Genomic DNA, 57,671 nt, shown 5'->3' on the forward strand with positions numbered 1-57,671 from the left:
TCGTCGTCGTGGACAACGCCAGCACCGACGACACCGCAGGGGTCCTCGCGGACCTGGACCTCGCCGTGCCGGTCGTCGTGCTGCGACTGCCGGCGAACGTCGGGGGTGCGGGCGGCTTCGCGGCCGGCGTGGCCCGCGGGCTCGAGGCAGGCGCCGACTGGCTCTGGCTGATGGACGACGACGTCGTCGTCCTCCCTGATGCCCTCGCGTCCTTCCGGCCCTGGATGGACCGCTACTCCTGCATCCACGGTCGTCGCCTCGACCACGCCGGGCGACCCTTCTTCTGGCAGCACCAGCTCCACGAGCGGCTCGGCGTCCATCTGCCGGTCCGCGGGGACGTCTTCGCCACCTCCCCGGTGTTCCACACGAACGTGGGCTGCTTCGAGGGGATGCTCGTCGCGGCCGACACCGTGCGGGAGACCGGTCTGCCCGACGCACGGTTCTTCCTCAACGGGGACGACACCACCTACGGGTGGCTGATCTCCCGGCACCACCCGGTCGCCTACGTCGATGCGTTCGTCCTCCGGAAGACGCGGGCGCAGCGGCAGATCGACCTCGGCGTGCGTCACCTCAACGACTCGAGCGACCTGTCCCGGTTCTGCGGCATGCGCAACCGCGGGCACCTCGCGCGCTACCTCCAGCTCCACGGCCGGTACTCCCGCCTCGGCTTCGGGCTGGGCACCCTCCTCTCCGCGGGGAAGGAGATCTTCCGCCTCCTGGCGGTCGAGCACTCCGTGTCCGGGCTGTCCGCCGTGTGGCGTGGCTGGCGGGCTGCGCGCGTGATCCTGCGGGACCGGAGCTGGCGTCCCGAGCCGTCGCTGGCGGGCTCCACCGGCACGGGTGGCCCAGGATGAGCTGGCTGGTCATCGGCGGCTCCGGCTTCGTCGGCCACGAGATCCTCGGTGCGGCCCGCGCAGCGGGCATCGAGACCCGCAGCGCTCCTGCACCCCGGCTCCGGACGACGGCGGACACCCCGGAGGCGGTCCTCGCGGAAGCGCGCCGCAGTGACGTCACTGCACTGACCGGGCTCATGGCGGGTCACGACGTCGTCGTCAACGCGGCCGGACTCGCGACGCCGTCCGCCGAGGACAGTGCCGGGCTGAGGGGTGCGAACGCGTTGCTTCCGGCCGTCCTCGCCCGGGCGGCCGGCGCCGCGGGTGTCCGCCGCCTCGTCCACCTCAGCAGCGCTGCGGTCCAGGGACGCACGCCGCTGCTGGACGAATCCGGCGGCGTCCAGCCCTTCTCCCCGTACTCCCGCAGCAAGGCGCTCGGCGAGCAGGCCCTGGCCCTGCTGGACCCGGGCGGCCTGGCGGTCGTCACGGTCCGCGCCACCTCCGTCCAGGGAGCAGGGCGGCCCACGACGGCGGCACTGGCGCGCCTCGCCCGTTCACCGCTGGCGTCGGTGGCGGCACCCGGTACCGCCGCCTCGCCCGTCACCTCGGTGGGCGCGCTCGCGGACCTCGTGATCGCCGTGGGGCGTCACTCCGGCGAGGTGCCCGCCGTCGTCCTGCAACCGTGGGAGGGACTGTCCGTACGGTCGGTCCTCGAGGCCGCGGGCGGAAGACCGCGTGTCCTGCCGGCGTGGCTGTGCAGGACTGTCGTCAGCGGGGGCTTCGCCACGTCGCGGCTCCTCGGCGGGAGGCTGGACGGCCATGTCCGTCGCGTCGAGCTCATGTGGTTCGGACAGGACCAGGTGGCGGGCTGGGCCGCTGCCGAAGGGCTAGCGCCCGCGCCCCGGGTGAGGGATGTCCTCGGAGCGGCAGCGCTGCCCGACCAGCGGTAGGCGTCCGGGCGGCGCCCCGGGGCGGGGACGGCCGAGGAGGGCTCAGCTGTCGGCGGCGACCGTGCCGGCCCCGTCGTCCGTGCCGGGACCTGCGTCGCCGTCGACGCCGATGATCCCCGGAACGATCTCCCGAAGCCGCTCCAGCGGAAGTGTCCCCTGGCGGACCACGCGCAGGGCCTCCCCCGTGGCGTCGACGATGGTCGAGCCCGTGCCGCCGCCCTCGCTTCTCGGACCTCCGTCGAGGTACACCGCGACCGAGGCGGCCAACTGGTCGGCGGCCTCGGCCGCCGTCGTCGCCGCCGGTTGCCCGGTCCTGTTGGCGGACGACACGGCCAGCGGACCGGTGAGCATCAGCAGCTCGAGGGCGATCTCGTCGTCGGGCACCCTGAGCGCCACCGTACCGAGGGTGTCCCCCAGATCCCACGTCAGGGAGGGCTGGGCATGGCAGATGAGGGTCAGTCCGCCGGGCCAGAACGTCTCGGCGAGCTTCCGCGCGTCCGGGTGGACGTCGGTGGCGAGGCCGTCGAGCGTCTGGAGGCGGGGGATGAGGACCGGCGGCGGCATGGTGCGCCCGCGCCCCTTCGAGGCCAGCAGCGTGGCGACGGCCTGGGGCGAGAAGGCGTCCGCCCCGATGCCGTACACGGTGTCGGTGGGCAGGACGACGCACTGCTTCAGCGAGACGGCGCGCTGCGCGGCCGCGAGGCCTTCACGGCGCTGGGCGGGATCGGAGCAGTCGTAGCTGGTGGTCACCGGGTCATCTCTCCATTCGCCGGCGGTGCACGCCGGAGTCGGGGTATCGGGTGGGAGGGGTCGATCGGGTCGATCGGGTCGAGGCGTCGCCCCGCGGTGCACGCGCCTCGTCGATCAGGCCGACGGCGGGGGCCCGAAGCCCCGGCCGCGGAAGCCGGCCGAGTAGGCGGCGAACCAGGACCTCAGGCCCGTGAGGTCACGCTGCGTGAGGAAGTAGTAGGGGAAGCCGATCATGTCGGCGCCGAACCACCGGAGGTTCCGGTACTTCCGTGCCAGGTAGGCACGGTTGCGGAAGTAGGAGGCACGCTTGAACTCCCCCACCGGGATCACGGGGGTGATGAAGCCGCCGAAGATCGGCTTCATCTCCGACCAGGTGGCCGGGTGACGGACCGCGACGGTGGCGAGGGTCCCGAACTTCAGTCCCGCCTTCCGCACACGGGCCAGGAAGTCGACCTCGTCCCCGCGGATGAAGAACTTCATGTCCGGCAGTCCGATGGTCGAGAAGACCTCGGTGCGGATCAGGGCCCCGTTGAAGAAGTGCACCATGTCGGGCAGGAAACCGAGCGGCTCGAGGGTTGCACGGTCATTGGTCAGCAGGCCGCCGATGCGGAAGTTGAAGGACAGCCGCGTCGGATCGTCGGTCGCGGCGACCAGCGGGCTCACGATGTCGAGGTCGTGCTCGTGGGCCGCGCGCAGCAGTTCGGCGAGGCAGCGCTCGTCCTCCGGATGCCCGTCGTCGTCCATGAGCCAGATCCACCGGGCGCCGCTCGCGATGGCCGCGAGGATCGCGAAGGCGAAGCCGCCGGCCCCGCCGAGGTTCGCCTCCGAGCGCAGGTAGTGGATGGAGCCGCCGGCAGCCTCCACAACGTCGGTGGCAGGACGCGTGCCGGAGTCGACGAGGGCGACCGTCCTGATCGGTGCGGTCTGCCGGGCGAGCGCCTGCAGGAGCTGGGCGAGTTCCTCGTGGCGGTCGTAGGTGACTGCGGCGACGGCGACGGTGTCGGCGAGCTGCCCGGTGAGCTGCCCGGTGAGCTGCCCCGTCCCCTCCGCGGTTCGATCCGAGGCCTCGATGGCATCCGCGGCTCCGCCGTGCACCGGCTGATCCGGCTGGTCCGGCTGGTCCGGCTGGTCCGGCTGATCCGGCTGATCCGGCTGATCCGGGTGATCCGTCTGCTCCGTCATCGTCCGCCTCCTGTGGCTGTGTCCGCGACGTCGGCTTCCGACGTCGATGTCCCGTCCACGCGGAGCTGCCCCAGGACGGCGCTGGTGGCACGGTCGCGCCCGCCGAGGTCCTGATGCGTGGTGACGTCCGCCCACACGCCGGCCTCCCCGAGGAACGCGGCGACCCAGGGCGCCTGCACCTCGGCGTGCTCCATGACGAAGTACCCGCCCGCCCTGAGCAGGCGGGCGGCCGAGGCTGCCGCGGCCCGCGGCAGCCGGAGCCCGTCGGCTCCCCCGCCGTACAGCGCCATCTGCGGATCGTGCTCGGCCACCTCGGGTTCGGTCGGCACGGCGTCGGCCGGGATGTACGGCGGGTTCGACACGACGATGTCGAAGGTGCCGTTCTCCTCGGGCAGCGCCGTCGCGAGGTCACCCAGGACGAGGCGGACCCCGTAGGGCTCGAGGTTCGCGCGGGCCCAGGCGATCGCGAGGTCGCTCAGTTCGACGGCGTAGACCTCGGCGCCGGGCACCTCGGCCGCGACCGACGCGGCGATCGCCCCGGAGCCGGTGCCCAGGTCCACGATCCTGGGAGCCGCCAGCGTGCCCGCCCGGTCGATCACGAGCTGCGCCACCGATTCGGTCTCGGGACGCGGGATGAAGACTCCCGGGCCGACCGACAGCTCGATCCGCCGGAAGGATGCAGCGCCGGTGAGGTGCTGCAGCGGGACACGGCGCGCGCGCTCGTCGACGAGGGCGTCCAGCCCCTCCGGCGCCGGAGCGCCGATCAGTGCCATCGATCGGAGCCGGCCGCGGGACACCCCGAGCAGGTGGGCTGCCAGGAGCTCGGCGTCGACCCGGGGACTCGGCACGCCCGCCGCGCGCAGCCGTTCCTCCGCCGCACGCAGGGCGTCCTCCACGCCTACTCCTCCGTGCCGATGGCGTCCAGGCGGGCCTGCTCGTCCATCTCGATGGCCGACTGCACCACGGGCTCGAGGTCACCGTTCATGACGGCGTCCAGGTTGTAGGCCTTGTAGCCCGTGCGATGGTCCGCGATCCGGTTCTCGGGGTAGTTGTAGGTGCGGATGCGCTCGGAGCGGTCCATGGTGCGGATCTGGGACTTCCGGATGTCCGAGTTCGCGGCGTCGATCTTCTCCTGCTCGTGCGCGAGGATGCGGGAGCGCAGCACGCGCATCGCCGCCTCGCGGTTCTGCAGCTGCGACTTCTCGTTCTGCATCGCCACGACGATCCCCGTGGGCAGGTGCGTGATGCGGACCGCCGAGTCGGTCGTGTTGACGGACTGGCCACCCGGACCGGAGGAACGGTAGACGTCGATCTTCAGGTCGTTCTGGCTGATCTCGACCTCCTCCGGCTCGTCGACCTCGGGCAGCACGAGCACGCCCGCCGCGGAGGTGTGGATGCGGCCCTGCGACTCGGTGACCGGGACGCGCTGGACGCGGTGCACGCCGCCCTCGAACTTCAGGCGCGCGTAGACGCCCTCCGCCGGATCGTTGGAGGACCCCTTGATGGCCATCTGGACATCCTTGTAGCCGCCGAGGTCGGACTCGTTGGCGGAGATGAGTTCCGTCTTCCAGCCCCGGGACTCCGCGTACCGCGCGTACATGCGCAGCAGGTCCCCGGCGAACAGCGCGGCTTCGTCGCCACCCTCGCCGCCCTTGACCTCGATGATGACATTGCGGCCGTCGTTCGGGTCCCGCGGGATGAGCAGGCGTCGCAGGCGCTCCTGAGCCACGGCGAGCTGTTCCTCGAGCACAGGGACCTCGGCCGCGAACTCGGGGTCCTCGGACGCCATCTCGCGTGCGGCCTCGAGGTCGTCGTTCAGGGCGGCCCACCGGTTGTGGGCGTCGACGATCCTGCCGAGCTCGGCATACCGGCGGCCGAGCCTGCGGGCCAGCGCCTGGTCGGCGTGGACGGCGGGGTCGGCGAGCTGGTCCTGCAGTTCGGAGTGCTCGTCGAGCAGTCCCTGGATGGACTCAAACATCTGGTGTACCTCTTTCGGCGTCTACCGCCAGTCTACGAAGGTCGGGACGGCCCGGTTGACCACGCTGTGCCGGGACGCGACTTAACGGGCGAAGCCGCCCGCCCTGCCGTCCCGGGGAGGGACGGCAGGACGAACGGCGTCGTGGGGTGCGCTAGTCGGAGTCCTTGGAGCCCAGGGTGGTCTTCTGGACCTGCATGAGGAACTCGACGTTGGACTGCGTCTCCCGGATCTTGTTGGTCAGCAGCTCGAGTGCCTGCTGGGTCTCGAGACCCGACAGCACGCGGCGCAGCTTCCACATGATCTTGACCTCGTCCGGCGAGAGCAGGTTCTCCTCGCGGCGCGTACCGGACGCGTTGACGTCCACGGCCGGGAAGATGCGCTTGTCGGCGAGGCTGCGCGAGAGGCGGAGCTCCATGTTGCCGGTGCCCTTGAACTCCTCGAAGATGACCTCGTCCATCTTGGAACCGGTCTCGACGAGCGCGGTCGCGAGGATGGTGAGCGAGCCACCGTTCTCGATGTTGCGGGCAGCACCGAAGAAACGCTTCGGCGGGTACAGCGCTGCGGAATCGACACCACCGGACAGGATACGGCCCGAGGCCGGCGCGGCCAGGTTGTAGGCACGGCCGAGGCGCGTCATCGAGTCGAGGAGCACGACGACGTCCATACCCATCTCCACGAGGCGCTTGGCGCGCTCGATGGAGAGCTCGGCGACCGTGGTGTGGTCGTCCGCGGGCCGGTCGAAGGTGGAGGCGATGACCTCACCCTTCACCGTGCGCTGCATGTCGGTGACTTCCTCGGGACGCTCGTCCACGAGGACCATCATGAGGTGCACCTCGGGGTTGTTGATCGTGATGGCGTTCGCGATCGCCTGCAGGATCAGCGTCTTGCCGGCCTTGGGCGGCGAGACGATCAGGCCGCGCTGGCCCTTGCCGATCGGCGCCACGAGGTCGATGACGCGGGGGCCGATCTTCTTCGGGTCCGTCTCGAGGCGCAGGCGGTCCGACGGGTAGAGCGGCACGAGCTTCGCGAACTCGACGCGGTCCTTGAGGTCCTCGGCCGGCTTGCCGTTCACCGTGGTGACGCGGACGAGGGCGTTGAACTTCTGGCGTGCGCTGGCCTGCGTCTCGCCCTCGCGGGGAGCGCGGATGGCACCGACGACGGCGTCGCCCTTGCGCAGGTTGTGCTTCTTGACCTGGGCCAGGGAGACGTAGACGTCGTTCGGACCCGGCAGGTAGCCGGACGTGCGCACGAAGGCGTAGTTCTCGAGGACGTCGAGGATGCCCGCGACGGGCAGCAGGACGTCGTCCTCGGTGACCTCGACGTCGTCGACGTCGGGCTGGTTGCGGCCACGGCGACGGTCGTTGCGCTCATTGCGCTCGTTGCGGTCACGGAAGCGGCTGCTGCGGTCCTCGACGGGATTCCCACCGTTGCGGTTGGCACGGTTGCGGCGGTTCCGGCCGCGACCCTCGTCGTCGTTCGATGCGTTGGAGCCATTGGAGCCGTTGCCCCCGGAGTTCCGGTTGTCGCTGCGCTCGCTGCCGGTGCGGCCGCCGTCGTTCTGGCCGTCACTGTTCGAGCCGCTGTTGTTCGAGTTGTTGTTCGAGCCGTTGTTCGAGCTGTTGGAGGACCCGTTGTTCGAGCGGTCCTCGTCGCGGCCGTTGCGTGAGCGATTGCGGCGCTCGTTGCGGTCGCCGCGCCCCTCGCCCTGCTGGCCGAAGCCGGAGTCACCCTGCTGGCCGGACTCGTTCTGTCCGTCGTTCTGGTTCTCGTTGCGGGTCTCGGCCGCGGTCTCGGTCTGCCCGGACTGTGCGTCGCTGCGGTCCTCGCCGCGACGGTTGCGGCGGTTGCGCTGGTTACGGCCGCCGGTTTCGCGGTCACCGCGATCCTGCTGGTCCCCGGCGGACGGGGCGTCGGCGGTCTCACGCGACGGGGCCTCGACCTGCTCGCCGGTGATGACGGCAGCGTCCGTTGCAGGCACGGAGACGACGCCGTCGCTTCCCGCGCGGCGGTTCCGGTTCCGCGTCCGGGGCTGGCGCTCGGGCGCCTCCTGCCCGTCCTGCGTCGGAGCGGCCGGTGCTTCGGTGGCGTCCGGCGTGCCGGCGACGACAGGGCGCGCGCCGTCCGCGTTCCGCTCGCTGCGGACGGTGGGGGCCTTCTGGCGGTCGGCCACCGCGCCTCCGCGCTGGTGGTCCGAGATGGCGGAGACGAGGTCGCTCTTGCGCATCCTCGATCCGCCGGTGATGCCGAGCTGACCGGCGAGTGCCTGCAGCTGGGCGAGCTTCAGGCCGGCGAGGCCGCTGCTCTTGGAAGTTGTTGCGCCGGTTGCTTCAGCGTCTTGGGTGGCCACACCTGGTAACAGGTCAGTGGTTTCAGTCACGAAGGATCCTTCCCCCTCGTCGGGCGGCCACCTGATCAGTGGTCCGCGGTGGTTTGCCCCGTGCCGCATGTGAAGCAGGCGGGGTTCAGTCGGGCCGGGAACTGTCCGGCCTCGACTGGGCGTGCTGGAGCCTGAGGATGTCTTCGCAGGCAGGACTGGCCCGCGCACGAAGATCAGGTCGGAGGCTACACCGGAGGATGCGCTACTGCTGATGGACCCTGCAGTTTTCGCGGCGGTCCGAAGAAGAGGACGGCCGACTCAGCAGAAGCACACGATGCCTTGAGAGACACAGTGACACGTAGTGCGCACAGCGTACGCGGAACGGTCACTACCCTTGGTGCACTCCTACTTTAGCACCCGAACGCTCCACCGTGAGTCGCAGGATACGCCAGGGTTCCGGCGTGTCGAGGGTGCGAAGAAGCGCCCGCAGCGTCTCCTCGGCCGCCTCCGCCCCTGCCGCGCCGACGGCCAGCGTCATGATGCTGGGCCCCGCTCCGGAGATGGTGCTCGCGAAGCCCGCAGCGCGCAATCCGCGCAGGAGCGTGGCACTCGGGAGCATGGCCTGGGCGCGGTAGTCCTGGTGCAGCCAGTCCTGCGTCGCGGGGAAGAGGAGTGACGGATCCTCCGCCAGGGCGTGCACCAGCAGCGCCGCACGCCCTGCGTTCGCGGCCGCGCTGTGGTGGGAGACCGACGCCGGCAGCAGCGCCCGGGCGCTCTCCGTCGACAGCACGCTCCCGGGGACGGCGACCACGGGGACGACGTCTGGATGCACCTCCACACGCGTGCTGTGGTAAGCGTGTCCGCTCTCCCAGGAGACGGCGAGGGAACCCATGAGGGCGGGGGCCACATTGTCCGGATGGCCCTCGAGCTGTGCCGCCCACTGCAGGAGGTGGGCGTCGTCGAGCCTGCGGTCGACGGGCAGGAGCGCGTTGCCCGCGAGGACACCCGCGACGATCGCGGCCGCGGAGGAGCCGAGGCCCCTGCCGTGCGGGATCACGTTGGTCGTGTCCAGTTCAAGGCCGGGTGATGCGAACCCGGCGCGCTCCAGCGTACTGAGGAGCGAACGCGCCACGAGGTGCGTCCCGTCCGTCGGCAGGGCGGCGGAGCCCTCCCCCGTCGGCCTCACCACCGTCGTCCCGGCGGTGACCGTGCGGACGCGGACCGTGTCGTAGAGCGACAGTGCCAGACCGAGTGCGTCGAAGCCCGGTCCGAGGTTCGCACTCGTCGCGGGGACGCGCACCTCGACGGACTGTCCGGGCGCTACGCCGGGGAGTCCGGCGGTCCCGTCCGGATCGGCGACGGGGACCGGCACCGCGTGGAGGCCGGTCACCTCAGCCCTCGAGCCCGAGGGCCGCGGCGACGCTGACGACGTCGAACTCCACCTTGGTGGGCTCGACATCCGCGCCGTCGGCGGTGCGGAGCGCCCACTGCGGGTCCTTAAGGCCGTGACCGGTGACCGTGATGACGATCGTCTTACCCGTCGGCGCGAGGCCCTCGGCGTGCTTCTTGATGAGTCCTGCGACGCCGGCAGCGGAGGCGGGTTCCACGAAGACGCCCTCGCGGGAGGACAGCCAGCGGTGCGCGTCGAGGATCTCCTCGTCCGTCACGGCCTCGATGAGTCCGCCGGACTCGTCACGGGCGGCCACGGCGAAGTCCCAGGACGCGGGGTTGCCGATCCGGATGGCGGTCGCAATGGTGTCCGGTTCGGTGATCGGGTGGCCCTTGACCAGCGGGGACGCGCCCTCTGCCTGGAAGCCCCACATGATCGGCGTCCGGGTCGCCACGGCCGGCAGCTCACCGTGGTGCATCGAGGCGTACGGCGCCGCGTACTCCTTGTAGCCCTTCCAGTAGGCGCTGATGTTGCCCGCGTTCCCGACCGGCATCAGATGGTAGTCCGGTGCATCGCCGAGCGTGTCGACCACCTCGAAGGCTGCGGTCTTCTGCCCCTCCAGCCGCGCGGGGTTGACGGAGTTCACCAGGAACACGGGATAGGCCTCGGCGAGCTTCCGCGCCACGTCGAGGCAGTTGTCGAAGTTGCCGTTGACCTGCAGGAGCTGCGCACCGTGGGCGATCGCCTGGCTCAGCTTGCCCATGGAGATCTTGCCGTCGGGAACGAGCACGGCGCAGGTGATTCCGGCCTGCGTGGCGTAGGCCGCAGCGGAGGCGGAGGTGTTGCCCGTGGACGCACAGACCACGGCCTTGGCCCCGGCGGCGACCGCGGCCGTCATGGCCATGGTCATGCCGCGGTCCTTGAAGGAGCCGGTGGGGTTCATGCCCTCGACCTTGAGGTAGACGGTGTTGCCCGTCAGCTCGGACAGATGGCGGGCGTGCACGAGGGGCGTACCGCCCTCGCCGAGGGTGATGACCTCGGTGGCCTCGGTGACAGGTAGGCGTTCTGCGTATTCGCGGATGACTCCGCGCCACTGGTGGGCCACTTAGATTCCCTCTACTCGGAGCACGGATGAGACGGCGGTGATGACGTCGAGCGCACCGACCTGCTTGACGGTCGCCGCGAGGGACGCCTCGGGGGCGCGATGGGTGACGATGCGCAGCTCGGCGGTGGTGCCGCCGTCGGGCCCGCGCTGATGGATGCGCTGGCGCATCGTCTCGATGGAGACGCCGTTCTCGGCGAAGATGTGGGCGATCCGGGCGAGGACACCGGGCTGGTCCGCGACCTGCAGGCCGATGCAGTAGCTCGTGCGGACGGTGTCGATGCTCAGCGGCGGCACGTGGCCCGTGGTGGTCTCGGTGCGGCCGGGCCCGCCGAGGACCATGCGGCGGGCCGCGCTCACGACGTCGCCGAGCACGGCCGACGCCGTCGGCGTCCCGCCTGCACCCTGGCCGTAGAACATGAGCTCGCCCGCGTTCTCCGCCTCGATGAACACGGCGTTGAACGCGCCGTGGACGGCCGCGAGCGGGTGCGAGCGCGGCAGGAGGGTGGGGTGGACGCGGACGCCCACGCCCGCTGCGCCGGCCTCGTCGGTCAGGATCTCGGCGATGGCGAGCAGCTTGATGACGTAGCCGTCCTCGGCGGCGGCCGCGATGTCGTCCGCGGTGACCGCGGTGATGCCCTCGCAGTACACGTTCTCGAGCGCGAACCGGGTGTGGAAGGACAGCGAGGCGAGGATCGCGGCCTTCGCGGCGGCGTCGTGCCCCTCGACGTCGGCCGTCGGGTCGGCCTCCGCGTACCCGAGGTCCTGCGCCGCCTTCAGCGCGTCGGCGAACTGCGCCCCCGTGGAGTCCATCTGGTCCAGGATGTAGTTCGTGGTGCCGTTGACGATGCCCAGCACGCGGGTGATGCGGTCCCCCGACAGGCTGTCGCGGATGGGTCGCAGAATGGGGATGGCTCCGGCGACGGCGGCCTCGTAGGACAACTGCACGCCGGCCTTGTCGGCCTGCTCGTAGAGCTCCGGCCCGTCCTGCGCGAGGAGGGCCTTGTTCCCGCTGACCACCGTGGCACCGTGCGCGATGGCGCGCAGGATCAGCGTCTTGGCCGGCTCGATGCCGCCCATGAGCTCGATGACGATGTCCGCCCGCTCGACGAGCGACTCGGCGTCCTGGGTCAGCAGCCCCGCCGGCAGGTCAACGTCGCGCTCCGCCTCCAGCGAACGGATCGCCACCCCGATGAGTTCGAGGGGGGCGCCTGCCCTGAGCCCGAGGTCCGCGGCGTCCTCGAGGAGGATCCGGGCCACCTGGGAGCCGACGTTGCCGCAGCCCAGCAGGGCGACGCGGAGGGGTGCGGGAGAGGGTGCTGGTGCATTCATGCGGTCTGTGAAGCTCCTGGATCCGGGGCGGCTACTGCTGGTGAGGGCTGGGCGGTCTCGCGCTGGACGTCCCTGCGGAACAGGTCCTCCTCGGTCTCGCCGCGGACGATCAGTCGGGCCGCACCGTCGACGACAGCCACGACCGGAGGCCGCGCCAGGTAGTTGTAGTTGCTCGAGAGCACCCAGCAGTAGGCTCCCGTTCCCGGGACGGCGAGAAGGTCACCTGCTCCGGTGTCCTCCGGGAGGTAGACGTCCCGCACCACAATGTCACCGCTCTCGCAGTGTTTTCCAACCACACGGGACAGGACGGGCGGCCCCTCGGGCGTCCGCGAGGCGAGGACGGCCGAGTAATCCGCGCCGTAGAGCACCGGACGGGCGTTGTCGCTCATCCCGCCGTCCACCGACACATAGCGTCGCGGGTGCGTAACGGAGGTGTCCTGCACCACCTCGGAGCCGTTGGCGGCTGCGTCGACGCGCACGGTCTTCGTGGTGCCCGCGGTGTAGAGGGTGAAGGTCGTCGGTCCCACGATGGCACGGCCGGGCTCGATCGAGATCCGGGGGACGCGCAGGCCGAGCTCACGGCAGGTGGAGCCGACGACGGTGGCCATCGCGCGGGCGATCTCCGCCGCGGGCCGCGGCTGGTCGGCCTCGGTGTAGGCGATGCCGTAGCCGCCGCCGAGGTCCAGTTCGGGCAGCTCGACGCCGTGCCGGTCACGGACCCCGGCGAGGAAAACGAGCAGCCGGCGGGCCGCCAGCTCGAAGCCCTCCGGTTCGAAGATCTGCGAGCCGATGTGGCAGTGCACACCGAGGAGGTTGATGCCCGGATGGGCCAGGGCGTCGGCGACGGCCCGCGCGGCCGGGGAGGAGCCGCCGTCGTCCTGTCCGTCCTGCTGCCCGGGCCCCTGCTCGGTGGTGAGCGACAGCCCGAACTTCTGGTCCTCGTGGGCGGTGGCGATGAACTCGTGCGTGTGGGCGTGGACGCCGGGCGTCAGGCGGATCATCACGTTGGCGCGGCGGCCGCGTTCGACGGCGAGGTCACCCACCAGGGCGACCTCCTGGAGGCTGTCGACGACGATCCGGCCGAGGTCCGCGTCGATGGCCCGCGTGATCTCCGCAGCGGACTTGTTGTTGCCGTGCAGGCCCAGGCGGTTCCCGGGCATGCCGGCGCGCAGGCCCACGGCGAGTTCGCCGCCGGAGCAGGTGTCGAGGCCGAGGCCCTCCTCGCGGACCCAGTGGGCCACTTCGGTGCAGATGAAGGATTTGCCCGCGTAGAAGACGTCCACTCCCCCGCACAGATCGCGGAAGGCGTCGTCGAACGCGTCGCGGAAGGTGGCGGCCCGGGTGCGGAAGTCCCGCTCGGACATCACGAACAGCGGGGTGCCGAACTCGGCGGCGAGGTCGGCGACGGAGACGCCGTCGATCCGCAGGACGCCGTCGCTCCCGCGCGCGACGTCCTCGGCCCAGAGCTTCGCGTCCAGCCGGGCAGGTTCCGCCGGGACGGACAGCCAGTCTGGCGCGAGGGGCGAGGGGCGGGTGGGGTCCACGACGGTCATGGTCACATCCTCTCCGGTGCCGATACCCCGAGGAGCCCGAGGCCGTTCGCGAGGACCTGCTGCGTGGCGTTGTTCAGCCAGAGGCGCGAGCGGTGGACGTCCTCGACCGGGGCGTCGCCCAGCGGGGACACGCGGCAGGCGTCGTACCAGCGGTGGTAGGTGCCGGCGATCACCTCGAGGTGGCGGGCCACGCGGTGCGGTTCGCGGAAGGTCGCGGACTGGGCGACGACGCCCGGGAACTGCCCGAGGGCAGCGAGCAGCGCCCCTTCCGTCGGGTGCGCCAGTGCCGCGGCGTCGAAGGACCTGGTGTCCACACCCGCGGAGACGGCGTTGCGCGCCACGGCGTGCGTCCTGGCGTGGGCGTACTGCACGTAGAACACCGGGTTCTCGTTGGTGTGCCGGGTCAGGAGGTCCAGGTCGATGTCGATATTCGAATCGGCGGAGAAGCGGGCCAGCGTGTAGCGCGCGGCGTCGACGCCAACTGCGTCCACGAGGTCTTCGAGCGTGACGACCGTTCCTGCGCGCTTCGACATGCGCACCGGTGCGCCGTCCTTCACGAGGTTCACCAGCTGGCCGATCAGGACCTCCACGGCATCGGGATCGTCACCCAAGGCAGCCGCCGCGGCCTTCAGGCGCGCCACGTACCCGTGGTGGTCCGCCCCGAGCATGATGATGTTGAGGTCGAAGCCACGGTTCCGCTTGTTGACGAAGTACCCGATGTCTCCGGCGATGTAGGCGGGCGCGCCGTTCGACTTGATCACCACGCGGTCCCGGTCGTCGCCGTAGTCGGTGGACCTCAGCCACCAGGCGCCGTCCTCGAGGAAGAGGTTGCCGGACGCCTTGAGCTTGTCGAGGAGGTCCTCGACGAAATCGTTCTCGAACAGCGAGTGCTCGTGGAAGTACACGTCGAAGTCCACGCCGAAATCATGCAGGGACGCCTTGATGTCCGAGAACATGAGGTCCACGCCGATCTCCCTGAACCGCTCGACGGACGCCGGTCCGTCGAGGGCCAGCGCGTCGGGATCGGCGGCGAGGACACGCTGGGCTATGTCGACGATGTACTGGCCGCTGTAGCCGTCCTCCGGGGCCGGATCGCCGTTGGCGGAGGCGTGGAGTGAGCGGGCGAAGCGGTCGATCTGCGCGCCGTGGTCGTTGAAGTAGTACTCGCGGGTGACCTCCGCACCCTGCGACTGCAGGATCCGCGCGAGTGCGTCCCCGACGGCCGCCCAGCGGGTCCCTCCGATGTGGATGGGACCGGTCGGGTTGGCGGAGACGAATTCGAGGTTGATCTTCCGGCCCGCGAGCGCATCGTTGGTGCCGTAGGCCTGGCCCGCCTCGACGATGGTGCGGGCGAGCTCACCCGCGGCACCGGCGTCGAGCGTGATGTTGAGGAAGCCCGGACCGGCGATGTCGACGCTCCTGACGCCCTCGATGCCCGCGAGGCGGTCGCTGAGCAGCTGCGCGAACTCCCGGGGGTTCATCCCGGCCTTCTTGCCGAGCTGCAGCGCGATGTTCGTGGCCCAGTCCCCGTGCTCCCGGTTCTTCGGTCGCTCCACCCGCACCTCGGAGGGGAGGTCGATGGTCAGGTCACCGGCGTCGACGGCGGCCCTGAGGCAGGCGGAAATAGCGGAGGAGAGTTCTTCGGGAGTCACCCGTCAAGCATAGCCGCGGCGCCCCGTCCGCCCTGATTCGCGTGACGCGGCGAGCGCCTGCGGCACAGGCGCGAATCCGCCCCACGGGTCTGCCGACCGGTGCGCGGCCGGTACAGTCCGGAAGGCCGGGAGAAACGAATGGAGTCATGGGACGTTGGAATGCATCAGTGGCTCTCCTCGACATCCACGCCTCCCTCGGTGCGGAGCCCTTCCGCCCGGTCCCGCCACCGCGATCCACCAGGAGCATCCAGTGACCATGACAGGCCAGACCGAAACACCCCTGATGACGGCGCCGGCGCGGGCCGGGTTCCCCCTCCACAAGCGCGTCCTGACGGCGCTCGCCGCCGTGTCCATTCTCGGTGCGGCCGGCTGCGCCGGCGCCGAGGCCGAGACCCCGGCCGCCGAAGCTCCCGCGGCGGAATCCTCTGCAGCCGATGCCACCGAGGCACCCGGAGCGGCACCGACCGGGGCAGCGACCGCGGACGCCGCCGCAGCGGACCAGAGCTACGAGGACGGCACCTACACCCAGACCGGCGGCTACCAGTCCCCCGCCGGCCCCGAGGAGGTCGGCGTGACCCTGACACTGGCGGCCGATGTCGTGACCGCCGTCGAGGTGGAGCCGATGCCGGACAACCCCACCACCACGATGTACCAGGAGCGTTTCGCCGGTGGGATCTCGGACGCGATCGTCGGGAAGAAACTCGACGAGCTCGCCGTGGACAAGGTCGCCGGGTCCTCCCTGACCAGCGGCGGCTTCAACGAAGCGGCCGACAAGATCAAGAGCGAAGCACAGCTGTAGGGCGCAGCGGCGTGGGGCACTCCTTCAGCTTCGAGGCGATCGGTACGGCCTGGCGCGTGGACAGTGCCGCGCCGCTCCTGGCCGCCCAGAAGGCCGGCCTCCTCCGCATCGCCGACGATTACGACGCGCTGTACTCCCGCTTCCGCGCCGACTCCGGCATCACCGAGCTGGCGGCCTCAGGGGGCTCCCTCTCCCTGCCGGGCCACGGCGCCCGGCTGGGGCGCCTCCTGCGCACGCTGCACGACGTCACCGGCGGCGGCGTGTCCCCCCTGGTCGGCGAGCGCCTCGCCGACCAGGGCTACGACGCCGGATACAGCTTCGTCCCTACCGCGGCACCGGCGCCCGCGAGAGCCTGGAACGGCCTCCTCGAGTGGACGGAGGACGGCGTGAGCCTCGCGGCCCCGGCGCTCCTCGACGTCGGCGCCGCAGGCAAGGGGCAACTCGTGGACCTGATGCTCGAGTACCTCCTCGCGGCCGGGCACGGGCAGGCGGTCGTCGACGCCAGCGGTGACATGCGACGGGCCGGCAGCGGCTCCATCACGGTGGCCCTCGAACACCCCTACGATCCGTCGTCGGCCATCGGCACGGTCGTGCTCACCGAGGGGGCGCTGTGCGCCTCGGCGTCGAACCGCCGGGTCTGGGGTGACGGACTGCACCACGTCCTGGATGCCCGGACAGGGCACTGCGTCGACACGGTCGTCGCCACGTGGGTCCTCGCAGCCGACGCCATGACCGCCGACGGACTGTGCACGGCCCTGTTCGTCACCGACCCCGCGGACCTCGCCGGGTCCTTCGACTTCGACTTCGTCCTGATGTACTCCGACGGACGCGCCCGCTATTCCGCCCCACTCGCAGGAGCACTGTTCTCATGACCGCAGCACTCGACGGCCTGCTGGGCCGCATGACCATGTACCGCCTGACCCTGGGCCTGCTGCTCCTGCTGACCGTCGAGGCCCTCGTGCTCTCGCTGACAGGACTGCTCGCCTACACCCCGGCCGAGATCGGCGGCACCCTCGTGGCCGCCGTGGGAGGGACGATCATCGGGACGCGGCTCATGGCGCTGATCCTGCGGCTGCGCCCGCACGGCGACTCGTCGCTCATCACCGGGCTGATCGTCTTCCTCATCATGTTCCCCTCCAGCACGGCTGAGGGCCTCGGCGGCATCCTCACGGCGGGCGTCGCGGCCGGAGCGTCCAAGTTCCTCCTCGCCTTCCGCGGCCGCCACATCTTCAACCCCGCAGCCACGGGGGCCGTCGTCGCGACCCTGCTGGGGGTCGGCGCGGCGGCCTGGTGGGTGGCGAACGCGTACATGCTGCCGGTCGTCGCGGTCGGCGCCGCCCTGCTGCTCCACCGGACGCGGAAGCTGTCCATGGGTGCGGTGTTCCTCGTCGTCGCCCTCGGGATCCTGCTCGTCGGCCTGGTGCAGGGCGGGCTGACCGCCGGTGCAGGACTCCAGCTGGTCCTGACGTCCTACCCGGTCCTGTTCCTGCTCGGCTTCATGATGACCGAGCCCCTGACGCTCCCCCCGCTGCGCTGGCAGCAATGGCTCTTCGCCGCGATCGTCGCCGCCGTCTTCGCGCTGCAGGTGTCCGTCGGACCCGTATTCCTCGGACCGGAGTTCGCGCTCGTCATCGGTAACGCCGTCGCGTTCCTGATGGGCCAGCGACGCGGTGTCCGGCTCTCCTTCGCCGGGTCACGGCAGCTGACGCCCACGAGCACTGAGCTCGTCTTCGAACCGGCCCGTCCCGTGCGCTTCACCGCGGGGCAGTACATGGAACTGTCCATGCCGCACCGCGGGGCGGACAGCCGTGGCAGCCGCCGCGTCTTCAGCATCACGTCCGCACCCCAGCAGGCCGACGCCGTCACCTTCGGATTGCGCACCACGGCGCAGGGGAGCTCGTTCAAGAAGGCCCTGCTCGAGCTGCCGAAGGACGCGCACATCACCGGGACCCTCGTGGGCGGCGACTTCCGCCTGCCGCGGGATGCGTCCGTCCCGCTCCTGCTGGCCGCCGGCGGGATCGGTGTCACCCCGTTCATCAGCCAGCTCAGGGACATCGCCGCACGCGGGGAGGACCGCGACATCGTCCTCGTGTACGTGGTGCGCAGCGCCGAGGAGATCGCCTTCCGGGACGAACTGGCCGGGCTCGGTACGCGCGTGGTGCTCTTCGTCCCGGCCGACGACGGCGTTCCGGCGGTGCCCGGCACCTGGGCCCTTGCGGGGAGCGGGCTCTCCTCCGAGGAGCTGCTCGCAGCCGTCCCCGACCTCAAGCGACGCCGGGTCCTGGTCTCCGGGTCGCCGGCGTTCATCGGGGACCTCTGCCGCGTGGTCCGCACCGCCGGGGTCTCCCGGGTGCGGACGGACGCTTTCCTGGGGTACTGAGGCGTGGACCGACCGGGTCCGGCCCGTGCGTTTTCCGACGCAGGCGGCACCTGCTAAGCTCGATGAGTCCCGCACGGGTACGGGAAATCCCGTCTCCGCCTTCGTAGCTCAGGGGATAGAGCGTCTGCCTCCGGAGCAGAAGGTCGTAGGTTCGAATCCTATCGAGGGCACCCCGGACTCCCACGGAGTCAACCGCCGTCGGCCCACCGGGCCGGGGGCGGTTCTGCTTTTGGTAGGCTCCACTGGACGCGGCCCCCGGGGCTGCACCAGCACCGACCGGCGGGGGAATCGTGGGGACGAAGCGCAGGTCGCGGCATTCGCATCCCCGCGTGGACGCACCTACGCTCCTCACCGTCGTCGTCCTCGTCCTCGCGGTGGTCGCCGCCGGTTTCATGGGCCGGCTGACGGCCCAGCCGGTCATCGACGCGCCCGTCACCACCGCCGCGCAGGAGAGCACCGCCGAACCCACACCAGCCGTGAGTGGCCCCGCGGAACCGGTCCCGGACGCCGAGCGGCTGATCATCAGCGGCGACACCGCGGCGGGTGCGATCCTCCTCCTCGTCATGATCAGCCTCGCCCTCCTCGTCCGGCTGCTCCTGCGCATCAGGCGGCGCCCGGAGCGTGACGGCAGCCCCGAGCCGACCGGCCTGCAGCAGGCCGGATCGCCCGGCCTCGTCGACGACGTGCTCCCTTCATGGACCGAGGACGCCGAACGCGCCCTCACGGACAGTGCAGACACCTCGGACGCGGTGATCCGCTGCTGGCTCGCCTTCGAGGACCTGTGCGCGGCAGCGGGCGTGGGCCGGACTCCCGCGCAGACCACCTCCGACTTCGCCGCCGCCGCCGCGTCCGCCCTCGATCTACCGCCCCGGCCGCTCACCGCCCTGAACCGTCTCTACCAGCGGGCGAGATTCAGCGCGTCGGGTCCGCACCCCGACGCCACCGACCCCGGGATGACCGCACCCGGCGCGGCGGGTGCGCACCTCGACGCCGCGGACCGCGAGCTGGCGCTGGCCTGCGTCCGGGCACTGTCCGCCGCCGTCGCAGCCCGCACCGGTCCTGCGCGGTGAAGCGCTCGGCCTCGGCGGTCACGGCTGTCCTCGTGGTCCTCGCGGGCGTCTCCGCCTGGTTCTTCGGGCTCGATCCCCGGCACGCCGTGGTGCTGGTCGGCGCGGCCTTCGCGGCAGGCATCGCCAACGGCCTCCTCGACGCGGTCGACGTCCCCCGGGCCCGGCTGACGCCACTGCCCGTCCCCGTCCGTGGCCTCGCGGAGATCCAGGCGCTGGAGTTCTCGCTCTCCTCGGCGGACCCCGGGATGCGTGCCGTCCTCGAGGTCCACGGGCTGGCCGCCGACGCCGCCCGTGCCCGTCCCGACGTGCCGAGGAGCCCGTCCTTCGACGCCTTCGTCGCACAGTCCCAGCCCGCACCCCTCGACCACCGCACCCTGCGCTCCCTCGCCGACGAGCTGGAGCGGATCGTCCTCTCGCCGCGTGCCACGGATGCCGCGCCGTCGCCCTCGAACAACTCCCAGGAGACCCGATGACCGCAGCAGACACCGCCCGCAGTTCCGGCGACCACGGACGCCGCATCGGCGCCGACGAGGCAGCCCGCATCGGCGCGCAGGTCATCGAGCGCACCGCCACCGTCGTCGTCGGCGCCGGGGGCGCCCTGCGCCTGGCCCTCGCGGCCGTCCTCGCGGGGGGACACGTCCTCTTCGAGGACCTGCCCGGACTCGGCAAGACCCTCGCGGCCAAGACGCTCGCGCAGGCGCTCGGCCTCGACTTCCGGCGCCTCCAGTTCACGCCTGACCTGCTGCCCTCGGACGTCACCGGTTCGTCGATCTTCAACCCGGCCACGCGCGAGTTCGAGTTCCGGGCGGGGCCCATCTTCGCCGGGCTGTTCCTCGCCGACGAGATCAACCGGACCTCGCCGAAGACGCAGTCGGCGCTGCTGGAGGCCATGGCGGAGGCACAGGTCTCGGCCGAGGGCATCACCCTCCCGCTGCGGCGCCCGTTCCATGTCTTCGCGACGTCCAACCCCATCGAGTTCGAGGGCACCTACCCGCTGCCCGAGGCACAGCTGGACCGCTTCATGGTCCGGCTGCGCTTCGGCTATCCCGGTGGGGGCGGCGAACAGGACATCATCGCGCGTCGCCTGGCACGCCGGCGCGACGAGACCCTCGTGGAGAGCGTGACCACCGCGGACGGACTGCTGGACCTCCAGGCCGCCGTCGAGTCGGTGCTGGTGGACGACGACGTCATCGACTACGCCGTGCGCCTCACCGCCGCGACGCGCACCCACCCGGCCGTCGAGGTCGGGGCATCGCCCCGCGGCTCACAGGCGCTCGTGCTGCTCGGCAGGGCTCTGGCCGTGCTCGACGGCCGCGCCTTCGTGCTCCCCGAGGACGTGAAGGAAGGCGCCGTGGCCGTGCTCGCGCACCGGCTCACGCTCACGCCGTCGGCCTGGGCGCAGGGTTTGGCGACGGAGAAGGTGGTGCAGGACGTCCTCGCCGAGGTCCCGACACCTCCGACCGTGCACCGTGGGACCGTGGACGAGAGCGTGATCGAGGGCGGGATCGAGGGCGGGCGGGGCGCGCACCGTGGCTGACACTCCGGGCGGCCGCTCCCCCGGGTGGGCCCTCGCCGTGATCCTCGCCCTGGTGTGTGTGCTCTCCGGACTGGTGTCGGGACGGCCGGACACCGTGGCACTGGGTGCGCCGCTCGCGCTCCTCGCCCTCGCCGGACGCAGGGCCCAGGTGCGCAGGACGGTGCATCCGTCCTTCTCCCTCGATCGACGCGGGCAGCAGCAGGGCGGTCGCCTGCGGCTGCTGCTGGCACCGCCCGGCACCGACTCCGGGACGCCGCGCACCAGCCTGGTCGCAGCCGTCCTCGCAGCGCCCGGCTGCGCCCCCGACGTCCTGGTGCTCAGGGAGGGCGAGGAATGCCCGGTGCTCGCAGACGGACCGCTGTCGGGCGAGGTCGAGATCCTGTCCTACGGGACCCTCGGCCTCAGCCCGGATCTCACGCACGCGTCCGCCTTCCACCCGGCGCCACCCGTCCGCGTCAGCATCCTCCCTCCCATCGGGTCCCTGCTCGCGCGGCCCGTCTCGCGTCGACTCGTCGGCCTGGCCGGCACGCACGGTTCGAGGCGTCCCGGGGAGGGAGCGGAGCTGAGGACCATCGCGCCCCTCGAGCCCGGTGACCAGCTCCGGCGGATCGACTGGCGCTCCACCGCGCGCCGCTCGACCGACCAGGACCGCCTGATGGTCCGCCGATCCTTCGCCGACGCCGAGGCCTCGGTCCTGCTCGTGATCGACCAGGGACACGACCTGCCCGCGTCGACCTCCGACTGGTTCGCGGCGGGATCACCCCGGCTGGTGACGGGATCGCTGCACGGTGCCAGGACGGCGGCGGCGACGATCGCGGCATCGTACCTGGCGGCCGGCGACCGCGTGGGACTGGACGATCTCGGCGGGACGCGCCGCGCGCTGCGCACGGCCTCGGGCGCCCGGCACCTCGAGCAGGTCCGCGCCCGCCTGGCGGCCACCGGGGTGGTTCCCCGCCGACGGCGACGGCGCGATCCCGTGCCGCCGCAGGGCGCCGTCGTCGTGGTGCTGTCCGCGTTCCTGGACTCCGAACCGGGACGCCTGCTGAAGCTCTGGCACGCCCGGGGGCACGTGGTGATCGGGGTCGACTGCGTCCCTGTGCTGGAACGGACCGAGGCCACGCCGGCGCAGGAGAGGACCGTGCGGCTGACCCTGCTGCGGCGTCGCCTCCTCCTCGAGGACCTGCGCCGGGACGGCATCGCCGTGGTGGACGGCTCCGTGGTGGAGGGACTCCTGGCCGACCGGGACCGGATGGCAGCACCCCCTGCGGCGTCCGGCACGACAGCTCCGTCCGGTCGGGACCGACCGGCGCGCCAGGCCGATCTTGCGGTCGGTCCCGACCTGTCCCTCCCGACCGGCTTCCGCCTCCTCGCCCGCCGTGGCCGCCCTCCGGGGGTGCGGCCGTGAGGTGGCCCCTGGCCGGGGCACGCCGGGCGACGCACGTCGGCACCCCCGCGGTGCCGGATCGCCGCGGGCTCGTGCCCCTGTGGACCGTGCGCAGCGCCGCAGCTCTCATCGCCGTCCTCCTCGGCGCCCTCGTCTGGAACGGGAGCGGCTGGATCGTCCTGCCCGTCGTGGTGGCCGCGGGCGCAGCGATCCTCCCGTCGATCGGGCTCACGGTGCTCACCCTGCTCCTGCTCATCGTCGCGTACGCCGTGAACATGCCGGCCGGCTCACCGTGGCTCCTGGTCTTCGCCGCCGGCCTGCACGCGGTCTTCGTCCTGGACCTCCTGCTGGTGCACCTGCCGCTGCGCGGCTGGATCAGCCTGTCCGCCCTCCGCCTCCTCGGGGTGTCCTTCCTGCGCGTGCAGGCGGTCGCGCAGCCGCTGGCCGTCCTCGCGCTGCTCGTCGACGACGCCGGGTCCAGCCTCCCGCTCGTCCTCGTCGGCGTCGCCGCGCTGGTCGCCTGGTGCTGCTGGCTCATCGGACGGCGGCCACCGCAGCGGTCCCGTCCGTAGGTCGCGGGCAGCAGGCGGCCCGGGCGGCTGCCCGTGGGGCACCGCCGGATAATGCGGACAGGTGCTGACCGCACGTCGCCGTACCCTTGGAGCATGATCGAGACCTCGGCCCGGTTGCTGCAGCTCCTCTCGCTCCTGCAGCTGCGGCGCGAGTGGACCGGACCGGCGCTCGCCCAGCGCATGGACGTCACGGAGCGGACCGTCCGCCGGGATATCGGGAAGCTGCGCACGCTCGGCTATCCGATCAACGCCTCCCCCGGTGTCGCGGGCGGCTACCAGCTGGGTGCCGGCGCGCAGCTGCCTCCCCTCCTGCTCGACGACGACGAGGCGCTCGCCGTCGCGATCGGTCTGACCGCCGTGACGGCGAGCCCTGTCTCCGGGGTCGGGGAGGCGTCCGTCCGTGCGCTCACGAAACTCGAGCAGGTCCTCCCGCCGCGCCTCCGCCCGCGGTTCTCGGGTCTCCGCTCAGCCGTCACGCGCATGGCCGCCGCGAGCACGCCGGTGAATCCCGAGGTGCTGACGTCTCTCTCCGCGGCGATCACGGAGCGGCGCTGCGTGGCCTTCCGCTACGACCGGCACGACGGCGAGTCGTCCCGCCGCGTCGTCGAGCCCTACCGGCTCGTCGACACCGGCCGTCGGTGGTATCTCGTCGCCTACGACCGCTCGCGCGAGGACTGGCGGACGTTCCGCGTGGACCGGTGCCAGAGCGTGCCGGTGGCCCGCGACCGCTTCGTCCCGCGCCCGCTGCCGGCCGCCGACCTCGCCGCCTACGTCCAGCAGTCCATCACGCGCTCCCCCTACTCCTACGACGCCGTGATCCGCTTCAGCGCACCCCTCCCCGAGCTCGAGGCCCGCGTGCCCTCGAGCACAGGGACCCTCGAGGCCGACGGCGAGGACCACACCCTGCTGAGGGCCGGCTTCGACTCGCTGGATTTCCCGCTGGCCTACCTCGCGAGCTGGGACATCGACTTCGTGGTGCTCGAACCTCCGGAGATGCGCGAGCGCGTGGCCGTCGTCGCGGACCGGCTGCGGCGGTCCGCCGGGGCTGCCACGGAGTCCTGACGCGGAGGGTGGGAGCCGCAGCCCTCGGTGAACGCCCGACACCGGGCGGACGCGAGGAACTAGACTGGCAGGCAACTATGGCACTGACACTCTCCTACCCCGCGGACCTCCCCGTCTCGCACCGCCGGGCAGACATCATGGCCGCCATCGCGGCCAACCAGGTCACCATCATCGCCGGCGAGACCGGTTCCGGGAAGACGACGCAGATCCCGAAGATGTGCCTCGAACTGGGACTCGCCGAGAACGGGCTGATCGGCCACACCCAGCCGCGGCGCCTCGCCGCCCGCACCGTCGCCGAACGCATCGCGGAGGAACTGCAGGTGCCGCTCGGCGAGGAGGTCGGGTACCAGGTCCGCTTCACCGGTTCCGTGGGCCGGAAGACGAAGATCAAGCTGATGACGGACGGCATCCTGCTCGCCGAGATCCAGCACGACCGCATGCTGCGGAAGTACAGCACGATCATCATCGACGAGGCCCATGAGCGCAGCCTCAACATCGACTTCATCCTCGGCTACCTCAGGCGCATCCTGCCGGAGCGCCCGGACCTCAAGGTCATCATCACCTCGGCGACCATCGACCCGGAGCGCTTCGCCGCGCACTTCGCCGCCGACGCCGCCGTGGAGAACACCTCGCCCGCCCCGATCATCGAGGTCTCCGGGCGCACGTATCCCGTCGAGATCCGGTACCGGCCGCTCGACCAGCCGCCGGGCGGGCTCGACGACGGGGACGGTGGCGCGGACAGCGAACTCGAGGAGGAGCGCGATCCGCTCGACGCGGTCTGCGACGCCGTCGACGAACTCTCCCTCGAGGCTCCCGGCGACATCCTCGTGTTCTTCTCCGGGGAGCGCGAGATCCGCGATGCCGCCGATGCTCTCCGCGCCCGGATCCAGGCGACGCAGCGACTCCGCGGGACCGAGGTGCTTCCCCTGTTCGCGCGGCTCTCCCTCGAGGAGCAGCACCGCGTCTTCCGCCCGACGGGCAGCCACCGGAGGATCGTCCTCGCGACCAACGTCGCCGAGACCTCCCTGACGGTGCCCGGCATCAAGTACGTCATCGACACCGGGACTGCGCGCATCTCCCGGTACTCCCACCGGACGAAGGTGCAGAGACTGCCGATCGAGCGCGTCTCGCAGGCGTCGGCGAACCAGCGCTCGGGCCGCAGCGGCCGCGTCTCGGACGGTATCGCCATCCGCCTCTACTCGGAGGAGGATTATGCCTCCCGCCGGCCCTTCACCGAGCCGGAGATCCTGCGCACGAGCCTCGCCGCCGTCATCCTGCAGATGGCCGCCATGGGCGTCACGCGGAGTCCGAAGGACATCGCGGAGTTCCCGTTCGTGGAACCGCCCGAGACGAAGGCGATCAACGACGGCGTCGCGCTCCTGCGTGAGCTCGGCGCCCTGAAGGACGACGGCAGTCTGTCCGCCGTCGGGCGCAAGCTCGCCCAGCTCCCCGTGGACCCGCGGCTGGGCCGCATGATCGTGGAAGCCGGTGCCCGCGGTGCCGTCAAGGAGGTCATGGTGCTCGCGGCGGCCCTGACCATCCAGGACCCCCGCGAGCGGCCGTCCGCGGACCAGCCCGCCAAGCAGCAGCAGGCCGCCGAGAAGCACAAGCGCTTCGTGGACGAGAACTCGGACTTCACGGCGTACCTCAACCTCTGGCGGTACCTGCAGGAGAAGCAGGACGAGCTGTCCTCGACGCAGTTCCGCAAGCTGTGCCGCGCCGAGTTCATCAACTACCTCCGCGTCCGGGAGTGGCAGGACCTGTTCCAGCAGCTGCGCCAGCTGGCCAAACCCCTCGGCATCACCCTGCCCGCGGGACCCGTGGACCCGGTGGGCCTGCACGAGCAGATCCACGTCAGCCTGCTATCGGGACTGCTGAGCAACATCGGTCTCTACGACCAGCGCAAGCGCGAGTACGCGGGCGCCCGCGGGACACGCTTCGCCGTCTTCCCGGGGTCCGCCCTGTTCAAGAAGTCGCCGGACTGGGTGATGGCCGCCGAACTCGTCGAGACCTCCCGGCTCTGGGCGCGGGTCGTCGCCCGGATCGATCCCCTGTGGGCCGAGCAGGTGGCCCCGCACCTCGTGAAGCGCACCTACAGCGAGCCGCACTGGTCCCGGAAGATGGGCTCGGTCATGGCCTACGAGAAGGTGACGCTCTACGGCGTGCCGATCGTGCCGCAGCGGCGCATCAACTACGGGCGGATCGACCGCGAGGTGGCCCGCGAGCTCTTCATCCGGCATGCCCTCGTCGAGGGCGACTGGAAGACGCACCACACGTTCTTCAGCCGCAACCAGGCCCGGCTGGGAGAGATCGAGGAGCTGGAGAACCGCCTGCGGCGGCGGGACCTGCGGGTCGACGACGAGACGCTCTTCGAGTTCTACGACCAGCGCATCGGCGCCGACGTCGTATCGGAGCGCCACTTCGACGCATGGTGGAAGAAGGCACGCCACGAGTCCCCGGACCTGCTCGACTTCGATCCGGAGCAGCTGCTCGCCGACGACGCCACGGAGCTCGACGAGACGGCCTTCCCGACCGTCTGGCACCAGGCGGGGTTCGAGCTTCCGCTCACCTACGAGTTCTCGCCCCTCACCCCGGGCGCGCACGACGGCGTCACCGTGACCATCCCTGTGCTGTTCCTCAACCAGCTCGATCCGAAGCCCTTCCGCTGGCAGATCCCCGGACAGCGCGTCGAGCTCGTCACGGCCCTCATCAAGTCCCTGCCGAAGCAGGTGCGGAAGAACTTCGTGCCGGCCCCGGACGTCGCCCGGTCCACCGTCGCCGCCCTGGCGTCCGACTTCGACCCGGCGGGGGACGATCTCGAGACGTCGCTCGAGCTCGCGCTGCGCCGCCTGCGCGGACACATCATCCCGCCGGGCTCGTGGAACTGGTCGACCGTCCCGGCGCACCTGCTGATGATGTTCCGCATCGTCGACGCCGACGGCCGGGTCCTCGACGAGTCCCGCGATCTCGAGGCCCTGAGGGAGTCCCTGGCCCCGGCGGTCAGCCGCGCCATCGCGCAGTCGCTCGGTGCCACACCGGGCAGCACGCGGCGGGAGGGAACCTCCCGCGGCCCCCGACGCGGTGGCAGGGGTGCCGGCGGCACGGCGGACGACGGGCGGGGTACCGGGAGCACCGGTCCGCTGGGGCGCGACGACGCCCGCCACGGACCGGCGCGCACCGACGGCCGGGATGCCCGGACACCCGCTTCGCGGGACGTCCCCGACGTCGCCGCGGGAGCCGTGAGGGGCGGGGTCGCCGTCGCGGAGGCCCCGGCGGTGGCGGAGCGCACCGGGGAGAAGGCCTGGGTCTTCGGCAGCATCGAGCGCGAGGTCTCGCGAACGGTCGCCGGCCACCGCATCACGGGCTTCCCGGCGCTCGTGGACGAGGGTGCCACCGTGGGTCTCCGGGTCTTCCCCACGCCGGGCGAGCAGGCCACGGTGATGCGCGCCGGGATCATCCGGCTCCTGTCCCTGCGCATCCCGAGTCCGGCGAAGTACGTGCTGGAGCACCTCAGCAACACGGAGAAGCTCACGTTCAGCCAGAACCCGCACGGGAGTGTCGCGGAACTCATCCGTGACTGCTCGCTGGCCGCGATCGACAAGCTCGTCCCCGAGGACCTGCCCTGGACCGACGAGGCGTTCGACCGACTGTACGAGGAGGTGCGGGCCGAGCTGATCGACACGGTCTTCACCGTCACGGCCACCGTGGAGAAGATCCTCGCCAGTACGCGACGGATCCAGAAGCAGCTCAGGGGCACCACGAGCCTCGCGCTGATCACGGCCCTGAACGACATCCGCAGCCAGCTGGAGCACCTCGTGTATCCGGGGTTCGTCGCGGCGACGGGGTACGCGCAGCTCGCGCACCTGCCGCGCTACCTCCGGGCCATCGAGGTCCGTCTGGAGAAGCTGCCCACGAACGTCCAGCGCGACGGCCTCGGCCTGGCGACGGTGCAGCGGTTGGAGGACGAGTACGACGACGCCGTGGCGTCCCTCGCGGCCGGGCGGCACCGGCCCGAGAGCCTCCGCCACGTGCGCTGGATGACCGAGGAGCTACGCGTCAGCCTGTTCGCGCAGGACCTCGGTACCGCGTACTCCGTGTCCGAGAAGCGGATCAGGACCGCCCTCAACGAGGCGATGGCTGCCGCGCGGTAGGCCCGTCACACGGGGACCGATTCCCCGTGACCGGCGTCGCGCAGCGCCTGGCGCAGGGTCTCGGCGTGCTGGTCCATGGCCTCCGGCTTCACGGCGAGGTCCACCTTCTTCACGTCGAAGTCCGCCGGTGACTGCGTGGGCCACACGTGGACGTGCAGGTGCGGCACCTCGTAGCCCTCGAGGAGGACGCCGACGCGCTGCGCACCGAAGGCCGACTGCTGCGCCTTCCCGATCGTCTGGGCGACCGTCATGACCTTCGCGAGCGTGTCGGTGTCGGCTTCCAGCCAGTGCTCGATCTCCTGGCGTGGCACGACCAGCGTGTGGCCCGGTGTGATGGGCGCGATCGTCAGGAAGGCGACGACGTCGTCGTCCTGCCAGACGAAGCGGCCGGGGATCTCGCCGTCGATGATCTTCGTGAAGAGCGTGGTCATGGGGACTCCTGGTGGTGCGGCGGTCGGAGCACTGCCCTGGCGCTCCGGCAGGCGGACGGGACCGCGCAGTGGCGGTGGAGCGGGGCGTCCCGGGTTCATACGGAGGACGCTACCGCGCGGCGCAGCTGCGATCCACCACGCGGGACGCGGCACGGCCGGGGTCGACCGTGCCGCGGCGACTGTGCAGCGGAGAACGTGCAGCGACGACCGTGCCGCGGCGACTGCGCTGCGGCGTCGTGTCCTGTGCGCCTCCACGACACAGGAGTGGACGGGCGGGACGAGTGTCGCCGTCGGCACCCGCCCCGCCCGGTCCGCCCGCGGTCAGGCGCCCGTGGCGACCGGAAGCCCCTCCGTGGTCGACCATTGCGACCACGAGCCGGGGAACAGTGCGGCGTCGATGCCCGCGATCTCGAGCGCGGCGATCTGGTGGGCGGCGGTGATCCCCGATCCGCAGTAGACGGCGACCCTCCCCCGGTCGGCGCCCAGGGCATCGAAACGGCGGCGGAGCTCCGCTGCCGGCCGGAAGCGCCGGTCCTCCCCGAGGTTCTCGGTGGTCGGAGCGCTGATGGCACCCGGGATGTGGCCCGCCCGGGGATCGACCGGTTCCAGCTCGCCCCGGAAGCGTTCCGCGGCGCGGGCATCGAGGAGCACGTCGACCAGCGCCGCATCCACGAGGTCCGGCACGTCGACCACCGGCATCCGCCCGGTGGAGAGGTGCACGTTCCCCACGCAGTGGCGCTCCTCCCCGCCCTCGACGTCGAACCCGGCGGCACGCCAGGCGGTCAGACCGCCGTCGAGCAGGCTGACGGAGGTGAAGCCCGCGTCCCGCAGGAGCCACCACAGCCGGGCCGCCGCGAGGTTCCCGGACGCGTCGTAGGCGACCACGGTGTCGCCGTCGTTGAGTCCCCACTGGCGTGCAGCTTCCTGGAGCGCGTCGGCATCCGGGAGCGGATGGCGGCCGAGGCCGGGCCCGCCGGGTGCGCACAGCTGCGTCTCCAGGTCCACGAACACGGCACCGGGTATGTGGGCTGCGCGGTAGTGCTCGTGTCCGTGGGGGTCACCCAGGGACCAGCGCACATCGAGCAGGATCGTCTGCGCACCGGAGGTCATCCGGGCCTGCAGGTCCTGCACATCCATCAGAGTCTTCATCGAGATCTCCTGTCGGGACGGGCGACCGGACCTGCGGTGGTCACCGCGGCCGGTCCTGATGCAGGCCAGTCCACCACACCGCCGTCCCCGCTCCAAGAAGCCCACGCCGGACCTGCAGGACGGCCCTGGCACGGCTTGTAGGCTGGCATCATGCCCAGGTTCAGCGCCGCCGACAGATCGTGGTCCGACGACGCCGTGCGCCGCATCGAGGCGGACGGCAACCGCTCCGCGGACACGCACCTGTTCGCCGTCCCCCTCCCCGAGGAATGGGGCGTCCAGGTCTACCTCAAGGACGAGTCGACGCACCGCACGGGCAGCCTCAAGCACCGCCTCGCCCGGTCCCTGTTCCTGTTCGGCCTGGTCAACGGCTGGATCACGGAGGGGACCACCATCGTGGAGGCTTCCAGCGGCTCCACCGCCGTCTCCGAGGCCTACTTCGCGCAGCTCCTCGGCCTCCCGTTCGTCGCCGTGATGACGGCGACCACGAGCCGCGAGAAGATCGCCCTGATCGAGCAGTACGGCGGCACCTGCCGGTTCGTCGAGCACGCCTCCGACGTCTACGCCGTCGCCGAGACGGTCGCCCGCGAGACGGGCGGACACTACATGGACCAGTTCACCTATGCGGAGCGTGCCACCGACTGGCGGGGGAACAACAACATCGCCGAGTCCATCTTCGACCAGCTCTCCCTCGAACCGCACCCGCTGCCCGCGTGGATCGTGGTGGGAGCGGGCACGGGCGGAACGAGCGCCACGATCGGGCGATACCTGCGCTACCATCGCCACCCCACGCGGCTGGCCGTCGTCGATCCCGAGGGGTCGGCCTTCTACCCGGCGTGGGCGCACCCGGGATCGACGCCCGGCGGCCGTCCGTCACGCATCGAGGGGATCGGCAGGCCCCGTCCGGAACCGAGCTTCGTCCCCTCCGTGATCGACGCGATGATCCAGGTACCGGATGCGGCCTCCGTCGCCGCGGCCCGCCACCTGCGGGCGCTCACCGGCCTGCACGCCGGACCGTCCACCGGGACGAATCTCTGGGGAGTCTGGCAACTCGTGGCCGACCTCGTCGCCGACGGACGGACCGGGAGCATCGTGTCCCTGATGTGCGACTCCGGCGACCGGTACACGGCGACGTACGACGACGACGCCTGGCTCAGGCGCAAGGGCCTGGACCCCGCGGAACCAGCGGCCGTGCTGGAATCGTTCTTCGCCACCGGCCGGTGGCCGCACGACGCGTCCTGAGGGACACGCAGCGGCCTGCGTCCGTCAGACCTCGACGCTCTCCCGCACGTCGAGGTGGCGGAACTCGGTGCCGTAGGGCGCCCCCAGCCGGGTGACCTGGCCCTCGACCATGCCGAGGCCGGCCTCGTTGAGGAGCCCGTCATGGATCTGGTAGGCACGCGCCGCCCGCACGGAGGTCACGAAGTCCACCACCTCGGACAGCTTCGACCAGGGCGCATGCACCGGGACCAGGAGCGTCTGCACCCCGATGCCGTCGGGGACGATCAGCGAGTCGCCCGGATGGTAGACGGATCCGCCGATCAGGTAGCCGACATTGGCGATCATCGGGATGACGGGGTGGATCAGCGCGTGCTGCCCCCCGTAGGTCCTGACGGGGACGCCGGCCGCAGTGAACTCCTCGCCACCGCCCACGGCGTGGACGCGCTCCTCCGAGCCCTCCCCCAGTGCCGCGACCACCGCGTCCGCCGCCGACTGCGGTGCCCAGAGCTCGATCCCCTGGTCGGCCTGGAGGACCGCCACCACGCGGTCCAGCGCGATGTGGTCGGGATGCTCGTGGGTGATCAGCACAGCGGTGGCACCCTGCAGAGCCTCCTCGACCTCCGAGAAGGTGCCGGGGTCGACGACGAGGACGGCGCCGTCCTGCTCGAACCGGACGCACGAGTGGGAGTACTTGGTGAGCTTCATGGCCTCAGACTACTCGCGCCCACGCTGATAATCTTGACTCTGGTCCAGGGCACCCGAGTGCCCGCGGGAAAGGGAGGACATGACGCCCGAGGCGACATCCGCGGCAGCGCGGAAGGCTGCTCACGAGCAGGGACCGCGCACGGCGCGGAACACCGGGACGGGCACGGGACCGGATGCCGAAGCTGCTCCGACCGGCCGCAAGGCCCCCGAGCAACGGGTGACGCGCCAGCGGCGCGCCGTGAGCGCTGCACTGGACGAGCTCGACGACTTCCTGAGCACGCAGGAGCTCCACCGGCTCCTGCACGACCGCGGCGAGTCGGTCTCCCTGGCCACCACCTACCGGATCCTCCAGTCCATGGCCGACGACGGCGTGGTGGACGTCCTGCGGAACGGTGACAACGAAGCGGTGTACCGGCGCTGCGCCGTCGAGCACCACCACCACCACCTGCTCTGCAGGAACTGCGGCAGGACCGTCGAGATCGAAGCCCCTGCCGTCGAGCAGTGGGCCACACGGGTCGCGGCCGAGCACGGCTTCACGGATGCCGCCCACACGGTGGAGATCTACGGACTATGCCCCGAGTGCACTGCTGCGGCAGCTGGCGTCCGATAGGCGTCGGGACGTCGGCGCGACCCGATGAGCCGCCCTGCTGCGTCTACCGCGGCGGAGATCTTCCCGCTGACCGTGTCGGCACCGTCGATTATCCTTGAACGGTGATGTCCTCCGGCAGCTCCGGCCCCAGCGGCGACCGCCCGCAGTCCCCCGCACCCGGCGATCCTGCCGACGCAGGTGCCCTCGCGGACCTGATCGAGGCCGTCCGCCGATACCGCGACGCCGAGGGGTCCATGCGCGGAACGAGCAGGGATTCGATGCATCTCGGGAAGACGGACATGACGGCCCTCCGCCTGATGCTCCGGGCCGGCCGGACCGGCACACCGCTCAGCGCAGCGGCGCTGGCCCGGCAGCTCGAGATCTCCTCGGCCGCCACCACGGTCCTCGTCGACCGGCTCGAGAAGAGCGGCCACGCCGAACGCCGGCGCAGCGCCACCGATCGGCGGGCCATCGAGATCTGGCCGACAGCCACCACCGACGACGAGGTACGGTCCACGATGGGCGTCCTCCACGAACGGATGATGGGTGTCGCCGCTGCTCTCCCTGCCCGGGACTGCGCCACGATCCACCGGTTCCTCCTGCGGCTCGGCGCCGCCATGTCCGGCATGACCGCGGCGGACGGTGCCGCGTAGGCCCTCCCCCGTCAGAACGCCTGGCCGTCGAACCGAGCGCTGGTGGTCCCGGGACCTCCCTAGAGAGATTGACTACTAGATGGTCTAAACTGTCACCATGAAACCTTCGGACGCACGGCAGGGAGCAGGATACTGGTACCCGCCGTCAGGAGAAGGGACCACCGCGGAGGCAGCCACGGGCGTAGACGTCCTGAACGCCCTGCGCGCCTACCGGAACGTGGAGAGCGGCCTTCGGCGACGCCTCAGCCAGCGGCTCAGCATCAACGAGACGGACCTCGGAGCCCTGCGCTACCTGCTCTCCGTCTGGCACCGGGACCAGGGTGCGAGCCCCAAGGATCTCGCTCTCGCGCTGGGAATCTCGAGTGCGTCCACCACGCTCGTGATCGACAGGCTCGAGAAGGCCGGTTTCATCCGTCGTCGCCGGCATCCGGTCGATCGACGTGCGGTGATCCTCGAGCCCGGTGAGCGTGCCACCGACGAGTTCCGCTCGGCGTTCGACATCGAGAAGCAGGGCGTGCTGGCAGCAGCGGACGGACTGACCAGCGAGGAGACCGAGACGGTCACCCGTTTCCTCCGCAGCATGGAGCAGGCGATCGCGGACGCCGTCAGCCAGCCGGAGCGCTCGCAGGACGCCTGACACCCCGGCCCGGCTCCGCACCCGCCGTGCCCCGACGTGATCCCCGCCGCGACCTCCTCGACGAGATGACACGGCATGCGAGGTAGATGGCGAACGAGATCGTCGTGACGTACGGGCTGATGGGGATGCGTCCGCCCAGGGCGAGGAGGATTCCGCCCACCACCGAGACGCAGGCGAAGCTCACGCTGAGCAGCACCACCAGGCCGGGGGCCGAGGTGACCTTGAGGGCGGCGGCCGCAGGCGTGATGAGCAGGGCCAGCACCAGGAGCGCCCCGACCACCTGGATGGAGAGGGCCACCGAGACCCCGAGCAGCACCATGAAGAGGATCGACAGCCCGCGGACGGGCACACCGCGTGCCTCCGCGAGATCCGCGTCGGCACTGGCGAAGGTCAGGGGACGCCAGATCGCGGCCAGCGCGAGCATCACGACGACGGCGCATCCGACCAGGAGGTTCAGCTGCACATCGTCGACGGAGACGATCTGCCCGGTCAGCAGTCCGAACTTGTTGGCTGCCCTCCCCTCGTAGAGCGCGAGGAAGAGGATGCCGAGCCCCAGACCGAACGGCATGACGACGCCGATGATCGAATTGCGGTCGCGCGCCCGGATGCCCATCAGTCCCAGGGTGAGGGCGGCGAGGACGGACCCGACGAGGGAACCCGCCACCACGTTCGCCCCGACCAGCAGGGCGAAGGCGGCGCCGGCGAAGGACAGTTCAGCGATCCCGTGCACGGCGAACGCGAGGTCGCGCATCATCACGAAGGTGCCGATGAGTCCGCCGAGCAGTCCCAGCACGGCTCCCGCGATCAGTGAGTTCCTGACGAGCGGGAGGAGCTGGGCGTAGTTGTCGAAGGTGAAGACTGCGCTGATGACGTCCTGGAGATCCATGGGCTAGGCGCTTTCGTGGTGGTGCGTGGTGGCGTCCGGAAGGCCGACGACGATGATGCGGCCGTTGCTGTGCAGGACCTCCACGGGGCTGTTGTAGAGGTCCGACAGAACCTCGCCCGTCATGACCTCCTCGGGCGTGCCCACCCGGAACTCGCCGTCGGCCAGGTAGAGCACCCGGTCCACGTACTCGATGACGGGGTTGATCTCGTGGGTCACGAAGACCACGGCGCTGTTCTTCTCATGGCTCTGCCGGTTGATGAGCGAGCTGACCGCCTGCTGATGGTGCAGGTCGAGCGAGAGCAACGGCTCGTCGCACAGGAGGACGGCCGGATCCGAGGCCAGCGCCTGCGCTGCGCGGAGTCGCTGCTGCTCGCCGCCGGACAGCAGTCCGACCGGCGCGTCCGCGTACGTCTCGGCCCCGACGTCGCGCAGGAGCCGGTCGACCCGCGCGTTGTAGGCGCTGCTGCGCAGCCGGACACCCCAGCGGTGCCCGTCCACGCCGAGGCCCACGAGGTCCCTGGCCCGCAGCGGCGTGTCCGGCGGGAAGGATTTCTGCTGCGGGATGTACCCGAGGGTCCGGCTGCCGCGGGCGATGGGCCGGCCCTCGATCAGCGCGGTCCCGGTGTCGAGCTGCTGCAGACCGAGAAGCACCTTGAGGAAGCTGGTCTTGCCCGAGCCGTTCGGACCGAGGACGGCGAAGAACTCCCCGGGCATGATGTCGAGGTCCAGTCCCTTCCACAGGGTGCGGCCGCCGAACGAGAGCGCTGCCCCGCGCAGGCTGATGGCCGGCTGATCCCCACCCTGGGAGGAGGGGCTCTGCCGGGGCAACGTCGAGGTCATGCGGGGCGGCTTCCAGTCTGTCGTGGAGGTGGCGGTGGAGGGTTCCGACCACCACTCCGGTTTCTCGGTCTGACGGCCTCAGCCCTCGAGGGCGGCCTCGACGGTGTCCGTGTTGGCCGTCATCCAGGACACGTAGTCCTCGCCGTCGGGCAGTGTCTCGGTGAAGTCGAGCACCGGGAGGCCGGCGCCGTCAGCGGCCGAGCGGACCGCTTCCGTCTGCGATCCCTCGGTCTGGTCATTGTAGGCAAGGAAGGCCAGCCGGCCACCGCTGACGAGGTCCTTCATCTCGTTCAGGGCAGCCACCGGGACGTCGGACTCCTCCTCGACCGCTTCGCTGAACCCCTCCGGAGTGACGTTCTCGAGGCCAGCCGCCTCCAGCAGGTACACGGGAACGGGTTCCGTGACCGCGACCTCCCTGCCAGCCCTCTCGGCGGCCAACGCGGCCAGGCGGTCCTGAACGGGCTGCACCTCCGCCGCGAAGGCGTCGGCGCGCTCCTGGTAGGCGTCGGCGTTGACCTCGTCGAGTCGTCCGAGCTCATCCGCGATCGCACCGGCCAGGGTGACCATGGCCGGCAGGTCGTACCAGACGTGCTCGTTGAACGCGCCGTGGCCGTGGTCCTCCCCGTCGGCGTGGTCGTCCTCCGCCTCGTCGGCGTGCTCCCCGGTCCCGGCGGCCTCGTCGAGTCCCGACAGGTCGACGGCGTTCAGCACCGTCCCCACCCCGGTCTCCTCCGCGAGGCGGCCGAGGAAGGCGTCGTACCCTCCCCCGTTCTCGATCACGAGGTCCGCCTCGGAGACGGACAGCTTGTCCTGCACCGTCGCCTCGTACGAGTGCGGATCCTGGCTGAGGCTGTCGACGATCGAGGTGACCTCGACGTCGTCGCCCCCGACCACCGCGGCGATGTCCCCGTAGACGTTCGTCGACGTCACGATCGAGAGACCCCCCTCGGCCCCGGAGGACCCGGCGTCCGGGGTCCCGGCTCCACAGGCGGTGAGGCCGAGGGCCGACACCGCGAGCAGGGCCGTCACGGCGAGAGGACGGGCAGCAGGCATGAAGGACCTCGATCGGGCTATTGAGAATTGTTTACGTTAGCGAATCGAGTCTAGCCGACACGCGAACCGTTCGCATGTCGCACTCAGCCACCCCTCCGTCAGGCGACTGTCGCCTCGGTTCCGTTGACGCCCTCTCCCGATCGCCGCGCGCCATGGTTCTGCGTCGCATCGCGGATCTCGCCGATCAACTGCTCGATCACGTCCTCGAGGAACAGCACGCCACGGGTCGCGCCGTCGGACCCGAGCACGCGCGCCACGTGGGAGCCCGTGCGCTGCATCACGGCCAGCGCATCCTCGATCTCGTCGCTGAGAGCGAGATTGGCGAGGGTGCGGACCTTGTTCTCGGTGATCGGTCTGCGGTACATCGCCTGCGGCATGGACATGATGTCCTTCAGGTGCATGTATCCCGTCAGGTTGCCGTGCTCGTCCACCATCACGAACCGCGAGAAACCGGTGCGGCCCACGGCCCGCTCGAAGTCCTCGGGCGTCGCATCGGTCCGGATCGTCACCAGCTCGGTGAGGGGAATCATGGTGGTCTCGGCCGTCTGCCCGGAGAACTCGAGCGCGCTGGTGATCAGTCCGGACTCGTCGTCGACCAGGCCGCTCTTCGTCGACTCCTCGACGATCGACTGCACCTCCTCGAGCGTGTAGGTCGAGGACACCTCGTCCTTCGGTTCCACCTTCATGGCTCGCAGGATATGGTTCGCAGCCCAGTTGAGGGAGGAGATCACCGGGTTGACGATCCGGGCGATCATGACGAGCGGTGGCGCCAGCAGCAGCGCCGCCTTGTCGGCGACGGACACCGAGATGTTCTTCGGCACCATCTCCCCGAACGTGACGTGCAAGAACGTGACGAGCAGCAGGGCCAGCGCGAACGCCACACCGTCGGCCAGTCCCTCGGGAACACCGACGGCTTCGAACGGCACCACGAACAGATGGTGGATGGCCGGCTCCGCGACCTGGAGGATGAGCAGCGAGCACACCGTGATGCCGAGCTGGGAACAGGCCAGCATGAGGGACACGTGCTCCATCGCCCAGATGGTGGTGCGCGCCCGCTTCGAGCCTGCATCGGCCAGAGGCTCGATCTGGCTGCGGCGTGCCGACATCACCGCGAACTCGGCGCCGACGAAGAAGGCGTTGCCCATCAGGAGGACGACGAGCCAGACGATCCCTGCCCAGTCGCTCATCGGTGGTCCTTCCCGTCGGAGGTGCTCCCCGCGAGGGCGGGAGTCCCGGTGCGTGGCGGTCGCGTCTCGTCGGTGACCGGCCGGTGTTCGGGGACGACGGCGCGGTCCGGGGCATCGTCAGCGGCGCTGTCGGATCCGTCCGGCTCGGGCGGTCCCTGGACCGGCGTCGGCCGGAACTGGACGCGGTCGATCCGCCGTCCGTCCATGCGCTCGACCGTGAGCGTCCCGGCCGGGACGCTGACGACGTCGCCCGCCTCGGCGACGCGGCCGAGTTCGGCGAGGATGAACCCGGCGACCGTCTCGTACCCTGCCTCGTCCGGCACCACGAGGTCGGGGATCTGCAGGGTGACCTCGTCAGGTCGCATGAGACCGGGGAAGAACCAGTCGCCGGCCGCGCTCTGGAGCACACCGGGCTTGAGCTTGTCGTGCTCGTCCTTCACCTCGCCCACGATCTCCTCGACGAGATCCTCGAGCGTCGCGACTCCCGCCGTCCCGCCGTATTCGTCCAGCACGACGGCGAGTTGCAGGTTGGCCTCCCGGAGTTCGCTGAGCAACGAGTCCAGGTGGACGGTCTCCGGCACGCGCAGCACGTCGGTCATGATGGTCCCTGCTGGTAGGTCGGCCCGCTTGTGACGGGGGACGGAGACGGCCTTCTTCACGTGGACCACGCCACGGATGTCATCGGCGGACTCACCGATGAGTGGGAACCGCGAGTAGCCCGTGCGCCGGGCGGCCTCGACGACATCGGCGACCGTCTGGTCGGAGTCGATGACCTCCATGCGGATCCGCGGCGTCATGACGTCCGCGGCCGTGCGCTCGGAGAAGCTGAAGGTGCGTGCCAGGAAGGTGGCGGTGGACTGGTCGAGCGTTCCCATCTCGGCGGAACGACGGACCAGGGACGAGAGTTCGGACGGCGTGCGCGCGCCCGAGATCTCCTCCTTCGCCTCGAGTCCGAACACGTTGAGGACCCGGTTCGAGAACCCGTTGAGCACGACGATGGCCGGCTTGAAGACCGCCGTGAACAGCAGCTGCGGCCGCGCGAGTGCCTTGCCCACCCGGAACGGCAGGGCGATGGAGAGGTTCTTGGGGACGAGCTCGCCGATCAGCATCGAGAGCAGGGTGGCGAGCACCATCGCGATGACGATCGAGGAGGACGCCACGAGCGCCTCCGAGAGCCCGAGGGACGTCAGCGGACCCTCGAGGAGCCGCCCGACGGACGGCTCCATCACGTAACCGGTCAGCAGGGTGGTCATCGTGATGCCCAGCTGGCAGCTCGAGAGCTGCGTGGAGAGGGACTTCAGGCAACGGAGCAGCGGTTCGGCCCTGGTGTCGCCGTCGTCGACCGCCCGCTGGACGTAGGTCTGGTCGAGCGCGACGAGTGCGAACTCCACCGCCACGAAGAATCCCGTCCCGAGGACGAGGAGTACGCCGGCGGCGAGATAGATCCATTCCACCGCTGCTACCCCTTCCCGGTCGGGCGGGACAGGGATCGCAGCGGTCCCCGTCTGAGGGGGTCCGCGGCGTCCGTCGGCAGTGGCACCGGGCCGTGGTCCGCGTCGGCGGGAGGTCCGGCCTGCGGGCCGGACAGCGCATGGGCAAGGAGAGAGGGGATGCCGGCGTCGAGCCGGCCCCTAGAAGGACTGTCCATAAGACGGCCAGTTTACCGGCTCCGCCCTTCTCCGCCACACGCGATTCCGCTGACCGCGATCGCACCGATCCGTGCCGGCCACCGGCCCCGCGCGCCCTACCAGCTCTGCTGGAGCGGACGGCCCTCCTCGTAGCCGGCAGCCGACTGCACGCCGACGACGGCGCGCTCACGGAACTCGGCCAGGGACGCGGCGCCCGCATAGGTCATGGAGCTGCGCACGCCGGCGGTGATCATGTCCAGCAGGTCCTCCACCCCGGGCCGGGCGGGGTCGAGGTACATCTTGGACGTCGAGATGCCTTCCTCGAACAGACCCTTGCGGGCACGGGCGAAGACGTCGTCGCGCCGTGTCCGGTTCTGGACCGCCCGCGCCGAGGCCATGCCGAAACTCTCCTTGTAGCGCCGGCCGTTGCTGTCGGTCTGCAGGTCGCCGGGGCTCTCGTACGTGCCGGCGAACCAGGAACCGATCATCACCTGGCTGGCTCCCGCGGCGAGCGCGAGGGCGACGTCGCGGGGGTGGCGCACCCCCCCGTCGGCCCATACGTGGGCGCCGAGGTCGGCGGCGGCACGGGCGCACTCGTACACCGCGGAGAACTGGGGACGGCCGACGGCCGTCATCATGCGGGTGGTGCACATGGCACCGGGGCCCACGCCGACCTTGACGATCGACGCGCCGGCCGCGACGAGGTCGCGTACTCCCTCGGCGCTGACCACGTTGCCCGCGACGATCGGCACCGTGGGATGCAGTCCCCGCACGACCGCGAGCGCGTCCAGCATCTTCCGCTGGTGGCCGTGGGCGGTGTCGACGACGAGCACGTCGACACCCGCATCCAGCAGGGCGGCCGTCTTCGCCTCGACGTCCCCGTTGATGCCCACCGCCGCGGCCACCCGCAACCTCCCCGCTCCATCGAGCGCGGGATCGTAGATGGTGGAGCGGAGTGCGCCGGTGCGGGTGACAACGCCCTGCAGGACGCCGTCGCGCACCACCGGCGCGAGCGAGCTGCGCGCACCGTCGAGGTCCTCGAACGCCTTCTGCAGCGCGGCCGCGGGGTCGGCGTCGAACAGGGCCGCATCGAACGCCGCCGGGGCGGGTCGCATCACGGACTCGAGGGAGGCGAACCGGTCCACCTCCTCGCAGTCGGCCGCGTTGACCACCCCCACGCAGGTCCCGCCGTCGTCGACGACGAGCACCGCTCCGTGCGCGCGCTTGTACATGAGGTGCAGCGCGTCGATCACGGTGCTGCCCGGACGGAGCTTCAGCGGCGTCTCGAAGACGGGATGCCGTTCCTTGACCCAGGACGTGACCTCCGCGATCACCTCGGTCGGCACATCCTGCGGCAGTACCCCGAGACCTCCGCGGCGCGCGACCGTCTCGACCATGCGGCGCCCCGTGACCGCGGTCATGTTCGCGACGACGAGGGGGATGGTGGTGCCCGTCCCGTCATCGGAGGAGAGATCGACGTCGAACCGGGAGACGACCTCGGACGCGGACGGAACGAGGAAGACGTCCGAGTAGGTGAGATCGGTGGTGGGCGGGGTGATGAAGCGCATGGTGTCCCTGTCTCGACGGCGGGGTGAGCGGCGGGCTGAGCGACCGCGTGGACGGCCGCAAAAAGTCTAGTGCGTCGACCGCGCCGCTCCCACTCCGGGCACCGCCCACGGGCCGTTCGCGGCACCCGCCCGGGAGGGTACCCGGGCGACGCGCCTGATTGGATTGTTCGTCAGTCCTGTCACTACACTTGGACAGGGTCCGGACACGGCTTCGCGCCGATCCTGCCGACCGCTCCGCGCTCAGGGCAACTTACGGAAGAGGCGTTTACACGTGCCAGAACAGACCAGCCACCGGTTACCTGAAGAATTCGGCGGGAACGAGTGGCTTGTTGACGAACTCTACGAGCAGTTCCAGAAGGACCGCCACTCGGTCGACCGGAAGTGGTGGGAGCTCTTCGATTCGTTCGATGCGGAGTCGGCGCCTGCGGAGAACGGACGCCCCTCGGCGTCGAAGCCCGCCGATCCCGCGACCGCACCCGCGTCGACCAGGCCCCAGGCCCCTGCTGCCGGAAGCCCCACATCGTCGGTGACGGCCCATCCGCCGACCAAGGAACTCCCCGTCGTCACGGCGGAGGCACCCGCACCCAAGGCGTCGGGCGAGAGCCCGGCCAGTACGCAGGAGAGCGGCAAGCCTCCCGTGGCGAAGGAACCGGCCAGGAAGCCCGAGACCTCCCGCGAGGAGAAGTCCGCCGCAAAGCCCATCCCCGCGCAACTCCCGGCCTCGGACCGGAATGCCGAGATGGACGAGAACAAGGTCAGTGTGCTGCGTGGACCCGCCAAGGCGATCGCCACGAACATGGAGGCCAGCCTCACCGTCCCGACCGCGACCAGCGTCCGCGCCATCCCCGCGAAGCTGCTGATCGACAACCGCGTGGTCATCAACAGCAACCTCGCGCGCGCCCGGGGCGGCAAGGTCTCGTTCACACACCTCATCGGCTACGCGATCATCCGGGCGCTGGCCCAGTTCCCCTCGCAGAACGTCTACTACGACGTGATCGACGGCAAGCCGTCCGCCGTGCAGCCCGCGCACGTGAACTTCGGTCTCGCCATCGACATGCCGAAGCCGGACGGCACGCGCTCGCTCGTGGTGCCGAACATCAAGAAGGCCGAGACCATGAACTTCTCGGAGTTCTGGCACGCCTACGAGGCCCTCGTGAGGAAGGCCCGCGCGGGCAAGCTCGGTGCCGACGACTACGCCGGCACCACGGTGTCCCTTACCAATCCCGGCGGGATCGGGACGGTGCACTCCGTGCCCCGGCTCTCCAAGGGACAGGCCTGCATCATCGGAGCGGGCGCCCTCGAGTACCCCGCCGAGTTCCAGGGTTCGAGCGAGAAGACCCTGGCCAAGCACGCCATCAGTAAGACGATCACGCTGACCTCGACCTACGACCACCGCGTCATCCAGGGCGCGGGCAGTGGCGAGTTCCTGCGGATCATCCACCAGCTCCTGCTGGGTGAGCAGGGCTTCTACGACGAGATCTTCGAGTCGCTGCGGATCCCCTACGAGCCGGTGCGCTGGAGTGCCGACATCCAGGTGGATCCGATGGACCAGATCAACAAGGTCGCCCGGATCCAGCAGCTCATCCACGCCTACCGCGTGCGTGGTCACCTCATGGCGGACACGAACCCCCTCGAGTACGTGCAGCGCAAGCACGCCGATCTCGACATCCGCACGCACGGCCTGACGCTGTGGGACCTCGACCGCGAGTGGCCGACCGGCGGCTTCGGCGGCCAGCCGATGCTCAAGTTCCGCGACATGCTCGGCGTCCTCCGCGATGCCTACTGCCGCACCACGGGCATCGAGTACATGCACCTGCAGGACCCCACCGAGCGGCAGTGGTTCCAGGACGAGCTGGAGCACCCCTACTCCAAGCCGAGCCGCGAGGAGCAGCTGCGCATCCTGCACAAGCTGAATTCCGCGGAGGCCTTCGAGACCTTCCTGCAGACGAAGTTCGTCGGGCAGAAGCGCTTCTCCCTCGAGGGCGGCGAGTCGCTGATCCCGCTGCTCGACGCCGTCATCTCCGGAGCAGCGGACGACGGCCTCGACGAGGTCGCGATCGGCATGGCCCACCGCGGCCGCCTGAACGTGCTGACGAACATCGCCGGCAAGACCTACGCGCAGGTCTTCCGCGAGTTCGAGGGCACCCAGGACCCGCGCTCCGTCCAGGGGTCCGGCGACGTGAAGTACCACCTCGGCACCGAGGGGACCTTCACCTCCGACGCCGGCAACGAGACGAAGGTCTACCTGGCTGCGAACCCCTCGCACCTCGAGGCCGTCGACCCCGTGCTCGAGGGCATCGTCCGCGCCAAGCAGGACCTGCTCGACCAGGGCGAGACCTTCCCCGTGCTGCCGATCCTCATCCACGGCGACGCGGCCTTCGCGGGCCAGGGCGTCGTCGCGGAGACCCTGAACCTCTCGCAGCTGCGCGGCTACCGCACGGGCGGCACCATCCATGTGATCGTCAACAACCAGGTCGGCTTCACCACGAGCCCGACGTCGTCGCGCTCGTCCGTGTACTCGACGGACGTCGCGAAGATGGTGCAGGCGCCGATCTTCCACGTGAACGGGGACGATCCCGAGGCCGTGGTGCGCGTGGCGCAGATGGCCTACCAGTTCCGTCAGCGCTTCAACAAGGACGTCGTCATCGACATGGTGTGCTACCGCCGCCGCGGGCACAACGAGGGTGACGACCCCTCGATGACGCAGCCGATGATGTACAACCTCATCGAGGCGAAGCGCTCGGTCCGCAAGCTCTACACCGAGGCGCTGATCGGCCGCGGGGACATCACGCAGGAGGAGGCGGAGCAGGCGCTCCGTGACTACCAGGAACGCCTCGAGCGCGTGTTCGCGGAGACACACGCGGCACAGACCTCGCCGATCCCCGTGGTCACGAAGGATCCCCAGGCCGTGTCCGACCTCGAGCGTCCCTACGCCCAGCAGGCCGACGGCGCCACGGGCGATGCTCCGCAGACGGCGATCAGCGCGGAGACGCTGGCTCACATCGGCGCCGCGCACACCTCGATCCCCGACGGCTTCACCGTCCACCCCAAGCTGAAGGCCCTCCTGGAGAAGCGTGAGCAGATGTCGCGCGAGGGTGGCATCGACTGGGGCTTCGGCGAGATCGCGGCCTTCGGCTCGCTGCTCATGGAAGGCGTGCCCGTGCGGCTCGCCGGCCAGGACTCCCGACGCGGCACCTTCGTGCAGCGCCACGCGGTCTTCCACGACCGCGCGACGGGCCACGAGTGGCTGCCCCTGGACGACCTCGCCCAGGACCAGGCGAAGTTCTGGGTCTACGATTCGCTGCTCAGCGAGTACGCGGCGATGGGCTTCGAGTACGGCTACTCCGTGGAGCGGCCCGATGCACTCGTGATCTGGGAGGCGCAGTTCGGCGACTTCGTCAACGGTGCGCAGACGATCATCGACGAGTTCATCAGCTCGGCGGAGCAGAAGTGGGGCCAGCGGTCCTCGCTGGTCCTCATGCTCCCGCACGGTTACGAGGGGCAGGGGCCGGACCACTCGTCCGCCCGGATCGAACGGTTCCTCCAGATGTGCGCCGAGCAGAACATGGTGGTCGCCAATCCCAGCAGCGCGGCGTCCCACTTCCACCTGCTGCGCCGCCACGCGTACACCCGGCCGCGGAAGCCCCTGGTGATCTTCACGCCGAAGCAGCTGCTCCGCCTCAAGGGTGCCGCGAGCTCGGTCGACGACTTCACGCAGGGCACGTTCCGCCCGGTCATCCCCGACACGCTCGGAACCGCGGGCAAGGACGTCGAGCGCGTGATCATGGTGTCCGGCAGGCTGTACTACGACCTGCTGGCCTCACGGCAGAAGCTCGACGACGACCGGACGGCCATCGTCCGCGTCGAGCAGCTCTACCCGCTGCCCGTCGAGGAGATCCGGGCCGCCGTCGGCGCGTACCCCGATGCCGAGCTCGTGTGGGCACAGGACGAGCCGGCGAACCAGGGGCCGTGGCCGTTCATCGGCCTGAACCTGCCGCAGGAGCTGGACCGGCCCCTCAGGCTCGCCAGCCGACCGGCCTCGGCCTCGACCGCCACAGGATCGGCCAAGAACCACGCGATCGAGCAGGAGCTGCTCATCAAGAAGGCGTTCGGCCGGCAGAAGTAAGCGATCAGTATGATGTCAGGTGGGGCTCACGGCCCCACCTGATGTCTTTAAGGGATCGAGGCCGGCAGGCAGCGCCGCCGGACCCACCCGTACACCGACGACCAGCACACCGAGGGACCAGTGGAACAACGCAGAATCCGGCTAGCAGCAGTGGGCGACGAACTCCTCGCGGGCATCGGTGATCCCCGCGCCCTCGGCTGGCTCGGTCGCGTCATGGCCCGCACGCGCCCCGACAATGCCGTGGTCGAGGCGTTCAGCCTCCCCGCCCCCGCGGAGGGCACGGAAGCGCTGGCGAACCGCTGGTTGCAGGAGGCCGGCCGCCGCTTCGCGGACGGACACGATAACCGTCTGGTCATCGGTCTGTCGGACCGCGACCTCGATCTCGACCTCTCCACCGCCCGCAGTCGGCTCAACCTCGCGAACATCCTCGACGGCGCGTCCCAGACGAGCGTGAAGGTCCTGGTGGTCGGGCCGCCCCCCGGCCTCGACGCCGAGCGGAACAGGCGCCTGGCCGACCTGTCCGCAGCCTTCGGGGATGTCACCACGCGACGCAAGCACGTCTTCGTCGACACGTTCACCCCGCTGCTGGCACACGAGCAGTGGCGGCATGACCTCGCCGCGAACGGCGGCACCCCGGGACAGGCCGGATACGGCCTGATGGCGTGGCTGGTGCTGCACCGGGGCTGGTTCCAATGGCTCGAGGTGCCCGCGCCAGAGTAGACCCGCATCGCGCGGAAAGGCCCCGATGACACGCCGTCGTCGGGGCTTTCGCGTTCCTCAGAGGCCTTATATTTCACAGAGGTAACGAATGGGTTATCAATGGTTCACTGAGTGTCTAGAGGCAACGATCGTTCGCTATGCTGGCCCAGTGTGATTGCCGTCACTGCCGCAATCCGCCTCGGGGGACATGACTGCGTCCCTCGCGCCTAGCACAGTAAGGACTATCGAATGCGTAATAAGCGCACCTTGACGCTCGCCGCACTGTCCATCGGAGCGCTCATGCTGAGTGCCTGTGGATCGGCGGGCGGAACCGCTGAGACCCCGGCATCGGAAGGCGCCTCGGAAGACCTGGCGACCACCATCAACATCGCGATCAGCCAGGCCCCCACGGGCTACAACGGCAACACCGCCAGCACCAACTCGGTCTACAACACCTACGTGGACAACCTGACGTCGGCAGGCTTCGCAGCCTTCACTGCAGCGGGCGAGCTGGAACCGAACACCGAGTTCGGCACGTACGAGAAAACCAGCGACGATCCGCTGACCGTCAAATACACCATCAACGAAGATGCTGTGTGGTCCGACGGCACGCCGATCGACTTCGACGACGTGCTGCTGACCTGGGCGGCCCTGTCCGGCACCCACCCGAGCGGCGAGACCGACCCCGAGACGGGCGAGGAAGCCGACATCTTCCAGGCCGCGTCGACCAACGGCTTCGCGCTCATGGAGAAGATCGAGGGCGAGCCCGGTGCGAAGGAGTTCGAGACCGTCTTCTCCGAGCCCTACGCGGACTGGGAAGCGCTGCTCACCCCGGGCACACTGATGCCCGCGCACGTCGCCGCTGAACAGGGCGGCATGTCCCCCGAGGGCGACGGCGCCGAACTGGTCGAAGCCATCCAGGCGGACGACATCGAGGCCCTCAAGCCGGTCGCCGAGTTCTGGAACGCGGGCTGGAACTACGAGGTGGACCTCCCGACCCTGCCCGACACCGCGCTGCTGCCCTCGTCCGGCCCCTACAAGCTGGACAACGCGGTCAACGGCACCCTGACCCTGGTCAAGAACGACCAGTACTGGGGCGAGGAGCGCGCAGGCAAGACCGACACCATGGTCTTCAAGACCATCGTCGACGAGGAAGCGGTGCAGGCACTGCAGAACGGTGACGTCGACGTCATCGATCCCTCGAGCCCCACGGTCGACACCAAGGCTGCGCTCGAGCAGATCGGCGAGAACGTCACGGTCGACACCGGGACATCGCTCACCTTCTCGCACATCGACCTGGACCAGCGTCCCGGAGCGGTCTTCGAGGACGTCAAGGTGCGCCAGGCCTTCCAGGCCTGCGTGCCCCGCGCGGACATGGTCGACAAGTTCGTCACCCCGATCGACCCCGAGGGTACGGTCATGAACCTCCGCGAGTACCAGCCGGGACAGCCCGACTACGACACGGTCCTCGATGGTGCCCCTGCCGCCCAGAGCGACGGGACCGCCGACATCGAAGGCGCCAAGGCCCTCCTTGCCGAAGCAGGCAAGACCGAGCCCGTCAAGGTGTCCCTCATGTTCGCCTCGACCAGCCAGCTCCGCGCCGACATGGTCGCCCTCGTCAAGGACTCCTGCGACAAGGCCGGCTTCGAGATCATCCCGCAGCCCGAGGCCGAGTGGAGCGCGAAGCTCTCGCAGCCCGGGTCATGGGACGCCGTCATCTTCGGCTGGTCCGGTTCGGGTCTCGTGGCCTCGGGTGAGTCCATCTACATCTCCGAGGGCGAGCAGAACTTCGGCGGCTACGCCGACGAAGAGGTCGACCGGCTGTGGAGCGAGATCGTCACCAACACCGACGAGGAGCAGGTCGTCCCGCTCAAGACCGAGATGGAACAGCGCCTCGCGGAGACCCAGTACAACGTGGTGCTCTACGCGAACGCAGACATCATCGGGTACTCCTCCAAGCTCCAGGGCGTGGAACTGAACCCGACGCAGACCGGCATCACCTGGAATGCCTACAGCTGGACGAAGCAGAACTGATCGCTCATTCCGGCTGACGCATGAAGACGGGCAGGCTCCCACGGGCCTGCCCGTCCCTGTGCCCGGCCGCCGCGCCAGCCTGCACCGTTTCCTAGGAGCCCCCACGTGTTCTACTTCATCGCCAAGCGGACGATCATCTCGTTCTTCATCATGCTCGCAGCGACCACGCTGATGTACTTCCTCACCATCTCGTCGGGCGATCCGTTCGAGGACCTGGGCGAGACGAGCGGCCCCGAGAAGGCCGCGACGATCGCGGCACGGACTGCAGCCATGAACCTGGACGTCCCGCCCATCCCCCGCTACTTCCTCTGGCTCCAGGACGTCGGCCACTGCCTCGTCCCGGGCGGCATCAGCTGCACGCTCGGCCAGGACCGCACCGGAGCGGCGGTCCTCCCCCAGCTCGAGAACGCCATCGGTTCGACGCTGCGACTCGTCGTCGTCGCCACCGTGCTGGCGCTGATCCTCGGCGTCGTCGTCGGGATCGTCACGGCGATCCGCCAGTACAGCACCTTCGACTACTCGGTCACCTTCATCTCCTTCCTGCTGTTCTCCCTGCCCCTGTTCTGGCTCTCCACCCTGCTGAAGCAGTACCTGGCGATCGACCTGAACACCTGGCTGGCGAATCCGCAGTTCTCCTATCTCACGATCGCCCTGATAGGGGTGGTCGCCGGCGTGGTCTGGGCGATCGTCGTCGGCGGTGACCGACGGCGTCGCCTCATGGTGTTCGGCATCGCCGCCGTCGCCACCGCACTGGCGCTCTATCTGCTCCTCGTCACCGGCTGGTTCGTCGCTCCGGGCTTCGGCGTCGTCGGTATGCTCATCTCGGCGGCGGGCATCGCCGTCCTGTGGACCGCCCTGCTCGCCGGATTCCGCCGTCGTCGCGTCCTGAACGCCGCCCTCGCCGCTGCGGGCGTGAGCTACATCGGCTACCTCGTGTCGATCCCGCTCCTGACGGATCCCAGCTGGTTCCTCGTGGTCGCGCTCGTCGTGGCCCTCGCGGTCGTGTCCTACGTCGTCGCAGGAGTGGTCGGCGGTCCGTTCCGTGCCCAGGCAGCGAAGATCGGCGCGGTGATCGCCGTCTCGGTGAGCCTGCTGATCGTGCTCGACCGCCTCCTGCAGGCCTACCCCACCCTGTCCGCCAAGGCGGGCGGACGCCCGATCCCCACCACCGGCTCACAGTCCGCCAACCTCGAGGGCACGTTCTGGGAGATCAACCTCGACTACGCGCTGCACCTCATCCTGCCCACGATCGCCCTCACGCTGATCTCCTTCGCCACCTACACCCGCTACACCCGTGCGAGCCAGCTCGACGTGATGAACCAGGACTACATCCGCACCGCTCGGGCCAAGGGCCTCAGCGAACGGACCGTCCTGGTGAAGCACGCATTCCGCAACGCGATGATTCCCATCACCACGCTGATGGCGTTCGACTTCGCCGGCGTCCTCGGCGGCGCCGTCATCACCGAGCAGGTCTTCGGCTGGAACGGCATGGGCAAGATGTTCGTCGACGGCATCGCGAACGTGGATCCGGGGCCGGTCATGGCCTTCTTCCTCGTCGTCGGGACGGCCGCCGTGCTGTTCAACATGCTCGCCGACATCGCCTACGCGTTCCTCGACCCGCGCATCACCCTGAGCTAGGACCCACCATGACTCCACACGACAAGAACCGGGACGACTCCCGCGCATCCGTCGAGCTGTCCGAGCTGACCCTGCAGAGCCAGGACACGGACATCTCGACGGCCCGGCCCACCAGGGACCAGACGGATCGCATCCGCACCACGGAGGCCAAGAGCCAGGGCAAGCTGATCCGCGAGCGGTTCTTCCGGCACAAGGGCGCCCTCGCCGGGATAGCCCTGCTGGTCCTCATCTTCATCCTCGCCTTCAGCTCCATCGGTTTCGCCGGCCTGCCGGGCTGGTGGAACAAGGAATACGACGTCCTCGCTCCCCGGTTCAACGAAGGCCGGCCCACGCTCACGCTGTGGCCCTTCAGCCTCGGGGAACATCCGTTCGGGCAGGACGTCCTCGGACGCGACTATTTCGCGCTCACGATGCGCGGCACCCAGACCTCGCTGATCATCGCCTTCATCGTCGGGCTCGTCGCCATGGTGATCGGCACCACGGTCGGCGCGCTGGCCGGATACTTCCGCGGCTGGACCGAGGCGTTCCTCATGCGGATCACCGACGTGGTCATCACCATCCCCACCGTCGTGATCGCCGCCGCAGTGGCGGGGATCGTCGCGAAGGCCGGCATCATCCCCTTCGCCGTGTTCCTCGGTGTCGTCACCTGGACGGGCCTCGCGCGGCTCGTGCGCGGCGAGTTCCTGTCGTTGCGGGAGAAGGAGTTCGTCGAATCGGCGAAATCCGTGGGCGCCAGTTCGTTCCGCATCATCTTCCGCCACATCCTGCCGAACACGGTCGGGGTGATCATCGTCTCGACGACGCTCGCCATCTCCGGAGCCATCCTCCTCGAGACCGCGCTGAGCTACCTCGGCCTCGGCGTCGTCGCGCCGGACACCTCGCTCGGCAAGGCCATCAACGACAACCGCTCCGCGCTGACGGTCCGGCCGTGGCTGTTCCTCTGGCCGGGCGCCTTCATCATCGGCATCGCCCTCGCCGTCAACTTCATCGGCGACGGCCTGCGCGACGCGTTCGACCCCAAGCAGACAAGGGTGAAGCAGTAATGGCAGCACACAGTTCCGTCGTCATCTCCGACGAGCAGGTCCCCCTCGGGGACGGCCCCATCCTCGCCGTGAAGGGACTCGGCGTCGACTTCAACGTGGACAACGAGTGGGTCATGGCCGCCGAGGACGTCTCCTACGAGATCCACCCCGGTGAGATCCTCGCGATCGTCGGCGAGTCCGGCTCGGGCAAGAGCATGTCCTCCATGGCGCTCCTCGGGCTCCTGCCCCGCAACGGGCGCTCGCACGGCAGTGCGAGGATGCTCGGCAAGGAGCTCATCGGCGCCCCGCAGGGGACGCTGCGCCGCGTGCGCGGCAACGAGATCGCGATGATCTTCCAGGAGCCCATGACGGCACTCAACCCGGTCCTCACCGTCGGTGAGCAGATCCGCGAAGCCGTCGAGCAGCACACCGAGCTCTCCCCCGCCCAGGCGAAGAAGCGCGCCATCGAGCTGCTGCGCATGGTCGAGATCCCCGAAGCCGAACGCCGCTACGACTCGTTCCCGCACCAGTTCTCCGGCGGCCAGCGCCAGCGGGCCATGATCGCCATCGCCCTCGCGAACGACCCGATGCTCCTGATCGCGGACGAACCGACGACGGCGCTCGACGTCACGGTGCAGGCCGAGGTGCTGGACCTGCTGCGCAAGCTGAACAAGCGGCTCAACAGCGCCGTCCTGCTCATCACCCATGACATGGGCGTGGTCGCCGATCTCGCGGACCACGTCGTGGTCATGGAGAAGGGCCGGATCGTCGAGGCCGCCCCCACGGCCCGGCTGTTCGCCGCCCCGACGGAGGCGTACACCCAGCAGCTCCTCGGGGCGGTCCCCCACCTGGGCTCGAAGGTCGGCGGGGTGCTCGCCGACGTCGAGGTGGTGGACGGGCAACTCAGCATCCACGAGGAGTACGCCGAGGCTGCCCTCCGGGCCCGGGAGACGCGGACCGCCTCGGGAGTCGTCCCGGCCCTGGAACTCACCGATGTGGACATCGAGTACCCGGGGCGCTTCCGTCAGCCGCCCTTCAAGGCGGTCAACGGCGTCTCCCTGACCATCAATCCCGGTGAGGTCATGGGTCTGGTGGGCGAGTCGGGCTCCGGCAAGTCGACGATCGCGCGCGCGGTCACGGGCCTCATCAAGACCTCCGGCGGCAGGGTGAGGATCGGCGGCACCGACATCACGGAGCTGACGGCACGGCAGCTCCTGCCGCTGCGCAAGAAGTTCGCGATCGTGTTCCAGGATCCGGCGGCGTCGCTGAATCCGAGGCTGTCGATCGGTGACAGCATCGGCGAGCCGCTGCTCCTCCACGAGAAGCTGGGCCGCGGCGAGCTGGACAAGCGCGTCGCCTCCCTGCTCGAGGACGTGCAGCTGCCGGTGGCCTTCCGCAACAGGTACCCGCACGAGCTCTCCGGTGGCCAGCGCCAGCGCGTCGGGATCGCCCGGGCCCTGTCGCTGCAGCCGGACCTCCTGGTGGCCGACGAACCCACCTCGGCCCTCGATGTGTCCGTGCAGGCGAAGGTCCTCGAGCTCCTGCAGGAGCTGCAGCGGGAGCGGGGCTTCGCCTGCCTGTTCGTCAGCCACGACCTCGCCGTCGTCGAGCTCCTGGCCAGCCACATCGCGGTACTGAACAAGGGCAACCTCGTGGAGCAGGGCAGCACGGAGCAGGTGCTGAAGTACCCCCGCGACGCCTATACCCGGCGGCTCCTCGCCGCCGCTCCGGTCCCGGACCCGGCGGTGCAGGCCCTGCGGCGGGAGCAGCGCACCGCCATCCTCGCCGCCGGAGCCACCGACCAGGGCTGACGCAGGACGCGCAAGGGACCCGCCATGCTGGAGGGTCCCTTTCGTGTTCCTGCAGGTCCTTCCGGACAGAGCGGGAGCGGCTAGTGGCGGAAGACGATCTTCCCGAACACCTCGCCGTCCAGCATGCGCCGGAAGCCCTGGACGGCATCCTCGAGCGGCAGCACGCTGTCGATCACGGGCCTGACCCCGGTCGTCACGAGGAAACGCGTCAGCCGGATCAGCTCCTCCCGCGTGCCCATGGTGGAGCCAAGCACCCGCAGCTGGAGGAAGAACACCCGGTTGAGGTCTGCCGACGGTGCAGGACCGCTGGTCGCACCGCAGGTCACGATCGTCCCACCCGGCACGAGGGACTTCAGGGAGTGGCCCCAGGTCGCCTCCCCCACCGAGTCGAAGACCACGTCGACGCGCTCGGGAAGGCGCGCGCCGTCGTCGAACACGCGATCCGCGCCCAGGTCGAGGGCACGCCGGCGTTTCTCCTCGCTCCGGCTGGTGGCCCAGACGCGGAACCCGGCGGCAGCGGCCAGCGCGATGACCGCGGACGCGACCCCGCCACCCGCGCCCTGCACCAGGACCGTGGACCCCGGAGCGGCCGGTGACACGGTGAACAGCATCCGGTAGGCGGTGAGCCAGGCCGTCGGCAGGCAGGCCGCCTCCTCGAAGGTGAGCTCGGGAGGCTTGGGCACGAGGTTGCGCTCGGGCACCCAGACCTCGTCGGCCATGGTGCCGGGGTGCTGCTCCGACAGCAGCGACCGCTTCGGGTCCAGCGTCTCGTCGCCCCGCCAGCCCGCGGAGGACACGACGCCGTGCACGATGACCTCGTTGCCGTCGTCGTCGACCCCGGCCGCGTCGCAGCCGAGCACCATCGGGAGCCGCTCCCCGGGCAGGCCCACACCCCGCAGGGACCAGAGGTCATGGTGGTTGAGGCTCGAGGCGACGACCCTGACACGGCGGAAGCCGGAGGGCGGCTCGGGAAGCTCGAGCTCCCCGACGGTCAGGCCGGCGAGGGGATCGCCCGCCGACTGGGTGGCTACATAGGCAGCACGCATGCACACGCTCCTTCGGTCATGGCTGGTCCGTCCATCCTAGGGGTGCCTCCCCGGCGGGCAGGGGACGGTGCGCCGCTGTTTAGGTGACGCCCGTCGCCGTATGGGAGACTGGGGTGCAGTTCTGCACGACTACAGTGCCTGAAGAAGAAGGAGGCAGCCCATGAGCAAGCGAGCACGCAAGCGTCGCGACCGCAAGCGCGGAGGCGCGAACCACGGTAAGCGCCCCAACACCTGAGTCCAGGCGTGAGAACCACGACGACAGAACCTCCGGCCCCGAAGGGTCCGGAGGTTCTGTCGTTCTACGGCCGGCTGACGTACGCCGTCGGCAGGGTCAGTGGTCCACCGTCTTCAGGTGGCTGATGCGATCGAGGATGCTGGCCTTCAGCGTGGACGGCGCCACCTCGGTGCAGGACCGCTTCACCACGGAGCGGATCACGCACTCGAGATCGTGCTCCTCCGCGCACTGCGGGCACCCGTCCAAGTGGTCCTTGATGTCCACCAGGTCCTGGTGCGACAGCGCACCGTCCAGGTACTCGTACAGCCGTTCGATCCTCGAGTCGGCGCAGTCGCCCATGCTCCCGCAATCGCTCATTTCTCCATCTCCTGTTCTGTGCCCGCTGCCTTCGCGCCGCCGGTCGTTACCCGGACCCTGGCGCCTGTGCCGTCCCCGAGGCCCCGCTCGTAGGCGTATTCCGCGAGAAGCTCGCGCAGCAGCTTGCGGCCGCGGTGCAGCCGGGACATGACCGTCCCGATGGGCGTGTTCATGATTTCCGAGATCTCCTTGTACGCGAAGCCCTCGACGTCCGAGAAGTAGACGGCAAGCCTGAACTCCTCGGGAATGGCCTGCAGGGCGCTCTTGACGTCGGAGTCGGGCAGGTGGTCGAGCGCCTCGGCCTCGGCAGACCGCAGCCCCATCGAGGTGTGTTCGGCGGCCTTCGCGAGCTGCCAGTCCTCGATCGTGTCCGAGTGCGACTGCAGGGGCTCGCGCTGCCTCTTGCGGTACAGGTTGATGTAGGTGTTCGTGAGGATGCGGTACAGCCACGCCTTGAGGTTGGTCCCCGGCTTGTACTGGTGGAAGGCCGAGAACGCCTTGGTGTACGCCTCCTGCACCAGGTCCTCTGCATCACTGGGGTTGCGGGCCATGCGCATGGCGGCCGAGTACAGCTGGTCGACGTACTGCATCGCGTCACGCTCGAAGCGCGCCTTGCGGTCAGCCTCCGACTCCGTCGAGACGTCCAGCTGTGCGTCTTCGGCCTGGTTGCTGCCTGCGGGGGCTGTTGTATTCATCGAGTCGAAGTCTACGCGTCCGCCCCCTCGCGACGCCGGGGCACCGGCACGCCGCACCGTTGTCGACAGCTGGAAATCCGGCCTGCCGATCGTCGCCGTCTGGAGAACCGTCATCGGTGCATCCCCTTCCGTTCGGGTTCCTGTACACCTCCTCCAACCCCGGGCCGGGACCTTCTATTCCTGTACATCCGCCCGCAGCCGGTCGGTTGACGGGCTGCGGGCAACCCCGGCACCCGTCGCGGTCACTGATCGCACGGCCCGGCGCGGCATGTAAAACTAGACTCAGCGTGCTTCGTATCCGTCCAAGCAATGCCCGGCAGCAGCCGCCGGGCCACCAGGAGGCAGTTGTGACCCTTGTCCGCGTTATCGCCCGTCCCATGATCGCCAGCAGCTTCGTGTTCTCCGGCGTCGACCGGCTCCGCACCGCCGGAGCCACCGCACCGCAGCTGAAGCCCGTCCTCGCAGGAGTCACGAAGGTGGTCCCCTCGGCCGCCGCCATCACGGGGAACGAGAAGCTCGTGGGCCAGGTGCTCGGCGCGACGCAGGTCGGTGCCGCACTGCTGCTGGGCATCGGCCGGTTCTCCCGTGTCGCGGCACTGCTGCTCACGGTCACTGCGACGGTCAACGCCCTCGTCGACTACCGCTCCGCCGATTCAGCCACGAAGGAGGGCAAGAAGGCCCGCCGCACCCAGCTGCTGAAGAACCTCTCCCTGATCGGCGCCGTCCTGCTCGCCGCCGTGGACACCAACGGTCGCCCGGGCCTCGCCTGGCGGGCCGAGCACCTCGCCATGGACGCGAAGAAGAACGCGACCGGCCTCGGCAAGGACGCGCGCAAGCAGCTGAAGAAGGCCGACAAGGCCGTGCGTAAGACCGCCGCAGACGTCGTCGGTTCCTAGACTCCGTGACGACCTCCTCAGGCGGGGTGCCCGGCCAGACCATGTGGCGGGCGCCCCGCCTGACGCATGCCGTGGACGCAGCCATCTCGGTTCCGGGCTCCAAGTCCCTCACCAATCGCTACCTGGTGCTCGCGGCCCTGGCCGACGGTCCGTGCGTCCTCCGCCGCCCCCTGCACTCCCGTGACTCCGCCCTGATGATCACCGCGCTGCGCTCGCTCGGTGCCGTGATCGACGACATACCGGGCGACGGCGGCTTCGGGCCCGACCTGCGTGTCACCCCCCTTCCCACGGGTGCGCACGAGCCGTCCGCACGGACCGTCGACTGCGGCCTCGCGGGGACGGTCATGCGCTTCGTCCCGGCAGTGGCGGGCCTGGTCACCGGGACCACGGCCTTCGACGGCGATCCCCACGCGCGCCGCCGGCCGATGGGAGCGATCATCGATGCGCTGCGCGGCCTCGGCATCAGCATCGACGACGGCGGTGCGGGTTCGTTGCCCTTCACCATCGAGGGCCGGGGCGGGGTGCGGGGCGGCCGACTCGTCATCGACGCGTCCGCCTCCTCGCAGTTCGTGTCCGCCCTGCTGCTCGTCGGCGCGCGATTCGACGAGGGACTGCACCTCGAACACGTCGGCAAGCCCGTGCCGAGCCTCGACCACGTCCGCATGACCGTCGAGACCCTGCGCTCCCTCGGCGTCGCGGTGGACGACTCCGTCCCGGACCACTGGCACGTGCCCCCCGGCCCCATCCCCGCGTTCGACGTCGCGATCGAGCCGGACCTCTCCAACGCGGGGCCGTTCCTGGCGGCGGCCGTCGTCACGGGCGGCACCGTCCGCATCCGCAACTGGCCGTCCGGCACCACGCAGGTCGGCGACGCGTGGCGCCGCATCCTGCCTTTGATGGGTGCGACGGCGACGCTCGACGACGGCACCCTCACCGTGACCGGCGGGCCGTCGATCACCGGCGGCGTCTTCGCGGACACCTCCGAGCTGGCCCCGACCGTGGCAGCGCTGTGTGCCCTGGCGACGACGCCGTCGACCCTCACCGGGATCGCGCACCTCCGCGGCCACGAGACCGATCGGCTGGCGGCCCTCGCCGCAGAGATCACCGGACTCGGCGGGAGGGTCGAGGAGACGGCCGACGGCCTCGTGATCGAGCCCGCCCCGCTGCACGGCGGCGTCTTCCACACCTACGAGGACCACCGCATGGCGACCGCCGGGGCGATCCTCGGCCTCGCCGTCGACGGCGTGCAGGTCGAGAACATCGGGACGACGGCGAAGACCATGCCGGAGTTCCCCGAGCTCTGGGCGGCCGTCGTGTCCCCCGCCACGCCGTCCACCACGATCGAGTCGGGTGCGCGCGCATGAGCGAGGCCGGCAACCGCAGGGGTTCGCGCGCCTGGGACGAGTCGGACGTCCGGATCCGCCCCAACAAGAAGGGCACGCGCCCGCGGACCAAGACACGTCCCGCCTACGACGACGCGGTGATCGGTCGCGTGGTGACCGTGGACCGCGGCCGCTATACCGCGGTGGTCGAGGAGGACACGCCGGGCGAGCGGATCGTCGTGGCCGCCCGGGCCCGGGAGCTGCGGCGCAACGCCGTCGTCGCCGGTGACCTCGTGGCCCTCGTCGGGGACCTGTCCGGCGGGCCGGACTCCCTCGCGCGGCTCGTGCGCATCGAGGAGCGGCGCACCGTGCTGCGGCGCAGCGCCGACGACACCGACCCGGTGGAGCGCGTCGTCGTCGCCAATGCCGACCAGCTGGTCATCGTCGTCGCGGCGGCCAATCCCGAGCCGAGGACCGGCTTCATCGACCGCGCGCTCGTGGCCGCCTACGACGCCGGGATCGAGCCGCTGCTGTGCATCACTAAGGCCGACCTGCGCGATCCCGCGGACCTGCTCTCCAACTACGAGCACCTCGACCTGCGCGTCATCATCAGCCGGACGGACGAGGGCGTGGGCATCGAGGCCACCTCCGACGACGGCGAGTCCGCGCGGCTCTCGCACGGGGCCGTGGACGCCCTGCGGGACGAGCTCGACGGACAGGTCAGCGTGCTGCTGGGACACTCGGGGGTGGGCAAGTCCACCATGGTGAATGCCCTCACCGGGTCCACCCGCGCGACGGGCGGAGTCAACGCCGTCACCGGGCGCGGGCGCCACACGTCGTCGTCCGCCCTCGCCCTGAAGGCCGCGGACGCGTCGCCGGGTACGTGGATCATCGACACCCCCGGCATCCGCTCCTTCGGGCTGGCGCACGTGGATGCGGACCGCATCCTCCAGGCGTTCCCCGACCTCGAGCCCGGGACCGAGCGCTGCGAGCGCGGCTGCCGCCATGACGACAACGCGGTGGACTGCGGCCTGGACGGCTTCGTCGCCGAGGGGCTCGCGGGCGAATCGGGTCCGGTCCGGCTCGCCAGCCTCCGCAGGTTGCTGACGGCCGGGATCGCGGATCCCCGGGGCAATGCGCATGATGCGAAGGAGCTGGGCCAGCAGTAGGCGAGGAACTGCTAGACTGGCATCTGTTGTTGTTTGCGCATTAAATTTCAAGCCTTGACCCTCCACCTGGAGTTCGACAGCTT

At 70.3% G+C, this 57,671-nt stretch carries 48 protein-coding genes and 1 tRNA gene (1 of these 49 only partly in view); 27 read left to right on the forward strand and 22 right to left on the reverse strand.

Annotated elements, in window-relative coordinates; translation table 11 throughout:
* On the forward strand, positions 1 to 854 hold the 3' portion of the coding sequence (locus ACTIMO_RS13350; protein ID WP_448182715.1) for a glycosyltransferase. 121 nt of this gene lie to the left of the window's left edge; the window shows 854 of its 975 coding nt (coding positions 122-975); its start codon lies off the left edge, out of view; its stop codon occupies positions 852 to 854.
* Entirely contained in the window at positions 851 to 1,783 is a 933-nt protein-coding gene (locus tag ACTIMO_RS13355) for an NAD-dependent epimerase/dehydratase family protein (protein ID WP_055773011.1), read from the forward strand. The genes ACTIMO_RS13350 and ACTIMO_RS13355 overlap by 4 nt, the downstream gene beginning before the upstream one ends.
* A gap of 42 nt (positions 1,784 to 1,825) precedes the next feature.
* On the opposite strand, the gene ACTIMO_RS13360 is transcribed toward ACTIMO_RS13355, so the two are convergent.
* The 10 genes from ACTIMO_RS13360 to argS form a co-directional block, all read right to left on the reverse strand.
* Complete coding sequence (locus ACTIMO_RS13360) at positions 1,826 to 2,533, reverse strand: L-threonylcarbamoyladenylate synthase (RefSeq protein WP_448182716.1); 708 nt, start codon at positions 2,531 to 2,533, stop codon at positions 1,826 to 1,828.
* Between the two features lie 114 nt (positions 2,534 to 2,647).
* Positions 2,648 to 3,715 (reverse strand): glycosyltransferase, encoded by a 1,068-nt coding sequence (locus tag ACTIMO_RS13365; protein WP_448182717.1) that lies wholly within the window; start codon positions 3,713 to 3,715, stop codon positions 2,648 to 2,650.
* On the reverse strand, positions 3,712 to 4,611 hold the full coding sequence (prmC, locus tag ACTIMO_RS13370; RefSeq protein WP_448182718.1) for a peptide chain release factor N(5)-glutamine methyltransferase: 900 nt from the start codon (positions 4,609 to 4,611) through the stop codon (positions 3,712 to 3,714). Before prmC ends, ACTIMO_RS13365 begins: the two co-directional genes overlap by 4 nt.
* Before the next feature lie 2 nt (positions 4,612 to 4,613).
* On the reverse strand, positions 4,614 to 5,693 hold the full coding sequence (prfA, locus tag ACTIMO_RS13375; RefSeq protein WP_055773017.1) for a peptide chain release factor 1: 1,080 nt from the start codon (positions 5,691 to 5,693) through the stop codon (positions 4,614 to 4,616).
* Between the two features lie 151 nt (positions 5,694 to 5,844).
* On the reverse strand, positions 5,845 to 8,070 hold the full coding sequence (rho, locus tag ACTIMO_RS13380) for a transcription termination factor Rho (protein WP_448182719.1): 2,226 nt from the start codon (positions 8,068 to 8,070) through the stop codon (positions 5,845 to 5,847).
* A 328-nt stretch (positions 8,071 to 8,398) separates the two neighbouring features.
* A complete protein-coding gene (gene thrB / locus ACTIMO_RS13385; RefSeq protein ID WP_422390077.1) occupies positions 8,399 to 9,400 on the reverse strand; it encodes a homoserine kinase in 1,002 nt (333 codons plus the stop codon).
* 1 nt (position 9,401) lies between these two features.
* Positions 9,402 to 10,505, reverse strand: a complete 1,104-nt coding sequence (gene thrC / locus ACTIMO_RS13390) for a threonine synthase (RefSeq protein WP_055773024.1) — start codon at positions 10,503 to 10,505, stop codon at positions 9,402 to 9,404.
* Positions 10,506 to 11,834, reverse strand: a complete 1,329-nt coding sequence (locus ACTIMO_RS13395) for a homoserine dehydrogenase (protein ID WP_422390078.1) — start codon at positions 11,832 to 11,834, stop codon at positions 10,506 to 10,508. It abuts the gene before it with no gap.
* Positions 11,831 to 13,387 carry a diaminopimelate decarboxylase gene (lysA, locus tag ACTIMO_RS13400; protein ID WP_448182720.1) on the reverse strand — a complete coding sequence of 519 codons (1,557 nt, stop codon included), beginning with the start codon at positions 13,385 to 13,387 and terminating at the stop codon, positions 11,831 to 11,833. Before lysA ends, ACTIMO_RS13395 begins: the two co-directional genes overlap by 4 nt.
* Positions 13,388 to 13,389: 2 nt before the next feature.
* Positions 13,390 to 15,039 (reverse strand): arginine--tRNA ligase, encoded by a 1,650-nt coding sequence (argS, locus tag ACTIMO_RS13405; protein WP_055773029.1) that lies wholly within the window; start codon positions 15,037 to 15,039, stop codon positions 13,390 to 13,392.
* Between the two features lie 256 nt (positions 15,040 to 15,295).
* On the opposite strand from argS, the gene ACTIMO_RS13410 reads away from it, so the two are divergent.
* The 11 genes from ACTIMO_RS13410 (at position 15,296) to hrpA (ending at position 27,994) form a co-directional block, all read left to right on the forward strand.
* Positions 15,296 to 15,838, forward strand: coding sequence for an FMN-binding protein (locus tag ACTIMO_RS13410; protein WP_235499025.1), 543 nt, complete (start codon positions 15,296 to 15,298; stop codon positions 15,836 to 15,838).
* An 11-nt stretch (positions 15,839 to 15,849) separates the two neighbouring features.
* The gene (locus ACTIMO_RS13415; protein WP_448182721.1) at positions 15,850 to 16,710 is read left to right on the forward strand and encodes an FAD:protein FMN transferase; all 861 of its coding nucleotides are present in this window, start codon (positions 15,850 to 15,852) and stop codon (positions 16,708 to 16,710) included.
* Complete coding sequence (locus ACTIMO_RS13420) at positions 16,707 to 18,218, forward strand: FAD-dependent oxidoreductase (protein ID WP_448182722.1); 1,512 nt, start codon at positions 16,707 to 16,709, stop codon at positions 18,216 to 18,218. The genes ACTIMO_RS13415 and ACTIMO_RS13420 overlap by 4 nt, the downstream gene beginning before the upstream one ends.
* Before the next feature lie 97 nt (positions 18,219 to 18,315).
* Positions 18,316 to 18,388: transfer RNA gene (locus ACTIMO_RS13425), tRNA-Arg, on the forward strand.
* Positions 18,389 to 18,547: 159 nt separating this feature from the next.
* Positions 18,548 to 19,288, forward strand: a complete 741-nt coding sequence (locus ACTIMO_RS13430) for a DUF4129 domain-containing protein (RefSeq protein ID WP_422390084.1) — start codon at positions 18,548 to 18,550, stop codon at positions 19,286 to 19,288.
* Positions 19,285 to 19,761: a hypothetical protein gene (locus ACTIMO_RS13435; RefSeq protein ID WP_448182723.1), complete on the forward strand. Its 477-nt coding sequence runs from the start codon at positions 19,285 to 19,287 to the stop codon at positions 19,759 to 19,761. Before ACTIMO_RS13430 ends, ACTIMO_RS13435 begins: the two co-directional genes overlap by 4 nt.
* The gene (locus tag ACTIMO_RS13440) at positions 19,758 to 20,825 is read left to right on the forward strand and encodes an AAA family ATPase (protein ID WP_448182724.1); all 1,068 of its coding nucleotides are present in this window, start codon (positions 19,758 to 19,760) and stop codon (positions 20,823 to 20,825) included. Before ACTIMO_RS13435 ends, ACTIMO_RS13440 begins: the two co-directional genes overlap by 4 nt.
* Positions 20,818 to 22,230, forward strand: a complete 1,413-nt coding sequence (locus ACTIMO_RS13445) for a DUF58 domain-containing protein (protein WP_448182725.1) — start codon at positions 20,818 to 20,820, stop codon at positions 22,228 to 22,230. The genes ACTIMO_RS13440 and ACTIMO_RS13445 overlap by 8 nt, the downstream gene beginning before the upstream one ends.
* Entirely contained in the window at positions 22,227 to 22,781 is a 555-nt protein-coding gene (locus tag ACTIMO_RS13450) for a hypothetical protein (RefSeq protein ID WP_448182726.1), read from the forward strand. The genes ACTIMO_RS13445 and ACTIMO_RS13450 overlap by 4 nt, the downstream gene beginning before the upstream one ends.
* Before the next feature lie 93 nt (positions 22,782 to 22,874).
* Positions 22,875 to 23,843 carry a helix-turn-helix transcriptional regulator gene (locus ACTIMO_RS13455; RefSeq protein ID WP_448182727.1) on the forward strand — a complete coding sequence of 323 codons (969 nt, stop codon included), beginning with the start codon at positions 22,875 to 22,877 and terminating at the stop codon, positions 23,841 to 23,843.
* Between the two features lie 77 nt (positions 23,844 to 23,920).
* Positions 23,921 to 27,994, forward strand: coding sequence for an ATP-dependent RNA helicase HrpA (gene hrpA / locus ACTIMO_RS13460; RefSeq protein WP_448182728.1), 4,074 nt, complete (start codon positions 23,921 to 23,923; stop codon positions 27,992 to 27,994).
* A gap of 5 nt (positions 27,995 to 27,999) precedes the next feature.
* Here hrpA and ACTIMO_RS13465 read toward each other — a convergent pair whose 3' ends face one another.
* Positions 28,000 to 28,425, reverse strand: a complete 426-nt coding sequence (locus ACTIMO_RS13465) for an HIT family protein (RefSeq protein ID WP_422390090.1) — start codon at positions 28,423 to 28,425, stop codon at positions 28,000 to 28,002.
* A 321-nt stretch (positions 28,426 to 28,746) separates the two neighbouring features.
* Positions 28,747 to 29,574, reverse strand: coding sequence for a sulfurtransferase (locus ACTIMO_RS13470; RefSeq protein WP_055773058.1), 828 nt, complete (start codon positions 29,572 to 29,574; stop codon positions 28,747 to 28,749).
* Positions 29,575 to 29,724: 150 nt separating this feature from the next.
* Here ACTIMO_RS13470 and ACTIMO_RS13475 point away from each other — a divergent pair, with 150 nt between their 5' ends.
* On the forward strand, positions 29,725 to 30,813 hold the full coding sequence (locus ACTIMO_RS13475; protein WP_422390092.1) for a PLP-dependent cysteine synthase family protein: 1,089 nt from the start codon (positions 29,725 to 29,727) through the stop codon (positions 30,811 to 30,813).
* A gap of 24 nt (positions 30,814 to 30,837) precedes the next feature.
* Here the strand turns inward: ACTIMO_RS13475 and ACTIMO_RS13480 are convergent, their stop codons facing one another.
* Positions 30,838 to 31,497 carry an MBL fold metallo-hydrolase gene (locus tag ACTIMO_RS13480; protein WP_448182729.1) on the reverse strand — a complete coding sequence of 220 codons (660 nt, stop codon included), beginning with the start codon at positions 31,495 to 31,497 and terminating at the stop codon, positions 30,838 to 30,840.
* 79 nt (positions 31,498 to 31,576) lie between these two features.
* Here ACTIMO_RS13480 and ACTIMO_RS13485 point away from each other — a divergent pair, with 79 nt between their 5' ends.
* From ACTIMO_RS13485 to ACTIMO_RS13495, 3 genes are all read left to right on the forward strand, one after another.
* Positions 31,577 to 32,107, forward strand: a complete 531-nt coding sequence (locus tag ACTIMO_RS13485; protein ID WP_422390094.1) for a Fur family transcriptional regulator — start codon at positions 31,577 to 31,579, stop codon at positions 32,105 to 32,107.
* Positions 32,108 to 32,211: 104 nt separating this feature from the next.
* Complete coding sequence (locus ACTIMO_RS13490) at positions 32,212 to 32,739, forward strand: MarR family winged helix-turn-helix transcriptional regulator (RefSeq protein ID WP_448182730.1); 528 nt, start codon at positions 32,212 to 32,214, stop codon at positions 32,737 to 32,739.
* Between the two features lie 97 nt (positions 32,740 to 32,836).
* Positions 32,837 to 33,376, forward strand: a complete 540-nt coding sequence (locus tag ACTIMO_RS13495; RefSeq protein ID WP_055773075.1) for a MarR family winged helix-turn-helix transcriptional regulator — start codon at positions 32,837 to 32,839, stop codon at positions 33,374 to 33,376.
* On the opposite strand, the gene ACTIMO_RS13500 is transcribed toward ACTIMO_RS13495, so the two are convergent.
* The 6 genes from ACTIMO_RS13500 to guaB1 all read right to left on the reverse strand — a co-directional run bounded on the left by ACTIMO_RS13500 (position 33,345) and on the right by guaB1 (position 40,538).
* Positions 33,345 to 34,262, reverse strand: a complete 918-nt coding sequence (locus tag ACTIMO_RS13500; RefSeq protein WP_055773078.1) for a metal ABC transporter permease — start codon at positions 34,260 to 34,262, stop codon at positions 33,345 to 33,347. The two genes, ACTIMO_RS13495 and ACTIMO_RS13500, sit on opposite strands and share 32 nt — an antisense overlap.
* 3 nt (positions 34,263 to 34,265) lie before the next feature.
* Positions 34,266 to 35,102 carry a metal ABC transporter ATP-binding protein gene (locus ACTIMO_RS13505; RefSeq protein ID WP_422390098.1) on the reverse strand — a complete coding sequence of 279 codons (837 nt, stop codon included), beginning with the start codon at positions 35,100 to 35,102 and terminating at the stop codon, positions 34,266 to 34,268.
* A gap of 78 nt (positions 35,103 to 35,180) precedes the next feature.
* A complete protein-coding gene (locus ACTIMO_RS13510; protein ID WP_448182731.1) occupies positions 35,181 to 36,155 on the reverse strand; it encodes a metal ABC transporter solute-binding protein, Zn/Mn family in 975 nt (324 codons plus the stop codon).
* A gap of 98 nt (positions 36,156 to 36,253) precedes the next feature.
* On the reverse strand, positions 36,254 to 37,342 hold the full coding sequence (locus ACTIMO_RS13515) for a hemolysin family protein (protein WP_422390100.1): 1,089 nt from the start codon (positions 37,340 to 37,342) through the stop codon (positions 36,254 to 36,256).
* Entirely contained in the window at positions 37,339 to 38,796 is a 1,458-nt protein-coding gene (locus tag ACTIMO_RS13520) for a hemolysin family protein (RefSeq protein ID WP_082471625.1), read from the reverse strand. The genes ACTIMO_RS13515 and ACTIMO_RS13520 overlap by 4 nt, the downstream gene beginning before the upstream one ends.
* A 290-nt stretch (positions 38,797 to 39,086) precedes the next feature.
* On the reverse strand, positions 39,087 to 40,538 hold the full coding sequence (gene guaB1 / locus ACTIMO_RS13525; protein WP_448182732.1) for a GMP reductase: 1,452 nt from the start codon (positions 40,536 to 40,538) through the stop codon (positions 39,087 to 39,089).
* A 271-nt stretch (positions 40,539 to 40,809) separates the two neighbouring features.
* Here guaB1 and ACTIMO_RS13530 point away from each other — a divergent pair, with 271 nt between their 5' ends.
* The 6 genes from ACTIMO_RS13530 (at position 40,810) to ACTIMO_RS13555 (ending at position 51,868) form a co-directional block, all read left to right on the forward strand.
* Positions 40,810 to 44,664, forward strand: coding sequence for a multifunctional oxoglutarate decarboxylase/oxoglutarate dehydrogenase thiamine pyrophosphate-binding subunit/dihydrolipoyllysine-residue succinyltransferase subunit (locus tag ACTIMO_RS13530; RefSeq protein ID WP_448182733.1), 3,855 nt, complete (start codon positions 40,810 to 40,812; stop codon positions 44,662 to 44,664).
* A 120-nt stretch (positions 44,665 to 44,784) separates the two neighbouring features.
* On the forward strand, positions 44,785 to 45,384 hold the full coding sequence (locus tag ACTIMO_RS13535) for a GDSL-type esterase/lipase family protein (RefSeq protein ID WP_055773093.1): 600 nt from the start codon (positions 44,785 to 44,787) through the stop codon (positions 45,382 to 45,384).
* A gap of 228 nt (positions 45,385 to 45,612) precedes the next feature.
* The gene (locus tag ACTIMO_RS13540) at positions 45,613 to 47,397 is read left to right on the forward strand and encodes an ABC transporter family substrate-binding protein (protein WP_055773096.1); all 1,785 of its coding nucleotides are present in this window, start codon (positions 45,613 to 45,615) and stop codon (positions 47,395 to 47,397) included.
* A gap of 105 nt (positions 47,398 to 47,502) precedes the next feature.
* Positions 47,503 to 49,035, forward strand: coding sequence for an ABC transporter permease (locus ACTIMO_RS13545; protein WP_157365938.1), 1,533 nt, complete (start codon positions 47,503 to 47,505; stop codon positions 49,033 to 49,035).
* A gap of 8 nt (positions 49,036 to 49,043) precedes the next feature.
* Positions 49,044 to 50,078 (forward strand): ABC transporter permease, encoded by a 1,035-nt coding sequence (locus ACTIMO_RS13550; protein WP_082471626.1) that lies wholly within the window; start codon positions 49,044 to 49,046, stop codon positions 50,076 to 50,078.
* Positions 50,078 to 51,868, forward strand: coding sequence for an ABC transporter ATP-binding protein (locus ACTIMO_RS13555; RefSeq protein WP_448182734.1), 1,791 nt, complete (start codon positions 50,078 to 50,080; stop codon positions 51,866 to 51,868). The genes ACTIMO_RS13550 and ACTIMO_RS13555 overlap by 1 nt, the downstream gene beginning before the upstream one ends.
* 80 nt (positions 51,869 to 51,948) lie before the next feature.
* Here ACTIMO_RS13555 and ACTIMO_RS13560 read toward each other — a convergent pair whose 3' ends face one another.
* Positions 51,949 to 52,914, reverse strand: a complete 966-nt coding sequence (locus tag ACTIMO_RS13560) for a zinc-binding dehydrogenase (RefSeq protein WP_422390106.1) — start codon at positions 52,912 to 52,914, stop codon at positions 51,949 to 51,951.
* Between the two features lie 160 nt (positions 52,915 to 53,074).
* Here ACTIMO_RS13560 and ACTIMO_RS13565 point away from each other — a divergent pair, with 160 nt between their 5' ends.
* The gene (locus ACTIMO_RS13565) at positions 53,075 to 53,149 is read left to right on the forward strand and encodes a 50S ribosomal protein bL37 (RefSeq protein ID WP_369299106.1); all 75 of its coding nucleotides are present in this window, start codon (positions 53,075 to 53,077) and stop codon (positions 53,147 to 53,149) included.
* A gap of 96 nt (positions 53,150 to 53,245) precedes the next feature.
* On the opposite strand, the gene rsrA is transcribed toward ACTIMO_RS13565, so the two are convergent.
* Together rsrA and ACTIMO_RS13575 are read right to left on the reverse strand one after the other, a co-directional pair.
* Positions 53,246 to 53,506 (reverse strand): mycothiol system anti-sigma-R factor, encoded by a 261-nt coding sequence (gene rsrA / locus ACTIMO_RS13570; protein ID WP_055773106.1) that lies wholly within the window; start codon positions 53,504 to 53,506, stop codon positions 53,246 to 53,248.
* Positions 53,503 to 54,201, reverse strand: a complete 699-nt coding sequence (locus ACTIMO_RS13575; protein ID WP_422390107.1) for a sigma-70 family RNA polymerase sigma factor — start codon at positions 54,199 to 54,201, stop codon at positions 53,503 to 53,505. Before ACTIMO_RS13575 ends, rsrA begins: the two co-directional genes overlap by 4 nt.
* A 347-nt stretch (positions 54,202 to 54,548) precedes the next feature.
* Between ACTIMO_RS13575 and ACTIMO_RS13580 the strand changes: the two genes are divergently transcribed.
* From ACTIMO_RS13580 to rsgA, 3 genes are read left to right on the forward strand one after another with little or no spacing between them, the layout of a single operon-like run.
* Positions 54,549 to 55,097, forward strand: coding sequence for a DoxX family protein (locus ACTIMO_RS13580; protein WP_422390108.1), 549 nt, complete (start codon positions 54,549 to 54,551; stop codon positions 55,095 to 55,097).
* 41 nt (positions 55,098 to 55,138) lie between these two features.
* A complete protein-coding gene (gene aroA, locus ACTIMO_RS13585) occupies positions 55,139 to 56,461 on the forward strand; it encodes a 3-phosphoshikimate 1-carboxyvinyltransferase (protein WP_448182751.1) in 1,323 nt (440 codons plus the stop codon).
* Positions 56,458 to 57,588 (forward strand): ribosome small subunit-dependent GTPase A, encoded by a 1,131-nt coding sequence (gene rsgA / locus ACTIMO_RS13590; RefSeq protein ID WP_448182735.1) that lies wholly within the window; start codon positions 56,458 to 56,460, stop codon positions 57,586 to 57,588. The genes aroA and rsgA overlap by 4 nt, the downstream gene beginning before the upstream one ends.
* Positions 57,589 to 57,671: the final 83 nt, after the last annotated feature.

The organism is Arthrobacter sp. CP30, assembly GCF_053470025.1.

Excerpts from the sequence above, each read along its gene's own strand:
- ACTIMO_RS13355 (WP_055773011.1), top strand. The coding sequence starts at position 851 with ATGAGCTGGCTGGTCATCGGCGGCTCCGGCTTCGTCGGCCACGAGATC.
- ACTIMO_RS13365 (WP_448182717.1), bottom strand. The coding sequence starts at position 3,715 with ATGACGGAGCAGACGGATCACCCGGATCAGCCGGATCAGCCGGATCAG.
- prfA (WP_055773017.1), bottom strand. The coding sequence starts at position 5,693 with ATGTTTGAGTCCATCCAGGGACTGCTCGACGAGCACTCCGAACTGCAG.
- ACTIMO_RS13395 (WP_422390078.1), bottom strand. The coding sequence starts at position 11,834 with ATGAATGCACCAGCACCCTCTCCCGCACCCCTCCGCGTCGCCCTGCTG.
- lysA (WP_448182720.1), bottom strand. The coding sequence starts at position 13,387 with ATGACCGTCGTGGACCCCACCCGCCCCTCGCCCCTCGCGCCAGACTGG.
- ACTIMO_RS13410 (WP_235499025.1), top strand. The coding sequence starts at position 15,296 with ATGACAGGCCAGACCGAAACACCCCTGATGACGGCGCCGGCGCGGGCC.
- ACTIMO_RS13420 (WP_448182722.1), top strand. The coding sequence starts at position 16,707 with ATGACCGCAGCACTCGACGGCCTGCTGGGCCGCATGACCATGTACCGC.
- ACTIMO_RS13440 (WP_448182724.1), top strand. The coding sequence starts at position 19,758 with ATGACCGCAGCAGACACCGCCCGCAGTTCCGGCGACCACGGACGCCGC.
- ACTIMO_RS13455 (WP_448182727.1), top strand. The coding sequence starts at position 22,875 with ATGATCGAGACCTCGGCCCGGTTGCTGCAGCTCCTCTCGCTCCTGCAG.
- hrpA (WP_448182728.1), top strand. The coding sequence starts at position 23,921 with ATGGCACTGACACTCTCCTACCCCGCGGACCTCCCCGTCTCGCACCGC.
- ACTIMO_RS13465 (WP_422390090.1), bottom strand. The coding sequence starts at position 28,425 with ATGACCACGCTCTTCACGAAGATCATCGACGGCGAGATCCCCGGCCGC.
- ACTIMO_RS13470 (WP_055773058.1), bottom strand. The coding sequence starts at position 29,574 with ATGAAGACTCTGATGGATGTGCAGGACCTGCAGGCCCGGATGACCTCC.
- ACTIMO_RS13475 (WP_422390092.1), top strand. The coding sequence starts at position 29,725 with ATGCCCAGGTTCAGCGCCGCCGACAGATCGTGGTCCGACGACGCCGTG.
- ACTIMO_RS13480 (WP_448182729.1), bottom strand. The coding sequence starts at position 31,497 with ATGAAGCTCACCAAGTACTCCCACTCGTGCGTCCGGTTCGAGCAGGAC.
- ACTIMO_RS13485 (WP_422390094.1), top strand. The coding sequence starts at position 31,577 with ATGACGCCCGAGGCGACATCCGCGGCAGCGCGGAAGGCTGCTCACGAG.
- ACTIMO_RS13490 (WP_448182730.1), top strand. The coding sequence starts at position 32,212 with ATGTCCTCCGGCAGCTCCGGCCCCAGCGGCGACCGCCCGCAGTCCCCC.
- ACTIMO_RS13495 (WP_055773075.1), top strand. The coding sequence starts at position 32,837 with ATGAAACCTTCGGACGCACGGCAGGGAGCAGGATACTGGTACCCGCCG.
- ACTIMO_RS13500 (WP_055773078.1), bottom strand. The coding sequence starts at position 34,262 with ATGGATCTCCAGGACGTCATCAGCGCAGTCTTCACCTTCGACAACTAC.
- ACTIMO_RS13505 (WP_422390098.1), bottom strand. The coding sequence starts at position 35,102 with ATGACCTCGACGTTGCCCCGGCAGAGCCCCTCCTCCCAGGGTGGGGAT.
- ACTIMO_RS13510 (WP_448182731.1), bottom strand. The coding sequence starts at position 36,155 with ATGCCTGCTGCCCGTCCTCTCGCCGTGACGGCCCTGCTCGCGGTGTCG.
- ACTIMO_RS13515 (WP_422390100.1), bottom strand. The coding sequence starts at position 37,342 with ATGAGCGACTGGGCAGGGATCGTCTGGCTCGTCGTCCTCCTGATGGGC.
- guaB1 (WP_448182732.1), bottom strand. The coding sequence starts at position 40,538 with ATGCGCTTCATCACCCCGCCCACCACCGATCTCACCTACTCGGACGTC.
- ACTIMO_RS13540 (WP_055773096.1), top strand. The coding sequence starts at position 45,613 with ATGCGTAATAAGCGCACCTTGACGCTCGCCGCACTGTCCATCGGAGCG.
- ACTIMO_RS13550 (WP_082471626.1), top strand. The coding sequence starts at position 49,044 with ATGACTCCACACGACAAGAACCGGGACGACTCCCGCGCATCCGTCGAG.
- ACTIMO_RS13555 (WP_448182734.1), top strand. The coding sequence starts at position 50,078 with ATGGCAGCACACAGTTCCGTCGTCATCTCCGACGAGCAGGTCCCCCTC.
- ACTIMO_RS13560 (WP_422390106.1), bottom strand. The coding sequence starts at position 52,914 with ATGCGTGCTGCCTATGTAGCCACCCAGTCGGCGGGCGATCCCCTCGCC.
- rsrA (WP_055773106.1), bottom strand. The coding sequence starts at position 53,506 with ATGAGCGATTGCGGGAGCATGGGCGACTGCGCCGACTCGAGGATCGAA.
- ACTIMO_RS13575 (WP_422390107.1), bottom strand. The coding sequence starts at position 54,201 with ATGAATACAACAGCCCCCGCAGGCAGCAACCAGGCCGAAGACGCACAG.
- aroA (WP_448182751.1), top strand. The coding sequence starts at position 55,139 with ATGTGGCGGGCGCCCCGCCTGACGCATGCCGTGGACGCAGCCATCTCG.
- rsgA (WP_448182735.1), top strand. The coding sequence starts at position 56,458 with ATGAGCGAGGCCGGCAACCGCAGGGGTTCGCGCGCCTGGGACGAGTCG.